Annotated in this window: 36 protein-coding genes, 1 tRNA gene and 2 pseudogenes (1 of these 39 only partly in view); 19 read left to right on the top strand and 20 right to left on the bottom strand. The window is 43.2% G+C overall.

The features are described 5' to 3' along the window. Positions 1–556 precede the first annotated feature (556 nt). Positions 557–2,761, top strand: coding sequence for a BACON domain-containing protein (locus D0T87_RS03120; protein ID WP_163172727.1), 2,205 nt, complete (start codon positions 557–559; stop codon positions 2,759–2,761). Here the strand turns inward: D0T87_RS03120 and D0T87_RS03115 are convergent. After that, a pseudogene (locus tag D0T87_RS03115) lies at positions 2,733–3,071 on the bottom strand (metallophosphoesterase); the annotation flags it as partial. The gene D0T87_RS03120 and the pseudogene D0T87_RS03115 overlap by 29 nt on opposite strands. Positions 3,072–3,341: 270 nt before the next feature. Here D0T87_RS03115 and D0T87_RS03110 point away from each other — a divergent pair. Together D0T87_RS03110 and D0T87_RS03105 are read left to right on the top strand one after the other, a co-directional pair. After that, positions 3,342–4,292 (top strand): peptidoglycan DD-metalloendopeptidase family protein, encoded by a 951-nt coding sequence (locus D0T87_RS03110; RefSeq protein ID WP_163172725.1) that lies wholly within the window; start codon positions 3,342–3,344, stop codon positions 4,290–4,292. Beyond that, complete coding sequence (locus D0T87_RS03105; RefSeq protein ID WP_163172723.1) at positions 4,289–4,684, top strand: DUF2809 domain-containing protein; 396 nt, start codon at positions 4,289–4,291, stop codon at positions 4,682–4,684. The genes D0T87_RS03110 and D0T87_RS03105 overlap by 4 nt, the downstream gene beginning before the upstream one ends. A gap of 59 nt (positions 4,685–4,743) precedes the next feature. Here the strand turns inward: D0T87_RS03105 and D0T87_RS03100 are convergent, their stop codons facing one another. The 4 genes from D0T87_RS03100 to D0T87_RS03085 form a co-directional block, all read right to left on the bottom strand. Further along, positions 4,744–7,218: a glycoside hydrolase N-terminal domain-containing protein gene (locus D0T87_RS03100; protein WP_163172721.1), complete on the bottom strand. Its 2,475-nt coding sequence runs from the start codon at positions 7,216–7,218 to the stop codon at positions 4,744–4,746. 347 nt (positions 7,219–7,565) lie between these two features. Beyond that, positions 7,566–8,933 (bottom strand): TolC family protein, encoded by a 1,368-nt coding sequence (locus D0T87_RS03095; RefSeq protein WP_163172864.1) that lies wholly within the window; start codon positions 8,931–8,933, stop codon positions 7,566–7,568. 4 nt (positions 8,934–8,937) lie between these two features. After that, positions 8,938–12,147, bottom strand: a complete 3,210-nt coding sequence (locus D0T87_RS03090; RefSeq protein ID WP_163172719.1) for an efflux RND transporter permease subunit — start codon at positions 12,145–12,147, stop codon at positions 8,938–8,940. A 3-nt stretch (positions 12,148–12,150) separates the two neighbouring features. Then, positions 12,151–13,257, bottom strand: a complete 1,107-nt coding sequence (locus tag D0T87_RS03085; protein ID WP_370526814.1) for an efflux RND transporter periplasmic adaptor subunit — start codon at positions 13,255–13,257, stop codon at positions 12,151–12,153. A gap of 143 nt (positions 13,258–13,400) precedes the next feature. Between D0T87_RS03085 and D0T87_RS03080 the strand changes: the two genes are divergently transcribed. Beyond that, the gene (locus D0T87_RS03080) at positions 13,401–14,288 is read left to right on the top strand and encodes an AraC family transcriptional regulator (protein WP_239063439.1); all 888 of its coding nucleotides are present in this window, start codon (positions 13,401–13,403) and stop codon (positions 14,286–14,288) included. Positions 14,289–15,169: 881 nt separating this feature from the next. On the opposite strand, the gene D0T87_RS03075 is transcribed toward D0T87_RS03080, so the two are convergent. The 4 genes and pseudogenes from D0T87_RS03075 to D0T87_RS03065 all read right to left on the bottom strand — a co-directional run bounded on the left by D0T87_RS03075 (position 15,170) and on the right by D0T87_RS03065 (position 19,197). Continuing rightward, complete coding sequence (locus D0T87_RS03075) at positions 15,170–18,271, bottom strand: glycoside hydrolase family 2 TIM barrel-domain containing protein (RefSeq protein ID WP_163172715.1); 3,102 nt, start codon at positions 18,269–18,271, stop codon at positions 15,170–15,172. A 214-nt stretch (positions 18,272–18,485) separates the two neighbouring features. Continuing rightward, positions 18,486–18,800, bottom strand: a pseudogene (locus tag D0T87_RS03070) (NAD(P)/FAD-dependent oxidoreductase); the annotation flags it as partial. After that, the gene (locus tag D0T87_RS24850; RefSeq protein WP_255495841.1) at positions 18,772–18,900 is read right to left on the bottom strand and encodes a hypothetical protein; all 129 of its coding nucleotides are present in this window, start codon (positions 18,898–18,900) and stop codon (positions 18,772–18,774) included. The pseudogene D0T87_RS03070 and the gene D0T87_RS24850, both read right to left, overlap by 29 nt. Before the next feature lie 30 nt (positions 18,901–18,930). Then, positions 18,931–19,197, bottom strand: a complete 267-nt coding sequence (locus D0T87_RS03065) for a GNAT family N-acetyltransferase (RefSeq protein ID WP_163172713.1) — start codon at positions 19,195–19,197, stop codon at positions 18,931–18,933. Positions 19,198–19,357: 160 nt separating this feature from the next. Between D0T87_RS03065 and D0T87_RS03060 the strand changes: the two genes are divergently transcribed. Beyond that, entirely contained in the window at positions 19,358–20,335 is a 978-nt protein-coding gene (locus D0T87_RS03060; RefSeq protein WP_163172711.1) for a lytic transglycosylase domain-containing protein, read from the top strand. A 12-nt stretch (positions 20,336–20,347) separates the two neighbouring features. Here D0T87_RS03060 and D0T87_RS03055 read toward each other — a convergent pair whose 3' ends face one another. Both D0T87_RS03055 and D0T87_RS03050 read right to left on the bottom strand, forming a co-directional pair. Beyond that, the gene (locus D0T87_RS03055; protein WP_163172709.1) at positions 20,348–21,115 is read right to left on the bottom strand and encodes a TIGR03915 family putative DNA repair protein; all 768 of its coding nucleotides are present in this window, start codon (positions 21,113–21,115) and stop codon (positions 20,348–20,350) included. Beyond that, positions 21,112–22,377 (bottom strand): putative DNA modification/repair radical SAM protein, encoded by a 1,266-nt coding sequence (locus tag D0T87_RS03050; protein ID WP_163172707.1) that lies wholly within the window; start codon positions 22,375–22,377, stop codon positions 21,112–21,114. The genes D0T87_RS03055 and D0T87_RS03050 overlap by 4 nt, the downstream gene beginning before the upstream one ends. 195 nt (positions 22,378–22,572) lie before the next feature. Here D0T87_RS03050 and D0T87_RS03045 point away from each other — a divergent pair, with 195 nt between their 5' ends. Beyond that, entirely contained in the window at positions 22,573–23,055 is a 483-nt protein-coding gene (locus D0T87_RS03045) for a YkgJ family cysteine cluster protein (protein ID WP_163172705.1), read from the top strand. A gap of 284 nt (positions 23,056–23,339) precedes the next feature. On the opposite strand, the gene D0T87_RS03040 is transcribed toward D0T87_RS03045, so the two are convergent. Beyond that, the gene (locus tag D0T87_RS03040) at positions 23,340–23,516 is read right to left on the bottom strand and encodes a histone H1 (protein ID WP_163172703.1); all 177 of its coding nucleotides are present in this window, start codon (positions 23,514–23,516) and stop codon (positions 23,340–23,342) included. Between the two features lie 149 nt (positions 23,517–23,665). Between D0T87_RS03040 and D0T87_RS03035 the strand changes: the two genes are divergently transcribed. The 3 genes from D0T87_RS03035 (at position 23,666) to D0T87_RS03025 (ending at position 27,291) form a co-directional block, all read left to right on the top strand. Then, positions 23,666–24,307, top strand: coding sequence for a helix-turn-helix domain-containing protein (locus tag D0T87_RS03035; RefSeq protein WP_163172701.1), 642 nt, complete (start codon positions 23,666–23,668; stop codon positions 24,305–24,307). A 103-nt stretch (positions 24,308–24,410) separates the two neighbouring features. Continuing rightward, positions 24,411–25,034: a hypothetical protein gene (locus D0T87_RS03030; protein ID WP_163172699.1), complete on the top strand. Its 624-nt coding sequence runs from the start codon at positions 24,411–24,413 to the stop codon at positions 25,032–25,034. Positions 25,035–25,200: 166 nt separating this feature from the next. Next, positions 25,201–27,291 (top strand): KamA family radical SAM protein, encoded by a 2,091-nt coding sequence (locus D0T87_RS03025; RefSeq protein ID WP_163172698.1) that lies wholly within the window; start codon positions 25,201–25,203, stop codon positions 27,289–27,291. 80 nt (positions 27,292–27,371) lie between these two features. Here D0T87_RS03025 and D0T87_RS03020 read toward each other — a convergent pair whose 3' ends face one another. After that, positions 27,372–28,070, bottom strand: a complete 699-nt coding sequence (locus tag D0T87_RS03020; RefSeq protein WP_163172860.1) for a DUF5020 family protein — start codon at positions 28,068–28,070, stop codon at positions 27,372–27,374. A gap of 93 nt (positions 28,071–28,163) precedes the next feature. Between D0T87_RS03020 and D0T87_RS03015 the strand changes: the two genes are divergently transcribed. The 8 genes from D0T87_RS03015 (at position 28,164) to D0T87_RS02980 (ending at position 33,050) form a co-directional block, all read left to right on the top strand. Continuing rightward, positions 28,164–28,748 carry a uracil-DNA glycosylase family protein gene (locus D0T87_RS03015; protein ID WP_163172696.1) on the top strand — a complete coding sequence of 195 codons (585 nt, stop codon included), beginning with the start codon at positions 28,164–28,166 and terminating at the stop codon, positions 28,746–28,748. A gap of 13 nt (positions 28,749–28,761) precedes the next feature. Then, the gene (locus D0T87_RS03010) at positions 28,762–29,115 is read left to right on the top strand and encodes an arsenate reductase family protein (RefSeq protein WP_163172694.1); all 354 of its coding nucleotides are present in this window, start codon (positions 28,762–28,764) and stop codon (positions 29,113–29,115) included. 43 nt (positions 29,116–29,158) lie between these two features. Then, positions 29,159–29,231 (top strand) — tRNA-Trp (locus D0T87_RS03005). Positions 29,232–29,284: 53 nt separating this feature from the next. Next, the gene (locus D0T87_RS03000; RefSeq protein ID WP_163172692.1) at positions 29,285–29,680 is read left to right on the top strand and encodes a YbaN family protein; all 396 of its coding nucleotides are present in this window, start codon (positions 29,285–29,287) and stop codon (positions 29,678–29,680) included. Between the two features lie 161 nt (positions 29,681–29,841). After that, the gene (locus tag D0T87_RS02995) at positions 29,842–30,135 is read left to right on the top strand and encodes a hypothetical protein (RefSeq protein WP_163172690.1); all 294 of its coding nucleotides are present in this window, start codon (positions 29,842–29,844) and stop codon (positions 30,133–30,135) included. A gap of 11 nt (positions 30,136–30,146) precedes the next feature. Beyond that, on the top strand, positions 30,147–30,440 hold the full coding sequence (locus D0T87_RS02990; RefSeq protein WP_163172688.1) for a cell division protein ZapA: 294 nt from the start codon (positions 30,147–30,149) through the stop codon (positions 30,438–30,440). Positions 30,441–30,541: 101 nt separating this feature from the next. Next, positions 30,542–32,077, top strand: a complete 1,536-nt coding sequence (rny, locus tag D0T87_RS02985; protein WP_163172687.1) for a ribonuclease Y — start codon at positions 30,542–30,544, stop codon at positions 32,075–32,077. A gap of 220 nt (positions 32,078–32,297) precedes the next feature. Then, a complete protein-coding gene (locus tag D0T87_RS02980) occupies positions 32,298–33,050 on the top strand; it encodes a copper homeostasis protein CutC (RefSeq protein ID WP_163172685.1) in 753 nt (250 codons plus the stop codon). Here the strand turns inward: D0T87_RS02980 and D0T87_RS02975 are convergent. Further along, positions 33,030–34,625: a YfcC family protein gene (locus D0T87_RS02975; protein ID WP_163172683.1), complete on the bottom strand. Its 1,596-nt coding sequence runs from the start codon at positions 34,623–34,625 to the stop codon at positions 33,030–33,032. The genes D0T87_RS02980 and D0T87_RS02975 overlap by 21 nt on opposite strands. Positions 34,626–34,847: 222 nt before the next feature. Between D0T87_RS02975 and D0T87_RS24845 the strand changes: the two genes are divergently transcribed. Together D0T87_RS24845 and D0T87_RS02970 are read left to right on the top strand one after the other, a co-directional pair. After that, entirely contained in the window at positions 34,848–34,982 is a 135-nt protein-coding gene (locus tag D0T87_RS24845) for a hypothetical protein (RefSeq protein ID WP_255495840.1), read from the top strand. Between the two features lie 162 nt (positions 34,983–35,144). Continuing rightward, a complete protein-coding gene (locus tag D0T87_RS02970) occupies positions 35,145–35,792 on the top strand; it encodes a hypothetical protein (protein WP_163172681.1) in 648 nt (215 codons plus the stop codon). On the opposite strand, the gene dinB is transcribed toward D0T87_RS02970, so the two are convergent. The 6 genes from dinB to D0T87_RS02940 form a co-directional block, all read right to left on the bottom strand. Further along, the gene (dinB, locus tag D0T87_RS02965; protein WP_163172679.1) at positions 35,773–36,879 is read right to left on the bottom strand and encodes a DNA polymerase IV; all 1,107 of its coding nucleotides are present in this window, start codon (positions 36,877–36,879) and stop codon (positions 35,773–35,775) included. The two genes, D0T87_RS02970 and dinB, sit on opposite strands and share 20 nt — an antisense overlap. A 140-nt stretch (positions 36,880–37,019) precedes the next feature. Then, entirely contained in the window at positions 37,020–37,181 is a 162-nt protein-coding gene (rd, locus tag D0T87_RS02960; protein ID WP_163172677.1) for a rubredoxin, read from the bottom strand. Positions 37,182–37,600: 419 nt separating this feature from the next. Then, positions 37,601–38,518 carry a sugar phosphate isomerase/epimerase gene (locus D0T87_RS02955; protein ID WP_163172675.1) on the bottom strand — a complete coding sequence of 306 codons (918 nt, stop codon included), beginning with the start codon at positions 38,516–38,518 and terminating at the stop codon, positions 37,601–37,603. Between the two features lie 43 nt (positions 38,519–38,561). Further along, positions 38,562–39,449, bottom strand: a complete 888-nt coding sequence (locus D0T87_RS02950; RefSeq protein ID WP_163172673.1) for a DUF1080 domain-containing protein — start codon at positions 39,447–39,449, stop codon at positions 38,562–38,564. Between the two features lie 35 nt (positions 39,450–39,484). Then, complete coding sequence (locus tag D0T87_RS02945) at positions 39,485–40,954, bottom strand: Gfo/Idh/MocA family protein (RefSeq protein ID WP_163172671.1); 1,470 nt, start codon at positions 40,952–40,954, stop codon at positions 39,485–39,487. A 32-nt stretch (positions 40,955–40,986) separates the two neighbouring features. Further along, positions 40,987–41,464, bottom strand: the 3' end of a protein-coding gene (locus tag D0T87_RS02940) for a Gfo/Idh/MocA family protein (protein WP_163172669.1). The gene runs 596 nt beyond the window's last position; 478 of the gene's 1,074 nt are visible here — the last part of the coding sequence; its start codon lies off the right edge, out of view; the stop codon is at positions 40,987–40,989.

Raw genomic sequence — 41,464 nt, 5'->3', positions numbered from 1 at the left:
TCACTGTGACGTTTTTACTTCCTTTTTGTTTTTGATCTTTTTTCATAATTGTTATTTATAATTATCAATGCGAAAGTAATATAAGCAAGAACATACAGGTTTGTAGAATTGTGCAAGTGGACGATGACAAAGACGTTTTTATTTTGATTGCAGGAAAGGGTCGGATGATCGACTATAAATCATCCGACCTTTTACTATAAATCATCCGGCCATTTATATCAATGGTCCGGACCAAATTTGAACAGTGTTTAATCAGGAATAACGGATTGGAAGGATTGCATATTAAGTCTTTTTTCCTAACTTTATACCCTGTTTTGAATTCTTCTTAAAGAATATTAGAGCCTGTTTAAATTTTGCTCGTTCTTTTATTTAGTGCTGTTTTTAGGCTGTTTGTTTTCTTTTTAAGGTGAGAATAGCGGGCTATTTGAACCGCGAANTTTGAACCGCGAAAAGAGAAGAAACAGACAAAAAGAGCGCTAAAGAAAAAACGAAAGCAACATATAATAATTATTCTGTGGAAAATTTAAACAGGCTCTTATACTCAAAATTTAAATCAATGAAAAAACGACTACTCCTTATACTGCCCCTATGCATGGCTCTGTTTCTGGTAAGTTGCAGTGACGACAAATCTGAGCCGGAAAAAGCTCCGGTTATCGAAATCATCGGTGGTGAATCAGCAGTTACATTGCCCGAAACAGGTACAGGAAGCACTACAGTTTCGTTTACCACCAACGCGGCATGGCAAATCACAACAAGCGATACGCGTGCCACACCGTCATGGTTCGATGTATCACCTAAAAGCGGCGGAGCAGGAACGCAGACGTTAACCGTTTCCATCAAAGAAGAGAATGACGGGTACGACGACCGGAGTGGTTATATCAAAATAGTTAGTGGCGATATACAGAAGTATGTTACAGTTACCCAGAAAAAGAAAAACGCCATACTTATTACCCAATCGCGCTACGAAGTAGCTATGGATGGCGAAGAAATCGAAGTCGAGGTAAAGGCAAATGTCGATTTTACAGTCGACATTAAGAACCCTGAGTGGATTCATCAAAACAAGACACGTGCCCTTACCACATCAAAACTACGATTCAAGATTGATGCCAGCGAAGAGGCAAACAGCCGCGAGGGACAGATCGTCATCTCTTCGGGAGATTTATCCGAAACAGTGAAGATTTACCAGGCAGGCGGTGAAGTATTGGTGATCACACAAAAAGAGTACGCCGTATCCGATGCCGGTACAACAATTCAAGTCGAAGTTCGAAGCAATACAGAGTATACAGTCAAAATGCCGGACGTAGGTTGGATCAAAGAATCTACCACACGCGGGGCATCGGCTTATACTAAGTATTATGACATCAGTCCGAACGAAACCTACGACAGCCGTACCACTTCACTCGTTTTCAGTACCACAACCAAAAGCGAGGAAGTAACCATTACACAGGCCCAGAAAGATGCAATCATTGTCACTAAACCAGAATACGGGTTCGACCAATATGGCGGTACATTGACGCTCGAAGTAGAACACAATATTGACTTTGACGTGACTATCGACGTAGCATCCAGAAACTGGATTACCCCAATCACCACGCGCGCACTGGCAGCAACGACACTGCGTTTCACCATTGCGCCACAAAACAGTAAAAACGAACGCTCGGGTACAATTACCATATCAAAAGGAGAACTTAAACAAACAATCACTATAAAACAAGAGGGGGCAAGCGCTTACATCTCGACCGACTATTCGGCCGATGGCAAATTTATAACCTTACAGGAGGCAACCGTAGGAAATGGAATTGACATCGTACTGATGGGTGATGCATTCTCAGACCGGTTGATCGCCAATGGTACGTATGAACAAATAATGAGGAAAGCGATGGAGAAATGCTTTACTGAAGAGCCCTTTAAATCCTTCCGCAACCTATTCAACGTCTATATGGTTAATGTCGTTTCCGAGAATGAAGATTACGATGAAGGTAGCCGTACAGGGTTGGAAGGAGAGTTCGGTGGAGGTACACTCGTTAGCGGTAATGACAATAAATGTTTTGCTTATGCACAAAGAGCCGTTTCTTATAACCGCATGGATGAAGTACTCATTATCGTCATGATGAATTCGACTAATTATGCCGGTACTTGTTATATGTATTACCCCAAAGCCGCAGATCTGGACTATAGCCAGGGGCCTTCAATTGCTTATTTCCCAATCGGCGACAATGATGAAACATTGGAACAGTTGCTGCATCATGAAGCCTGCGGTCATGGCTTTGCCAAACTAGCCGACGAATATGCTTATCAGTCTCAAGGTGCAATATCAGATAGAGAGATTAACGAAAGCTATAAACCACTAGAACCTTACGGCTGGTGGAAGAATGTTGACTTTACAAACAATCGTGAGCAGGTGAAGTGGGCTAAATTCCTATCAGACCCTCGTTATCAATATGATGGTTTAGGTACTTACGAAGGAGCATGCACCTATTGGACAAAAGCTTACCGCCCAACAGAGCATAGCATTATGCGTCATAATGTAGGTGGATTCAACGCCCCTTCGCGTGAAGCAATCTACTACCGTATGCATAAACTGGCCAATGGTGAAAGGTGGTTATATAATTATGAAGACTTTGTTGCTTATGATGCCATCAACCGTACAGCTTCCGCTAACGCTATCCGTCAGAAACAGGCGAGCAGGGCTGCTGCACGGGCGTTCATACCACAAACGCCACCTGTAGTGGTCAAACATTCGTGGGACGAAGTGAAATAACCGTTATTTCCGGCCATGCTCCAAAGCGGAATGGGAACATAACATATCCTACGCCTACATTGACATATAACCCTTGATTTCCTTCTTTGTACAAGCCGCCCCACTCGTCATAAGCAAGAGCAGCAAAGGACAATCTTCCAACAGCAAACTGGGTGGCATGGGTGTGTCCGGCCAGCATAAGGTCTACATCTGTATCCAATACTTCCCTGCGCCAATGGCTGGGATCATGGCTTAACAGTAACTTAAAGCTTGTGTTCTCCGTACCCTTCATAGCCCCGGGCAGGTCACCATATTCAGGAAAAGGAGGTCTATGTAGATATCTGCTACCAATAATCCCGGAACCAGATACATTAATAATCTTCCTATCATATCAATTTTCTTTTAAGGGCTGCAAGATACGGAGACAAATGCATTCGACAATTACCGGTTAAGGTAATTTAGTCTTTATACTATTAATTTACGTTGAATTCCTAGCATAAATCACTTTAATATAGCTCATTGGAGACATCTTTTGCTTTGTTTTTTTGAAAAGAGAGAAAAAATCACTAACTCTGCATCCAATATATAAAACAATAGACTAATGAATCCTATTCTAAGAATAATCTTACTGGCCTGTTATGCCACATTCTCCATTTACACATACGCTCAAACAAGAGAAGAGCCTGCCGTCGAACTCAGAAGTGAAAGAGAAAAAACCGGAGAAAAAGAAACGTTCAATATAGGGGCAACCTTAAACAAGCCAGGGAGTTATAGTGTAGTGATCAGGTTCCTTAAACAAGAAAACATGAGTGAGCCTGCAACCTTACTCAAGGTTGTAAAAAACTCGGGTAATATACTTAAAATTACCCCCGCCGATCCCAGGCAGCCAATCAACTGTAGATACAACTATTCGTATACTATGGGTTATGAACCCAGAAATGTGGATAGTGCTTTCGTTTACCGTCTTCCTTATAGTACAAACAGAGCCGAGCCTGTACAGATTAACTACCTGTACAACGTCGATCAACGATATCTTAACAGAAACAGAAACATAAAATGGACTGCTCTCCAATTCCATTTAGAGAAAGGAGATACAATATTCGCCGTACGAAAAGGAGAAGTGGTTAAAATACAGGATAGCTTCGATCCGATGGAACGGGAAGAAAGAGTGAGTTATACCTCCAAAGCAAATTCAATTACAATTGAACACATTGATGGCACAATCTGTAAATATGACATCTTCGAGAAAGGAAGTTTTATGGTTTCCGAAGGAGACATAGTCTACCCTGGCACCCCTTTGGGATTATCCGGGCAGCAAAATGCAACCAAAGGAGATTATCAACTCAAATTGGGGGTTTACTATCCGGTAATCAATCCCGACTATGACCCTGATGACCGTAAATCATCTTCTTTCCTGTACATTTACTACAATCCGGTGTATGCAACAGACCAGGGAAATATAAAACTGGACCGATCAAAGAAGTACAAAGCCGTATCCTCTAAAGAACTGGAACAGAAAGAAATGACTAAGAAAGAAATAAAAAGAAGATGAAATATAAACGTAGAGGGATTTATTTAGTCGTCACCCTTATTATTGTATTGTTAGGCCTTGCTTCCAGGAAATACGGCAACGTACTACCCGGGTTCGTCGCGGTTTATTCCGGCGATACGCTTTGGGCAGCTATGGTATACTTCGGGTTACGTATCCTCTTCCCCACGACATCTATTCTAAAGGTAGCCATAGGAGCACTATTGTTCTCATATTGCATAGAAATCAGCCAACTGTACCAGGCCGACTGGATCAATGCAATACGAAACACAACGTTAGGCGCATTAATTCTGGGTCATGGATTCCTGTGGACAGACATGTTATGCTACACGGCAGGCATTCTATTGTCTGTCATTGTAGACCATTATGTTTTATACCACGGCTCTTCCCAATAGTGTTATCGTCATATTATCAGCATCCAGCCGGGCATTCAGCCCTTTTCCTTCTATCCATATTATTTCTTAGCAGTCAACTTATAAGTCTTACCACTTTCTGTTGGGAAAGTATAAAGGTAATAGCCATCTTGCTGCTGCTCTTGTATGTTTTTTGCGGAAGAGATTGAAACCGGAATAGTTGTACGAATGGTACACGGATTACCATTCAGCGATTGAATGGCGGCTCTTTCCAGTTGCCCTTCATTCCAGTCGATATCTACTTCAAAACCTCCACGGGCGCGTAATCCTTTAACTCCGCCTTTTTGCCAAACTTTGGGGTGCGCAGGCAATAAATGGATTTCACCTAAGTGGCTTTGCAAAAGCATCTCGGCAATTCCTGCCGTAGCGCCGAAATTACCATCAATCTGGAATGGCGGATGGGCATCGAAGAAGTTCGGATAAGTGCCACCGCCAACGGAGCTTGTGCCGGAGGCATCTACAAACCGCATAATATCGCGAATCATAGTATAGGCATGATCTCCATCCAACAGGCGAGCCCAGAAGTTGATTTTCCAACCTTTGCTCCAACCAGTCCCTTCATCGCCGCGTATCTCTAATGTTTTGCGGCATGCCTCAGCAAAGCGGGAATCTTCATTCAACAAGGAAATTTGCCGGCCCGGATGCAATCCGAAGAGATGGGATACGTGGCGGTGATGCGGGTCTTGTTCGACAAAGTCCTTATCCCACTCCTGCAACTGTCCACGGCTTCCGATTTTAAGCGGATACAAGCGTGACTTCATATCTGCCAGTTGGTTACGGAAATCTTCGTCGATTTGAAGTACCTCGGAGGCTTCGATCAGATTGGTAAACAGGTCCCAAATGATAGACATATCCATGGTTGAAGCCACGGTTACGGCATGATTCTTTCCATTAGCCACAAACAGGTTTTCGGGAGAGGTTGACGGAGCGGTAACCAGGTATCCATCTTTCTCTACCAACCAATCGAAGCAGAACATGGCGGCTTCTTTCATTACCGGATATGCTTTTTCGGCAAGGTATTCTTTATCGCCCGTAAAGCTATAATGCTCCCACAAATGCTGGCACAACCAATGTCCGCCCATATACCAATTTGCCCAGACCGGATCACCGTTTCCAATATCGCCAACGGCATTGCTCAATCCCCAGATGTCCGAATTGTGGTGAGCCACCCACCCGCGGGCGTTGTAGTATTCCTTAGCTGTCTTTGCACCGGACTTTGACAAATCGCCGATCCAGTTCAACAAAGGTTCGTGTAGTTCGGAGAGGTTGGTCACCTCTGCCGGCCAGTAGTTCATTTCCGTATTGATATTGATGGTGAAGTTGGAACTCCACGGAGCACGCAATTCTTTGTTCCAGATGCCTTGAAGATTGGCAGGTGTACCCCCCGGACGAGAACAGGCGATTAACAGATAACGTCCATATTGAAAATACAACGCTTCCAGTTCTGGGTCTTCCGCTCCTTCGGTATGTGCTTTCAAGCGTTTATCAGAGGGCAGTAACTCCCGGTCCGGATTACTCTTGCCCAGATCAATAGATACGCGGTCGAACAAGGCTGTATGGTCTACTATATGATTTTTCTTTAGCGTTGCATAATCCTTGCTTGCAGCCTCAGCCAGACGCCGGTCGGCTATCTGCGTTTCATTTTTACCTTCACTATCGGGGCACTTGTCGAAACCATTAAAACTGGTTGCAGCAGTTAAAAGCAAAACAACCTCAGAGGCATTCTTTATATGCAATTCCGAATCTGTTGTGGTTACATTTCCATCAGCCGACAGTACTTTGAGGTTAGTCTGAAAGCGGGTACCGTCGCACCCGTCAGCATCTTCATTAGATACGGGGTCCCTGAACTCCGGATTATAGTAGCTGGGATCGACCCTCGCAGGGACTTTTCCACGCATCACCAACTGATCGTTTCCTGAGGCTGTTACCGCATGACGCAATACACTATGAAGCCCAAACGTCAGATTCAATACCTCCGGTTTGTCGGCAGTAAAGCGTACCACCATCGCGCTATCGGGCGAAGAGATGAAAAGCTCGCGGGTGTACTCTACCCCGTCCACCTTAAAGCGGGTGGTTGCTACAGCTTGGTTTAGGGACAGGTCGCGGTAGTATGCCTCTATTTTAGTGGTATCTATTTCCTGATGAATAATTAAGTCGCCCAGAGGCAAGTAGCTCTCCGAGAAATAGCCTTGCATCTTCCGGCAAAGCTCATTCGCTTTTTGATAGTCTGCTTTAAAAAGGGCTTCGCGCAGGGGTTGAAGGTATTTATGTGCTTCCGGATTCACGTTATCTTTCCGCGGACCACCGGACCATAACGAACCATCATTCAGCTGAATCAGTTCATCATTCATTCCGCCATACACCATAGCACCCAGACGGCCATTACCCAAAGGCAACGCCTCTACCCACTCTTTTGCAGGTTTATCATACCAAAGTTTAAGGGAGGTAACTTCTTTCTCTCCACAGGCTGTCAGCAGCACAGCTATAAAAAGAATACAGAGCGTTCTCTTGGACATTATATTTCAAGTATTGGATTAGTACAGCTTTTCAAGCAAAAAAATGGCACAACAGCTTGTGGCACCTTGCCGCATAAAAAAAGGGATCACGCCTGACCCCAACCTTTGTTAACCTTAAATCTAATACTATGAAAAACACATTGCAAAGATACGGACTTTTTCGGCATTTGCAAGCGTTGTGTGCGAAAACAACGCTTTTGTAACAAGGTTTAAGAATTCCATGCCCGTGCTTAACATTTATATAGAATTCGGACATAAAAAAGTCCCCTTCCGTCTCATATTTCATCACGAAATTATTGGAGAGCCAGAAGAGGACTATAAGAAAACGAAATAAAAAAAGAGTATGATTATTTATCTCTACCGCCGCCTAATGCTTGATAGAGATTGATAATTCCTTGTATTTCATCCAACCGATCGGCTGTTTGCTGCAACTGGGCAGAAAGCAGGGATTGTTGTGCGGTAAGTACTTCCAGATAATTAGAAGTACCATGTTGCATCAACAGTTCCGTACTGCGCACGGCTGTTTCCAGCGACTTGATCTGTCCGTTGCGTAAATCCGTCTTGTTACGTGCCGTCTGCACCTGTGTCAGTGCATTGTTCACTTCACTTCCCGCGTTAAGCAGCGATTGTTGGAAAGCCAGTTTAGCCTCTTCCTGCTGTGCACGGGCAATCTTCAACTGAGCCACATTCAATCCTCTGTTGAACAAAGGTTGTGTCAGTGAACCTACAGCCGTAGCCAAAAGCTTACCCGGGTTAACAATCATGCCACCGGCACTGTTTGTCCATCCCCCTGTTCCACTCAACGTAATTGAAGGATAGAAGGCCGAACGGGCAGAATTTGTACTGTAAAAAGCCGATGCCAACGAGAACTCTGCCGCTTTCACGTCGGGACGGCGGGCAAGCAACTGCAAAGGAACGCCAACAGTCAGTTCTTCCGGGAAAGTTTGTCCCTCCAACTTGCCACGAGCAATGGAACCGGGTACATTACCTAATATAATAGACAGTGCATTCTCCGTTTCACGGATGCTACGTTTCAGGTCGAGTACAGAAGATTCAACTGCAAAGCTGTTCGCTTCCGTCTGAGCCACTCCGGCCTCCGTAGTCATACCTGCGGCTTTCATGGCACGCATCGTGCGTACACTCTCACGCCATTTTTCGGCAGTTTCGGAAGATATCTCATACTGAGCATCCAACATTAATAATGTATAGTAAAGATTGGATACGTTGGCGATCAACGAAGTTAATACCGCCTGTTCATACTCCACGCTTTGAAGATAAAGCGCTTTGGAACGGCGGTTGGCATTGGTTAGTTTACCAAAGATATCCACCTCCCATGAAGCCGACACCACACCGGTATACGTCCAGGTACCTTTCGACTTGTCAAAGCTGCTCACACCACCTTGCGGAGTCAGCATAAAAGAAGGAAGATACGCCAGGCGTGCAGCCGACAATGTAGCTTTTGCTTCTTTCACACGCCATTGAGCCGATTGCAGGTCGGTATTATTCTCCAGCGCTTCCGTAATCAATGCCTGCAATTGCGGATCGGTGAATAATTCCTGCCACTGGAGCGAGGCGATAGAGGCGGTGTCTCCCACCTCTACATCCTGTCCGTAGAGTCCGTCGGTAACCACCTCCGGACGTTTATATTTGTTGTAGATGCCGCAACTGCTAAACAGCAGACCAACAACTGCCAATAGAACTATATTTCTTTTCATCATCTTACTTTTTGTTTTTCTTCGCACGACGTTTTTCGATTTCTTCCTGGCTAATCTTCTTTTCCTCCTCAATTTGCCAATCGGGTACAATCTTAGACTGTGCCGGCGCAAAACGTTCCTGTAGCCATTGGAAAGTGATGAACAAAGACGGAACAATGAAGAGCAACACCAATGTACCTACAACCATACCGCCAACTACACCCGTACCCAATGAACGGTTACCGTTAGCTCCTACCCCGCTGGCCATTACCAGTGGAAGCATACCGAAGATCATGGTTAATACAGTCATAAGGATGGCGCGGAAACGTGCTTTAGCTGCACTTACAGCCGCAGCAATAAGTCCCATTCCTGCTTTCCGGCGTTCAACCGCATACTCCGTAATCAGAATTGCTGTTTTGGAGAGCAGCCCGATCAACATAATCAACCCGGTTTGCAGATAAATGTTGTTTTCCAGCCCCATGATCCTGGCAAACAAGAAACTACCCATCAATCCGGCAGGTACAGCCAGGATAATAGAGAATGGAAGGATGAAACTCTCATAAAGCGCACTCAGAATCAAATAGATCATCAGAATACAGATAGCAAAAATGATCATTGTTGTATCACTTTGCTGGTTCTCTTCACGAGTAATACCACCGAAATCATATCCATAACCTGTAGGTAAAGATGTTGCCGCTGTCTCTTGTACTGCACGGATAGCATCACCTGTACTGTAACCCGGAGCAGGCATAGCACTTACGGGAATAGAGTTATACATATTGAAACGGCTTAATGTTTCAGCACCATACACACGTGTCAGTGTCATAAATTGACTCAAAGGAGCCATTTCGCCATTTGCCATACGCACGAATGTATTATCCAATGAAGACTCATCCATACGATACTGAGGTTCGGCTTGAATCATTACCCTGTACACACGAGAGAAACGGTTAAAGTCCGAAACATACTGTCCGCCATAATATCCTGAGAGAGTACTTAACACTGCATTCGGAGTAATACCGGCACGTTTACATTTAGCTGCATCTACTTCGACCATCCATTGCGGATAACGCACGTCGAAAGTTGAGTAGGCCATTGCAATCTCAGGGCGTTGGTTTAGTGTACCAAGATACTGCTGGGTGGTTTGGAAGAAGGTGTTTACATCGCCTCCCATTTTATCCTGCATGTGCATATCCAATGCATTACCCATACCATAACCCGGTATCATACCCGGAGCAATAGCAAATATCTGCGCATCCTTGATGTCGGCAGTCCGTCCGTAGACCTGACCGATAACAGCTTGTACCTGTTGCTCCTTCTTTTTACGTTCGTCCCAGTTCTTCAACTTCACAACGATCATACCGAAAGCGTTACCCTGACCGGACAACAAACCGTAACCCGAAACCTTCTGAACATGTAGTACCTCCGGTATATCATACAAACGTTGTTCTACACGAAGCACAATCTCATCAGTAGTGGCCAGTGAGCTACCCGGAGCAGTACTGATATTTATAAATAACACACCTTGGTCTTCATCAGGAACAAGACTGGTTTTTGTAGTTCTCATCAGGAATACCAGGAGCAATACGGAAAGAACTAAAGTAGACCAGCCCAACCAACGGTGTTTGATGAAAAACAATACCGCGTCTTTATATCTTTCTGTTATCACAGAGAAAGCGGCATTAAATGCTTTACGGAAACGAGCCGCAAAGTTATTTTTCATTGTACCGTCTTCGTTGATGTAAGGTTTAAGCAACAAGGCACAAAGTGCAGGACTCAGTGTTAACGCGTTGACCGCGGATATACCTACGGCAACCGCCATAGTCAAACCAAACTGGGTGTAGAACGTACCGGACGTACCACTCATAAAGGATACCGGAATAAACACCGCCATAAATACCAGTGAGGAGGTGATAACCGCACTACTGATACCTTTCATGGCATCGACACTGGCCATGTATGAGGACTTATACCCTACGTCGAACCGCGCCTGCACGGCCTCGACGACGATAATGGCGTCGTCCACCACCGTACCAATCACAAGAATCAATGCAAACAACGTGATCAGGTTGATACTGAATCCGGCTATAGACATAAATGCAAAGGTACCGATCAGTGACACAACTACCCCGACCAACGGAATAAGTGTGGAACGGATGTCCTGCAAGAATATATATACCACCAGAATAACCAGCAGAATTGCTTCGAGCAAGGTTTGTACTACCTTATTAATAGATGCGTATAAGAAGTCGTTCGAGCTCATCACCTGGGTAATCTCCACACCCCTTGGAAGGTCTTTTTTTACTTCCTCTATCAAAGCATCAATATTATTATTTACCTCCGTTGCATTAGAACCGGCTGTTTGGAATATCATACAGGAAACCCCGTTATGTCCATCCAAACCACCTTTATAAGCGTATGAGCTTTTACCTAATTCTATGTTTGCAACATCTTTCAGTTTCAATACTTCGCCATCTTCGGTAGAACGTATAACGATCTCGCCAAACTCTTCGGGAGTGATCAGACGACCTTTATACTTCATTGTATATTGGTAGGTTTCTCCTGAGTTTTCACCAAATGAACCGGTTGCAGCCTCAATGTTCTGTTCGGCAAGGGCGGCTGCCACATCCGACGGAATCAGTTTGTATTGGGCCATTATTGCAGGATTCATCCAAACACGCATACTGTAATCGCCCCCCATAATCATCATATCTCCTACACCGGCAATACGAAGAACTTGTGGTTTCAGGTTGATCGTAATATAGTTTGCCAGGAAGTTATCATCATAAGAGTTGTCCGGGCTATGGAGCGAAAACATCTGCAAGATACTGGTCTGGCGTTTCATGGTTGTTACACCCACCTGGGTAACTTCGGCAGGTAGCTGCCCCGTTGCTCTGGACACACGGTTCTGCACATTCACGGCTGCCATATCGGCATTTATACCTTGTTTAAAATATATGGTAATACTGGCCGAACCGGCATTTGAAGCCGATGAAGTCATGTAAGTCATATCTTCTACCCCATTGATCGCTTCTTCCAATGGAGCAATTACACTCTTTTGGAGTGTTTCCGCGCTGGCGCCATAGTAAGTGGCGTTTACCATTACGGTAGGCGGAGCAATATCCGGGTACTGCTCTACTGGCAGTGTAAACAGCCCGATAAGCCCCAAAATGACAATCACAATGGAGATTACGGCCGAGAATACCGGACGTTCAATAAACATTCTTAAATTCATGGATTATCCCTCCTTTGTTTTAATGCTCACAGGTGTACCATCACGCAACAGACCAACGCCTTCGACGATGATAGCATCTCCTACATTCAATCCACTATCCACGATGTATTCTTTTCCACCATTCACGCGGGTAACTTGTATCGGAGTAGCAGTCGCCTTTCCATCTATTACCTTATAAACGAATACTTTATCTTGCAATTCATAAGTGGCCGCTTGCGGAATAACAATGCAGTTCTGTTTTTGAACAGGCACAATCACACTACCCGATCCGCCACTCTGCAATAGCCCTTCTTTGTTTGGGAAAACGGCACGCAGGCTAACTGTCCCCGTTGAGGGATCGATTATACCGCTGATCGTTTCAATCTTTCCCAGTGAAGGATAAATTGATTTATCATTTAACTGTAAAGTAATAGCAGGCATTTCTTCCAACACTTTTGCTTTAGAGCCGTAACGACGCGTTAGTTCCAGCAACTGGTTTTCGGTCATTGAAAAATATACATACATACTGGCATTATCGGAAACCGTAGTTAACGGACGAGGCAAACTGGCGCTAACCAGCGAACCTACACGATAGGGCAATGTGCCAACCACACCATCCGATGGGCTTTTCACTTCAGTATACGACAAATTATTTGCTGCATTTACACGTTGTGCTTCGGCTTGCGCCAATTGCGCTTTCACTGACAACAACGTATTATAAGATGTTTGCAGGTCAAATTCGGAAATCACTTTTTGTGCAAATAATTCCTTCTTGCTATCGTAGGTAAGTTGTGCGGTAGCCACACCTGCACGGGCTGCTTCTACGTTAGCTTCGGCTGTTTGCAAAGCCGCGCGATAAGGAACCTGATCGATAACAAACAGGACTTGTCCTTTGCGTACCGCCTGGCCTTCCTGTACCAGAAGTCTGGTCAAAAAACCGGATACTTGCGGATAAATGTCAATGTCTTGCTGTCCGCGAATCGTTGAGGAATAGGTTGTTTGCAATTCTTTGTCAGAGGTAGCAATCTTCAACGCTGCATACTCTGCCGGGCCAGTTTGTGCAACAGGTGCCTGTCCGCATGAAACTAACACTACACTACAGATGAGGGTTATCATCATCTGTCCAATCATACTCTTTTTCGTAATCATACTTCAATCCTTAAAAACTAATTTCTATTTTTGAGTTTCGGCTGCAAAGGTATACCGATTTTGAACATTATCACCGTTCATAATTCGAACCACTTTGTTCATTTTCGGAATAAAAGGTTTAATTTTTGAAAAGTTATTATAACTTTGTGTTAATTGACCAGCAGGAGGATGACGATATGAACCCATTATTAACTACGCAAACAGAAACGTTTAGATCCGGAGAGGATAATCTGTCTTTTTATCATGGGCGGCAGGTAAAAATGATCAATGGTGCACTTATGTTTTGCAGTAGTGGAGAGGCCGATATTACGATAGATCTGGAAAAGTATCATATCATTCCCAATACGAATATCATTATATTGCCAGGCTCTGTTCTGTCGCTGACATCGGCCAGTAAGAACTTTACGGTGCATTACTTTGCTTATTCGGATGAGATGATGAGACTTGCCAGTTTCCGTTTGGAACCGGCCTTTATCGGACGCCTTAAGGAGATTTCGTGTTATACTCATACCAACCCGGGGGTAATAGAAGCTATTCTGGCTTTGATCAAATTCGGAACTTCCGTTTATGCCGATAAAGAAAACCGGTTTAAAAATAATATTGCGCAAAATCTGCTTCAAATATTCTTTCTGAACACTTACGATAAGATGCAACGCTTCTTTCCCCAACACGAATTGGGAGGGAGTACAAGAAAAGGACAATTATTTAAGAAGTTCATCTGGGAGGTCCGTGCGCATTGTGCCAAACAACGAGATGTATCGTTCTATGCGGAACATCTTTGTATTTCAACACGTTACCTTTCGGCCATCTGCCAGGAGATTGCCAAATGTCCGGCGAAAGAAATTATCGATAAGTTCCTTATACTGGAAATAAAACTGACGCTACAAACCACCAATCTGTCATTAAAAGAGGTAGCGGAGTATTATCGCTTCCCGGATCAATCTTTCTTTGGACGGTATTTCAAGAAACATACAGGGATATCACCGAAGGAGTATAGGGCGACGCAGATTTGAGGTATATCCCGTTTACTTTCCCGGTATACATAAGGATTTTCCACGAAAAAAGCGTCATATCTGACACGGGCTTCCCAAAAGCCGATAAAAAGGGGCTTGTAGGGGATGGAGTTTTGTGAAGAAGTCGCACGCTAATGTCACAAGTCACACGGCTTGTAAAGATACGGATGAATACGATATTAATCGTGTTCGTGCGTGCAGCTATCAATCGTTTGCCAAAGGTAAAGATTAACTCCGGAATAGTACTGCAAAGAGAATAATCAGCTAGTATAAAGAACGCTAAAAGACCCGGGTGTATGGGTATGAAAGACCCGGGTGTATTGCACGATTACACCCGGGTCTTTCGGAGGAATACACCCGGGTCTTTTCAGGGTTGGTCCGGTTGTTAATGAGGTATATAGTGGTTTCTCTGAAGTATATAGTGGTTTCTCTGTGCAGCTTCCCTTACTGTAGAAAACATAAACAGTAGAAGTTTTTGCTGATAAGTGACACTTATGATACTAGGATGTGACTTTTGTGCTAGAATGATAAACTATTTTCCTCTGGATAATAGGCAGTTACGCTGTTTGCGTGATTTGTGACACTTTTTTAAGATAAAAACCGTATGTATAGCGAAACAAAGTGGGTATATGATGGTCATTGAAGCTGAACAAGACAATCAGAACGGATTGGAAAGGAGTTAATTCTATACTGTGCCAAATCCACCCCCTGCCCCCGCCAGCGGGGGATACCTTGCGGAGACACTGTGTAGCGCAGCCTATCCCCCGCTGGCGGGGGCAGGGGGTGGATGGTTGAAATAACGTAAAACCAACCCCAAATACTCAAAACCCTACAAAATAGAGTACCTCTAATCGTAAATCGTAAATCCTTAAATCGTAAATCTAAAACACTTTATTCCTCACCGGTTTCATAATAAAGCTGAACTCATAATCGCCATACGGCAAACGATATTGTTCCAGTGGCAATGCGCCCCAGCTATTTACACAGCCCAGCCCCATTTGTGCTTTATCAATACACAGATTGGTATAATCCACCTGCTTAACCTCGGGCGAATGGCGTTGGATTTTACGAGTACCCTCATCCAGAGATTCAATAGAATAGTTCAATGCAGATGCCGAGAATGGGGCATCGCCAACGAACTGCAAACCATAACCACCGGTATTCACCTGTTTCCACCAACGGATATCCGTTTTGGTTCCGGTTTCCTGCGGACGGATATAGGAATAGAACTGTTCGGCCACCGTCTGACGGTAACGTCCCAAATCGGTCACATGATTCCGGTCGGAATAATTCTCAATAGGTCCACGACCATAATAGTCAATCTTATCAAACTCCTGCGGCATTTGCATCTGCATACCGAAACGGAACATATCGGAAACGGTGGCCGATTTATCGGCAGTCATCTTCTGAGTCACTTTCAGGGTACCCTTGTTGTTTACGACATAAGTCAATGACAGCTTTGCAGATACGGCAGGCATCTCGTATTCGGCTCTGACCGTAACCAGTTCACCAGCCGCTTCATATTTCAAAGAAGTCAGTTTCATTTCCGGATTCAACCACACACGATATTTGTTTTGCAGACCGGCACCAAAATCATTGTCGGTCGGAGCGCGCCAGAAATTAGGAGCCAGTCGTCCGCCTTCGTTAATCAGTTCGCGGCCATCCACCTGATATTTGCACAAGAATCCGTTCCACTTATCGAAGTTAAGCACAAAAGTTTCGCCCTCTACAATAAGATAGTTCCGGTCGTTATCTTTCGCCACAGGAGCAACAACAGCCTGATTCATTTCAGAAACATTATTCAGTTCCAAAGCCTGTGCCTGATACGGACGAACGGTCATCTGATTCTTAGCTACAACATATCCGGCAGGAAGCAGAGTCTCCCCTTTCTTTAATTTATAGGCTACATTCAAAAGCAGTTCTTTGCATTTGCAGATGTTCTCCTTCGCGATATCCAGTTTCACCTTAGCAGTTTGTTGCGGAGCTACCTTCAGGTCGTTCACAATGCCGGTCTGAACCACTTCGCCATTAGCCAGCAACTGCCATTCCATATAATAGGCAGAAAGATCGCGGAAGAAGTTTTCATTATACACATTGATCTCCCCATTTTCAAGATCGGCAGGAGTAGTCCAGATGAACTGATAGATGTGACCAACTTCATACATGTGCGGATTAGGAACACGGTCGGGACTGATCAGACCGTTATCGCAGAAGTTCTGGTCGCTTGCATCGTACGGGTTAAAATCGCCGCCATAACCGTAGATTTCAATACCATCTTTATTCTTCCAACGGATAGACTGGTCTACGAAGTCCCAGATAAACCCACCCTGATAAGAAGGATATTTACGGATAATATCCCAATATTCTTTGAATCCCCCCTGGGAGTTTCCCATGGCATGAGCATACTCGCACTGGATCAAAGGCACACGCGGATTATTTTCAAGATACTTGATATTTCCTTCATAGCTCTGATACATCGGACAGTATACATCTGTATATTCTGCTTTATAATCCTGCTCATACTGTACAGGGCGCGTTTTATCGTCATTACGAATCCAATCGAAGCAAGCCAGGAAGTTAGGTCCGAAACCAGCCTCATTACCCAATGACCAGAAGATTACGGAAGGATGATTGTAGCTGCGCTGAACATTGCGTTGATTGCGTTCCAGATGCGCTTTGGCGTAAGATGGATTTTTAGCCAGAGTCTTATCGCCATATCCCATACCATGCGATTCTACATTCGCCTCAGCCACAACATACAAACCGTATTCATCGCAAAGGTCATACCACAGGTTGTTGTCCGGATAGTGGCAAGTACGCACGGCATTGATATTAAACTGCTTCATGATCAAAATATCCTGCAACATACGTTCGCGTGAGATCACATATCCTTCGTCTGGGTCCATCTCGTGGCGGTTAGCCCCTTTGAAAAGAACAGGCTGACCGTTTACCAGGATCTGGGCATTCTTCATTTCTATTTTACGGAAGCCCACTTTAATGGGAATTACTTCCGATACTTTATTACCGTTTTTCAGTGTAGCAGTCAGTACGTACAGATTAGGAGTTTCGGCTGTCCACTTAGCGGGGTTAGCGACCTGCATATCGGTAGTCAGCCTGCCGGAACCTTTAGCCTGAGCAGTAGCAACTGCATTGCCTTTGGCGTCTTTCAGTTCCAGATCCACTACTCCACTGCCTTGCATCTGAATAGCAATGTTCAGCGAACCATCTTTATACTCAGCATCCAGATCGGGCGTTACACGGATATCCTGAATATATTGTTTGTTGCGGGCATACAGATAACAGTCACGTCCTACGCCCGAGAAGCGGAAGAAGTCCTGATCTTCCAAGTATGTTCCATCGCACCAGCGGAATACCTGGAATGCAATGAGGTTCTTGCCGGGTTCAAGATACTTTGTCAGGTTAAATTCGGCTTCCAGCTTACTGTCTTCGCTATAGCCCACGTACTTACCGTTGACCCATAGGTACATATTGGAAGTCACCGATCCGAAATGAGCAAAGACTTCTTTCCCATTCCAGTCGGCAGGAATAACGATTTCTTTACGATAGGAGCCTACATGGTTGTTCTCGTTTGGGAATCTGGGAGGATCATTTTGAAATTGATGTCTCCACGCATAGCCCGTATTTACATAAAGAGGATCGCCATAACCATTCAGCTCCCATACAGCAGGAACTTTCATGTTATCCCAACCTTTATCATTAAAATTGGTTTGGAAGAAATCCATCGGGCGTTGATCGGCATTGCGCACCCAATTAAACTTCCACAATCCGTTCAGGGTCATAAAGTTCTTTGATGATTCTTTCATGCCTCTGGCTGCTGTCTCGGCCGATTCATAAGCGAAATAATTGGTGTGCATCGGAGCTCTGTTCACGGCGTTTACCGTTGGGTCCTGCCACTCATTTTTCTGTGCCGATGCGGTTAGCGCCAACATCGCAAAGCAAGAAATAAGAAGTTGTTTTTTCATGGTTTTATTTAATTAATAGATAGTTGATTAATTAGTACTTTATCTAAATACGAGAAAAAGGATGATGATACTCACAAATACTTAAAAAACTTTGCGCTAAAGTAAGACTAATATGGGAAAAACAAGATGGATTTTAGTTCAAAAAAGACCATAAATCATTCAACTAATATATTAGTGGCTGTCTAAAAGCCACTAATAATTATATTTTGCTTCGTTATATCTTAGAACCTTTACGGGGTTTTATAAATAGTATAAAACGCATAGACTGGTCATATGTAAAATAATTCCAGACCCAGTCGAACAGAACCGTTAATTTATTCCGCACACCTAAAATAGAGCGTAGGTGAACCAACATCCATACCGCCCAGGCGGTAAAACCATGAAGTTTTAGTTTCTTCAGGTCTGCCACCGCCTTATTACGCCCAATGGTAGCCAATGAACCTTGGTTATTATAATGGAACACAGACAATGACTCATTTTTCTGCATCCGTTTAAGATTCTTAGCCAAAAGATGCCCTTGCTGAATCGCCTCCATCATTGTCTAGTTTATTAGCTAAAGCTAACCCACCAAAACCACCACCTATAATAACAACACGTTTTTTATCCGAACGGGGAATCTGTATTTCCATATTTACTATTTTGAATGTTGACCAACTATATTATTCCATAAACTCAGGATGCCTTCTCAACCATAATACCGCATAAGAACAAGTAGCCTGAGGTTTCAGTTCTTTCTCTAAAGCATATTTATAGGTAGCCTCCACCAAAGCGGCTGCCACTCCACGGCCCCCAATCTCACGAGGTACATAGGTATGGGCGATATTCAGGTAATTCTCATAAATAGTATATTCTACATATGCAGTTTCCCCGTCTACTTCGGTTACAAACTTGTTCATCTCCGGCAAATGCGTTATTTCATATTCCATAATAATTTAATTTTTAAAGTGTTTAATATTATAACAATCCATAACGTCTTTTGGATTTGGAAATAGAAAATAAAACATTTTTTGTATCAAACCATATAATACGAATCACGTTTTTTAGCTAGCTTTGTAGGCTGAATCAACATAAAATGACATAGAAAGAATGAAAAAAAATAAAACCCATATCCTTATTACCCTTTTAATAGCTGTAATTATAGGTGCAACCACCCCTTTTTTATTCAGTAATACAGAAGTAGACGAAAACCATTCCGCCAAATCACAGGTTCCTTACTGTGTAAGCCCTCCGATAGTGCCCCAGGAAGCAACTTTCGCCGGACAGAAGGTTGATCTGGAACGATATGACCTGCGCGAACGTATGGATCGCGAAATGATGGCATTTACCTATATGCACTCCACCACCATGCTTTTGGTAAAGCGCGCAAACCGGTTCTTCCCGGTGGTGGAACCTATTTTAAAGGAGAACAATATACCCGATGATTTCAAATATCTGATGGTCATTGAAAGTAACCTGAACACCCTGGCACGCTCTCATGCCGGAGCAGCCGGACTATGGCAGTTCATGCAAGCCACCGGACGCGAGAAGGGATTGGAAGTGAATAACAATATCGACGAACGCTATCATGTAGAAAAATCGACGCGGGCAGCATGCAAATATCTAAAGGAATCCTATAACCGCTATGGCGACTGGCTGACAGTAGCCGCCGCATACAACGCCGGCAACGGACGTATTAGTGGTGAACTGAACAAGCAACTGGCCACACGCGCAGTCGACCTTTGGCTGGTAGAAGAAACCTCCCGCTATATGTTCCGTATCATGGCAGCCAAACTGGTATTACAAGATCCGCAAGCTTATGGTTTCCTGATTAAAAAGGAGCAATTATACCCACCACTTCCATACAAAGAACTAAAAGTGACTACGGGCATTGACGATCTGGCGAAATTTGCCAAAGAGAATGGTGTATCTTATGCGCAGCTCAAAGATGCCAACCCTTGGCTACGAAGTACAAGTCTGGAAAATAAAAGCGGACGTACATACACTTTGAAGATACTGGATCAGGATGGTATGAACTACAATCCAAAGAAAATCAATCCTCATTATAAAAAATGGGTGATTGATTAAAAGAAGCGCTTTTTACTTTTGTTTTTCGGTCAGGTATTTCCAGTAGCGGACGGGTATATGTTGTTTATGTAGGCGGGGATTCATCCGTTCTTTGATTGCAATAGACTTGAAGTACGTTTTCCAGAGTTGTTGAAGCATCTTCTCATCTTCGGCCATGATGCTTTCATCCAACATGCCGGTCACGAAATGGGCCTCAGGGCTATCAAAAGTTACCTCTGTTACATCTTGCAAGTCATAATAATAGCCATACTGTCGTTTCAGGTCATAGATTAACCACCTCTGATCGGCAAACCGGTCTTTGAAATGGTGAATCGTAAGCGGCAACGCATTATACACCGGTTCAAAAGGAGCAAAGAAAGTACCATCGGCAGCTTTCTGGAAACGGGTAAACTGCACAATACGGGTTTTCTCCCAATTTACTCTCTTCCAAACTTTGGATAACTCCAATACATCCGGATCGGCAAAATTCACCTCTATAGAAATAGGTGAGTCAATCGCCTTACGGATATAACGAAATAACATATGGTCAATCTCCGGCAATTCGGATAACCAACACGTAGTAATCATGGAGAGAGCAGAAGCTGATAATTTCTTTTGCAGGCCTCTCCATACCCTACCCGACTTTTCTTCGTCCGCAACCACTTCTACCACTTCATCATAAAACAAAGGTAAAGGCTCCCCTTCCTGCAACAACACGTCCGGAAAGGTTTTACGGAAATAGGCATCGAATACGGTAGTCAACAACCCATCAAAGGTTTTATCGTAAGTGAAAACAATCATTCGTCGGTAAAGAGTAGTGTTAATTGCCTGTCGTCTACCTTCTTTTTAGGTTGAGGAAGTAGCAGTGTACGGACATTTTCGGGTTTCAGTTCATTGATGGAACGCATACCCAGTTCATGGGTGGTGATAAAATATTGCGCTTTCTTCATAACCACACCAATCTTTTTAAGCTGATACATGCCCAGCTTGGAGAACCTGCGCGAAGTCACGATCAACTTTGCAGATTTAACCCCGATTCCCGGTATGCGCAATAACATTTCATAATCGGCTTTATTCACATCTACCGGAAACTGCTCGGGATGACGCAATGCCCATGCCAGTTTGGGATCGACTTCGAGATCCAGATCCGGGTAAGCATCGTCCACAATCTCATGGACTTTGAATTGATAGAAGCGCAACAACCAATCGGCCTGATATAAACGGTTTTCACGAACCAATGGTGGTTGTTTTAAGGCTGGCAGACGTTTATCATATTCGTTCACGGAAACGTAACCGGAATAATACACCCTGCGCATAGTAGGTCTTTGGTATAAAGCAGAAGAAAGAAACAGGATATCTTTATCCGTCTCGGCCGAAGCTCCGACAATCATTTGTGTGCTTTGCCCGGCAGGAGCGAAACGAGGAGCCGACCGGAATTTCTTCCGTTCTTCCGTGCTTTCCAACACACCTTGCTGAATGTATTTCATGGGTTGAAATACACTCTGGAAGTCTTTCTCGGGCGCTAACCGTTTCAAGCTTTGTTCGTTGGGAATCTCAATGTTTACACTTAAACGATCGGTATACAATCCGGCTTCATTGACCAATTCTCTGCTGGCACCGGGAATGCTTTTCAGGTGAATGTATCCGTTAAAACGGTGTTGCAACCGCAAGTCTTTGGCTATCCGTACCAGACGCTCCATGGTATAATCGGGATTGCGCACTACACCCGAACTCAGGAAAAGTCCTTCGATATAATTGCGGCGATAAAACTCAATCGTCAGGTTCACCAGTTCGGTCACCGAAAAGGTGGCCCGGGGAATGTCATTGCTCCTCCGGTTGATGCAGTAGGCACAGTCATAAATGCAGTAGTTGGTCAGCATGATCTTCAGAAGAGAGATACATCGCCCGTCTTCGGCAAAGCTATGGCAAATGCCCATTCCACCAACGGTATTGCCCAGTCCGCCGGGTTTATTCGCACGGACAGTACCGCTGGATGAGCACGACACATCATATTTTGCCGACTCGGCCAGAACTTTTAGCTTATGAAGAACATCTGCATTCATTCTTCAAAACTACATATATTATGCCAAATTTGCAACGGCGGCAACGTGCCACTGCGAATTTTAACTTATCTTTGCCGGGCAAGTAGCTAGGAGCTAGAAGCTAGTAGTAAGACCAATGGTTGAACGCTTAATCAAAAGGTATATATAAAACCTAGCTACTGACTACTAGCTTCTAGCTTCTAACGACTAAATACAATGGATTTAAATACCCTTCAAGAGAGAGCAAAGAAAAACGAAAAAGAAACCAAAGCCTTTTTCAAATCCATAAAGAAAAGCCGGATGCGTGAACTGGACGATGTTATTCACGTATTCCATGAGGAGGAATTTGAGGCGACAAATTGCCTGGAATGTGGGAATTGCTGCCGTACATTGGGACCACGCATCACAGACAAAGACATTGAACGAATAGCCAAATCATTGCGGATGAAACCGGTGGAAGTGATCAACCAATACCTGCGTATCGACGAGGACAATGACTATGTGTTCAAGTCTATGCCCTGCCCTTTCCTTGGCAATGATAATTTCTGCTTTATTTATGAAGACCGCCCCAAAGCATGCAGGGAGTATCCGCATACCGACAGGAAGAAGTTCTACCAGATTCATGGGCTTACTATTCGAAACGCACAAACCTGTCCTGCCGTTTTCAATATCCTGGAACGTCTTAAGAAAGAATTCTAACCCGAGGCAAAACGCTATCCTAAAAGTCTTTGATTACTGTAGGGGCGGTTCGCGAACCGCCCAATAACACACAGAAGACTATTCCCTAGGGCTTGGGCGGTTCGCGAACCGCCCCTACAGCAAATCCCTCTCTTTGGGATAATTTCCTTCTGCGGATAGATTCTTCACTGAGCAAATAACAGTCCGCTTTACAGTCTCCTTTTAACCACCATTTGTATATATACAAAAAAAAAGAACTACCAATACTGATAGCCCTTTTTCATTTCTTTCCTGATAATCTGGAATTACTTCTTAGAAGCGTCCAAAGATGCTTTTCTGAATTCTTTCATTAGCTTTTCAATTTCCAATGAAGCTTTACGAGCACGAGTTCCTGCAGCTTTGTTACCGTTTTCGATTTGAGCTGCTGCATCTTTGTTAAATTCGGCTACAAGAGCAGCCACTTTTTCCACTAGTTCTTTCATGATTACTAAATATTACTACGTTAATAATGATGGGCAAAAATACATTCTTTCTTTAAATAGAGCGCATTTTTAGCACACTTTTTTTCGTTAATTCCTCGAAAAGAGCAGAAAAAACAAGTTTTATATAATTTTTATCTACTTTTGTCGCCATGAAACCGTTCACAGACTCAGAATACGTACAGGGGTTAATCGCAAAAGGCGAACACCAACAGCAGGATTTTAAATACGAAATATCCGATGCACGTAAAATTGCCCGTACTTTTTCGGCATTCGCCAACACCAAAGGGGGACAGCTGCTTATCGGAGTAAAAGACAACGGTAAAATTGCCGGTGTGCGTTCGGAAGAGGAAGCTTATATGATAGAAGCAGCGGCAGATATGTACTGCTTCCCAAAAGTGGAGTACACGCTAAAAACATATACTGTAAGTAACAAACAAGTACTGATAGCCGAAATCTGCGAAAGCGAACTAAAACCGGTATACGCCAAAGACGAAAGCAGTAAACTGCTGGCTTATGTACGCATTGACGATGAAAACATTCTGGCTACCCCCGTACAACTCAGGGTATGGCAGCAGGAAGCAAAGGCCACAGGCGAACTGATCACTTTTACCGAACGCGAAGACCTGCTACTTAAACTGCTCGAAGGAGAAACACCGTTATCCCTGAACCGGTATTGCCGCAAAGCCGGAATATCGCGCCGGGCGGCCGAACATTTACTTGCTAAATTCATCAGGTTTGGCATCGTCGAACAGGTTTTTGAGAACAGAAGATTCCTGTTTAAAATGAAATAGTGCCAAAGTATATCGGTCCGGCCGGCTATTTAATCGCCAGTGTACAAGGTTGATTCTTTTTTATTTTGTATTTTTGCGGCAATCTAAAAAAATACAGAACAAGATGAGTATATTTTCAAAACTATTCGGAAAGAAATCCGAGACGAAAGGCGTGGGCGATGTAGAAGATTTCATGTTACTTACCCGTGTATACTTCCAGTCCGTTATAGCCATGAATCTGGGTATCACCAATATAAACTTTGTACCCGACGTTGCTAACTTCAAACGCACATTCAAGGTGCCTACACAAGGGGGCAAATTGGGAGTGGCAGAAAAATCGCGCGCACGCAAGATGTTGATGCAGGATTATGGCCTGACCGAGAATTTCTTTGCAGAGATCGACGCTTCGGTGAAGAAGAACTGCAAAAACCAGCAACAGGTGCAATCTTATATGTTCCTGTTCCAGGGATTCTCGAATGACCTGATGATGCTGATGGGCAACCTGATGCAGTGGAAATTCCGCATTCCCGGCAGATTCAAAAAGACGTTGTATGCCTTGACGGAAAAGACCGTGCATGACGTTGTGACCAAAACCGTTTGGAAGAAAGACGATGTACACAAAACCGCAACAGATGTACGCAAGTACAAAGAACGCCTGGGGTATTCCGAAAAGTGGATGACAGAATACGTTTACCACATTGTTCTACTGGCCAAAAAAGAACCGAAGAACAAACAGCCCGAAGAATAAAGCATTCATAACCATAGCTGCTTTACGATAAACAGCAAAAGTGTTACCAAAGAAAAAAATATCGTAAAGAATATCACCTACATGGGAGGCCTTAAACCGGGTCTCCCATTTTTTTGTTATATTTATAAGACTAACCATTTATTAACTTTTAAAATCAGACATGCGCATGAAACAAAAGAAAATGCTTTCACTTACTTTATCCCAATTAAAACAAATCTATAATCAGGAACTTCCCACACTTACAACTTTGGCAACAGAGAGTAAAGATGAAGATGAATTTAAAGATCGCCTGGAAGAATTTCTGAAAGAATATGCCGGGAGCAGTGCCAGTGAGCAAATTCGACAATTCATTCAATTCGACGGCAGGGAAGTATACGAACTTTCTACCGAACAGCACATTCAGATACAAACGTTGTCATTGCTTTGGCAATTCCTGAAAGGCGGATTGGCGAATGGAACCACTAAAACAGACTTGTTTATCGACCTGTTTTACCAATTTAAAAGACTAACCGAACCAACACCCGAGAAATCGACAATGATAAAAATCAAAAGTCGCACGGAAAGATGGCCTACGGGACTGGACGAAAACGTAATCCGGGTACGCGAAGAGAATAAAGAGCGAATGATAAAACTGCTCATCTATAAACTGGAAAACCGGAAAACGCCCACGCAATCACGGTTTCAGTTTCCAGCCGGAATTTCGGAACAAGAAAAGTATGATCTCATAAATAAATGGTGGAACGACTATCGTTTTCAACTAAGTATGGCTATAAAAAGCCCCACGGAGTTGAACCGCTTCCTGAACAACTCACTTCCGGAAGAAACCATGCAAGTATTGGCCAGAGCCAAAAAGAAAGGCATTCCGTTCTTTGTGACTCCTTATTATCTGTCATTGCTGGATACCGGAAAGGTGTATGACGATGAAACCATAAGAAGCTACATTCTTTACTCGTCCGAGTTGGTCGAAACCTACGGAGACATTCACGCATGGGAGAAAGAAGATATCGTAGAAGCCGGAAAACCCAACGCTGCCGGATGGCTGTTACCCAATGCACACAACATTCACAGGCGCTATCCGGAAGTGGCCATCCTGATTCCGGATACGATGGGACGCGCCTGCGGAGGGCTTTGCGCATCTTGCCAACGCATGTACGATTTCCAAAGCGAACGCCTCAATTTTGAGTTGGAAGCCCTGGCACCCAAAGAAACATGGGACAAGAAACTACGTAGGCTAATGATATACTTCGAAGAAGACACCCAACTCAGGGATATCCTGATTACGGGTGGCGATGCCTTGATGAGCCAGAACAAGACACTGCGGAATATACTGGATGCCGTATACCGTATGGCCGTCCGCAAGCAAAAAGCAAACTGGGAGCGTCCGTCGGGAGAGAAATACGCCGAACTGCAACGGGTGCGTTTAGGTTCGCGACTCCTCGCCTACCTGCCCATGCGTATAGACGATAACCTGGTGGAGATTCTGAAAGAATTCAAAGAAAAAGCATCAGTCGTAGGCGTAAAACAATTTGTGATTCAGACACATTTCCAGTCGCCGCTCGAAGTCACCCCGCAAGCCCGCGATGCGATTAAAAAGATTATATCAGCCGGATGGACCATTACCAATCAGCTGGTATACACCGTAGCCGCTTCCCGCCGCGGACATACGACCCGCCTGCGGCAGGTGTTGAATAGCCTGGGGGTAGTTTGTTACTACACCTTCTCCGTAAAAGGTTTCCACGAAAACTATGCCGTATTTACGCCAAACAGCCGGTCACTTCAGGAAGAAAAAGAAGAAAAGATTGCCGGTCGCATGACCTATGCGCAACAAGAAGAATTGGTATACCTACTCGAAAATGGTGTGGAAGTAGACGAACGCATTCGCCGGTTTATGAAACGCCACCATCTGCCTTTCCTGGCTACGGACCGGAATGTCCTAAATCTGCCTGGCATCGGTAAAAGCATGACTTTCAAGACAGTAGGCATCACGCCAGATGGACAACGTATCCTGCAATTTGATCATGACGGCACGCGAAGACACAGCCCGATCATCAATCAGATGGGAACGGTGTTCATAGTCGAAAACAAATCCATAGTTGCTTATCTGCGCCAACTCGATAAGCTGGGTGAAGACTCGGAAGACTACGCCACCATCTGGCAATACACAGAGGGAAAGACCGAACCGCGGTTCCGCATTTACGAATATCCGCCCTTCCGCTTTCAGATTACGGAAGAGTTCAGTAACCTCTTAATTAGTTGAAAAATGAAAGTTGAAAATTGAAAGTTATCCATGCGGCATCGCAACTTTCAATTTTCAACTTTCAACTTTCAACTTTCAATTTATAAAGTCCATTTAAGCGCCAGGGTGGGAACAACGTACCAACCGTCTCCCACGAAGTTCGTGCTGACCTTTACCTCAGAACCAACACTTAGATTAAACTTGTCGTTCACCCCTTTAACCTTATTCAGATTTACCCAGAACTGTGGTTCTGTAAGAAAGATCATGCTGCCAAAACCAGTTTTTTCACGCCACAAATCGGCAAAACCCGAACAGGTATACAAGTCATTGCAAAAATTCAGGTACCAGGTTCCGGTCAACTGAAAGTTGTTGGGAGTGTCATGCTTCTGGATGTACTTATACATGGCCGTAAACGTAAATCCTTTAGAAAAAGAAGTATTATTGTACGTATAAGTTGGCCCTACCAGATAAGCATTATTAAAGGAAAACTCCTTAGCCAACCCGCCATTATATTCTACATGTGCAGAAAACGGACCTTTCCAGAATTGCAGTTCGCGTGCAATCTCCCAATAAGCAGAAACCACGCCCTTGCTGGTATAGTCCATATCTACAAAAAAGAATGTGCTTCCCCACTTATCGGGATGGAATTTCTCAACAGTCGAAGTCAACCGGGGACGCGCGCTCAAATCATCGCTATAAAAAGAACGACCAAAATCATAATGCAACTGAATGTTTTGAGCGAAAAGTGCAGTACAGGAAACAAAAAGTGAGGACAGTAAAATAAAAAACGTTTTCTTCATCATAGCTTATACCTTAAATTAAGGCGACAAAAATAGGTATTCTACATGAATATCTCGACTAAAAGCCCGATATTTACAGGAAATATACAAAAAATGGACACAATTATAGCCGAAAGCCATCCACTCATTCCTTTTCTGCCCCCACAAGCAAAATTGCTGATGCTAGGCAGCTTCCCTCCACAAAAGAAGCGGTGGTCGATGGATTTTTACTATCCAAACCTCAACAATGATATGTGGCGCATTATGGGAATCATTTTCTTCAACAATAAAGAACATTTCCTTACCGAATCCGGAAAAGCATTCTGTCGCGAACGCATCATCGATTTTCTGACTGAAAAAGGAATTGCGCTTTTCGATACAGCCACCGTGATACGCCGGCTACAGGACAACGCTTCGGACAAATTCCTGGAAATTGTCCAACCAACCGACATCAAAGAGTTGTTACAGCAGCTACCGCTATGCCACGCCATGGCAACCACAGGGCAAAAAGCAACGGATACACTGCGCGAACAATTCGACGTTGCCGAACCCAAAGTAGGCGGCTATGCTGAGTTTATATACAATAAACAGCCGATGCGTCTTTACCGCATGCCTTCATCTTCGAGAGCATATCCGTTGAAACTGGAAAGCAAAGCCGAAGCCTACCATAAAATGTTACAAGAATTACAAATCATTTAAAAACCAATAGATTATGAAACCATTATTCTTATGCTATCCCAAATGTAGCATATGTCAGAAAGCCCAGAAATGGCTGGACGAAAATAATATTGAGTATACCAACCGGATGATTGTAAGAAATAATCCTACAGTCGCAGAACTAAAGAAGTGGATTCCGATGAGCGGACTGCCGCTAAAAAGATTCTTCAACACCAGCGGTTTGGTATATAAAGAACTGGGACTCAAAGAGAAACTCCCTACTATGAGCGAAGAAGAACAAATCCAAATCCTTTCAACGAATGGCAAACTCGTTAAACGCCCGCTGGTAGTAACAAACAAGACTGTGCTGGTAGGTTTTAAAGAACAAGAGTGGGAAATTCTAAAATAAATTTTGTATTTCTAAATAAACCATTACCTTTGCAGCCGCAAACACGGGAGTAGCTCAGTCGGTAGAGCACTGGTCTCCAAAACCAGGTGTCGGGAGTTCGAGCCTCTCCTCCCGTGCAGCGGGCGGCAAGGTGCCGCTGCCACTTTTCTATGCAGATATTATTTTGTTCATGAATATCCTCTATATCATTTTAGGATCTATATCTTTAGCACTTGGCATTATCGGTATTTTTGTACCACTATTACCTACTACCCCTTTTCTTTTGCTCACGGCCGCCCTCTATTTCAAAGGATCACCCCGGCTTTACCATTGGCTGATCAGCCATAAATACCTGGGAACCTACATCCGCAATTTCCGCGAGAACAAAGCTATCCCCCTACGCGCCAAAATCATATCCGTTTCATTGGTATGGATTACGATACTCTATTGCATCTTTTTTGTAGTAGATCCGCTTTGGCTAAAAATCCTGTTATTCTGCATTGCAGCGGGGGTTTCTTATCATATTCTCTCCTTCAAAACCGCAGCCTCACCCCAGTCCTCTCCAAAGGAGAGGGAGAAAGAATAGATGACCAGTATTGTCAGTCGTTAGTAACTTCCTTCTCCCTATCCTTTGGAGAGGGCTGGGGTGAGGCTCTCATATATTTTTCCTAATAAGCACTAAAATCCAGCCAAAAGTTTTTGTAGTCTCGTGTTTAATCGTAATTTTGTGTACAATTTTGGTGTAGAATGACAGAAGAAGAAAAAAAGTTATTAAGTACTTTTGAAGCCCGACTTAGACATTTAATCTATTTACACGACGAATTGAAACGTGAAAATAACAGATTAAAACAACTTCTTGAAGAGCAAAAAGAAGAAAAGGTCAAGATGTTGGAAGAAATCGGGCAGCTAAAGACGAACTACACTAACCTAAAAACAGCTACGACAATCAGCCTTAACGGCAGTGACGTAAAAGAAACGAAGCTGCGATTGTCAAAATTAGTGCGTGAAGTCGATAAGTGCATCGCTCTATTGAATGAATAAAGCCCTGATGTATGAACGATAAAATAAAGATAAACCTGCATATGGCAGATGGTACTTACCCTGTCTTCATCCAAAGTTTAGATGACGAAGAAATGGTAAGGAAAGCTGCACAGCAAGTCAATTTCCTAATTAATGAGCGCCGTAAAAAGTTCCCTACTGTGGATTTGGAGAAAATCTTAGTCATGGTAGCCTATCAGTTCTCATTGGAAGCTCTGAAGGAAAAAGAAATAAATGATACGGTACCGTATACGGAAAAGATTAAAGAATTGACAGGAGTACTCGAAGATTATTTCAGAAGCGAGTAATACCTCAACCAATAAAAGAAAATCCACGCACTACTGGGAGACTCATGATGTGTAATGAGTGTCCGGTGGTGCGTTTTTATTTATATAATAAATTAATTCTAATGACAGCAATAATAGTAGCATCCGTTGCATGCTTACTTGTAGGAGGAATCATTGGCTTCGTATTGTTCAGATACGTGCTGAAATCCAAATACAACAGTGTGCTAAAGGAAGCAGAGGTTGAAGCAGAAGTTATTAAAAAGAACAAACTGCTTGAGGTAAAAGAGAAATTCCTCAATAAGAAAGCGGATCTTGAGAAAGAGGTTTCAATACGCAACCAAAAGATCCAGCAAGCCGAAAATAAGTTGAAACAACGCGAAATGGTGATCAACCAACGCCAGGAAGAAGTTCAACGTAAAAAGAATGAAGCAGACTCTATCAGGGAAAACCTGGAGAACCAACTGGTTATCGTAGATAAGAAGAAAGAAGAACTGGACAAACTGCAACAGCAGGAAATCAATAAACTGGAAACCATCTCCGGATTATCGGCAGAAGAAGCCAAAGAACGCCTGGTAGAATCTCTGAAAGAAGAAGCCAAAACAATGGCACACTCGTACATAAACGACATTATGGATGATGCCAAGTTGACGGCCAACAAAGAAGCCAAACGCATCGTAGTACAATCCATACAGCGTGTGGCTACAGAAACGGCCATCGAAAACTCTGTTACCGTATTCCATATCGAATCAGACGAAATTAAAGGACGTATCATCGGACGCGAAGGACGCAACATCCGCGCGCTTGAAGCTGCTACCGGAGTGGAAATCGTTGTTGATGATACCCCTGAAGCTATCGTTCTTTCGGCATTCGACCCGGTACGTCGTGAAATTGCCCGTCTGGCTCTGCATCAACTGGTTATTGACGGCCGTATCCACCCTGCACGCATCGAGGAAGTAGTAGCCAAAGTACGCAAACAGGTAGAAGAAGAAATCATCGAAACCGGTAAGCGCACAACAATCGACTTGGGTATTCACGGCTTACACCCTGAATTGATCCGTATTATCGGTAAAATGAAATACCGTTCGTCTTACGGACAGAACTTGTTACAACATGCCCGCGAAACAGCCAACCTTTGTGCTGTGATGGCATCTGAACTTGGTCTTAATCCGAAGAAAGCAAAACGTGCCGGATTATTACACGATATTGGTAAAGTGCCCGATGAAGAGCCGGAATTGCCACACGCACTTCTGGGTATGAAACTGGCCGAAAGATATAAAGAGAAGCCGGACATCTGCAATGCAATCGGTGCTCACCATGATGAAACCGAAATGACCAGCTTACTTGCCCCTATCGTACAGGTTTGTGACGCTATTTCGGGAGCACGCCCTGGTGCACGCCGCGAAATTGTTGAAGCATACATCAAACGTTTGAACGATCTTGAACAGTTGGCAATGGCTTATCCTGGTGTGACCAAGACTTATGCCATCCAGGCGGGTCGTGAGCTACGTGTTATCGTAGGAGCCGACAAGATTGACGATAAACAAACCGAAAGTCTATCCGGAGAAATCGCTAAGAAGATTCAGGATGAAATGACTTATCCGGGACAAGTGAAAATCACAGTAATACGCGAAACGCGTGCTGTGAGCTTTGCGAAGTAAAAAGTTAGAGGCTGTCTAAAAACTCCTCACTCTTTGGAGGGAGGCTGTGTAAAAACTCCCATTCGTCATTGCGAGGAACGAAGCAATCCAGATTATATATCCTGTGAACTGGATTGCTTCACCTACGGTTCGCAATGACGTATTTATTCCAGAGTTTTACACAGCCTCCCTCTTGAAAATGAGGAGTTCTGAGACAGCTTTTTAATACCCCTCTACCAAAATGAACTATCAATTCGAAATATGTGCCAACTCAGTTGAAAGCTGCCTGGCAGCACAAGAAGGTGGCGCCCATCGTGTAGAGCTTTGCGCCGGAATACCGGAAGGCGGAACCACCCCTTCGTATGGAGAAATTGCTATGGCCAGAGAATTACTTGATATCAAACTTCATGTTATCATCCGTCCACGGGGTGGTGATTTCCTGTATACAGAACAGGAAATACAGATCATGGAAAGAGATATTCAGATGGCACATCAACTTGGAGTAGATGGTGTGGTATTCGGCTGCCTGACACCCAATGGACATATTGATAAAACTAAAACGAAACGATTGATAGAATCCGCTCAAGGGTTATCCGTAACTTTCCACCGGGCATTTGATGTTTGCGCCGATCCATATCTAGCCCTGAATGATCTGATTGAACTTGGAGTAAACCGTATCCTTACCTCGGGTCAGCAGCCAACAGCATTGCAAGGCCTCTCATTAATAAAAGAGTTAATCCAAAAAGCAAACAACCGCATCATCACCCTTCCTGGAAGTGGGATCAACAAAAGCAATATACGCCAGATAGCTATGGAAAGCGGAGCCAAAGAATTTCATTTCTCTGCCCGCGAAAACCGGAACAGCAACATGATTCACCGAAGTACGCAAGTCTCAATGAATAGTCCCGGAATGCCCGATGAATACATGCAAAGCGTAACTACTGCACAACGAGTACGAGAAACGATTAACGCTTTAGAAGCCATTCAATGGTAATAAAGCTGTCGGGATCAGTAGCACCATTCCCAGGATAATAAAGAACAGCAATATACGCCAGAACCATTTCACCCAGACTTCATAGGGAATACGGGCAATACCTAATGCTCCCATCAGTACAGCCGATGTAGGGGTAATCATATTCGTAAAACCATCGCCAAACTGAAAAGCCATTACCGTAGCCTGGCGGGAAATACCTATCACATCAGAAAATGGAGCCATAATCGGCATAGTCAACGCAGCCTTGGCCGAACCGGATGGAATGATCAGATTTATCAGGGTTTGAATCAGGTACATAGCTCCCAAAGAAACAAGTTTCCCGGCCTCTCCCATTAACGATGCCAAAGAGTGAAGGATGGGATCGATAATATGTCCGTTTTGAAGGATTTGAATAATTCCACCAGCTAACCCCACAACAATAGCAGCCGACAGCATATCCTTTGCCCCATCCATAAACTGCTTGATGATCGTATCTGTCTTTTCGCTATTAGCAAATCCCGACAACACACCCATAGCCAGGAATATAGCAGAGATCTCGGACAGATACCATCCGTGTGCCATCACCCCGATAACAAGGAACAGGATGGTGAATCCCAATAAAGACAGGATGAAGAAGTGATTAGACTTTCGTAGTCCCAGAAGCCCAAACAAGGCAAAAAGTACGGTAGAAACAGGCAAAGCATAGCAACTAAAAGCATATTCGCCCAATGTAAAGGTACTCTGCGGATAAACAACTGAGAATGCAATCAATGCGACTAATATCAGTCCGTAAACAATCCAGGCTGAAGGAGTGGTCTTATAATCAATCTGCTCAGCAGCATGTTCACCACGTTTGCGCCAATACGCATCGGCTTCATACATTAACGACTTCTTGGGATTTTTCTTTATTCGCCCGGCATAACGCAAGACAATGGCAATTAATGTCGCAGTTAGAATAAACCAGCATAATAAACGATACTCAAAACCAGAGAATAGGGGTAAATCCGACAATCCCTGTGCAATCCCGATAGTAAACGGATTAAGTACAGCACCGGAGAAACCGACATGCGCAGCTACATATACCATACATATACCGGTGATGGAATCATAACCCATAGATATAGCCAAAGGTACTATAATGATGACAAACGCCAGCGTTTCTTCACTCATACCAAATACGGCACCGAACAGGCTAAACAAGGTGATGACAGAAGCAATAACTACGTTATTCACCCCTACCCGTTTAATAATGCGGTGTTTTTCCAACCCTTTCGTATAATTCAGGAAAGAAAAAATCCCGGCATCAATTGCCCGGCTACTGTTCATGATCTGAAAAGCACCACCTATAATTAACAGAAAAGCAATAATACCAGCCTGTCGTTCGAAACCTTCAAGCAAGGAACTGAATACCTGCCAGGTTTGAGGCGTTTGCTGAACAGCGTGAAAGGAGTGATCTACAATTACCGTTCGGGATACTCCATTGACCTCTACCGTTTGCCGGGCATACTCTCCGGCAGGAATAATCCATGAAAGCACGGCACAGAACAGAATCACGGTACAGATTATCGTATAGGTATGTGGGATTTTCTTCAGCATAGCAATCGTTAAATGATGGTGCACAAAGTTATGTAATATAAACGTAACAACAGACCACTTTAATGCCATTTTAAAGAGATAAAAACCATCAAACACCAAATTTTTATGTTTTAAAACATATTATTCGTGAACTTTTCGTATCTTTGTAACGTTAATAAGAAAAGAAAGATGTAAAACCGTTCTTCAAAACGTGAGGAACAAATTAAAAGAAAGATGAAAATTATGAAAACAAATGCAAATGAAATTATGATGTTGCAGTATCGCATTAAGAGATACCAGGCAATGGGAAATGGGACAATGTGCCAGCTTCTGAATGGCAAACTCCAAAAACTGTTGGCAAAACAGTTGGCCATGTAAATACACACCTAACTATATTTTAAAAGAGGAATCTGTTGCAGATTCCTCTTTTTTATTGTCTTTTTCTTCCCTTTTATTGCAAATCTTATTCTTTGTGTTTTTTTATTTGTATATTTGTGTCGTTTGAAACCTATTGCACACCAGTGCTCTAATTGTTTTGCTATGAAAAGAGTTGCCACCAACACTATCATTATATCTACAGTGCTATGTATATTAGTATTGTTATGTTATAGCGCAACTTCGTCTAAAGATATAGCAGATGTGGACATGAGTACAATCTCCCAAACGACCGAACAATACTTTGAAGGTAATCTCTGTTATTCTAATCATTCTACTTTTTTCGAGGAATCCATTTCCGGAGCGATCATTCCTGTAGATATGACTGGAATGGAAGCGATGATCAGTACCGAGTATCCGCAGATAAATAAGAAGAAAGGAATACCTGTTCACGTGAAGCTTTTAGGGTATTTATCTCCTCAATTAAATGCTAAAGGAACTCCCGAAACTCATCTGATAATCAGGAAGATCAAAGAGATAAACGAAAGCAAACGCCGCATCCAGCCAATGACCGGAACTTATAGCGGCAATGGCCATACATTAACCATTTCTCCTAACCGCACCTATACGCTACAGACCAAAAATGGAAGCGAAAAGGAAGGAAGTTGGTTTCTGAATTCCCGGAATACAATGATATTATTATCGGAAAATTCACGGACAATAATGAAAATCAACTATAAAAAGAAGAGCCTCAATGGCAGAGAAGATAATCCTACGATTTTCATGTTGTCTTCTAATCTTTCCAATCACTAAACTCGAAGCTTAACTGCTCCCACATTTTTCGTTCCATACCTACATCTTCGTGTTCATCTCTTGGATGAGACACAGATAGTCCGATTAGCCGTATGGGGTGTGTACTATAGTCTACTTCTTTTAATAATTGTTTTGCCAGCGGGAGTATCAAATCGAGCGTTGTCAGGTCTTGAGATTGAGTGTAGCTTCGTGTGATCTGATTAAAATCGTGGAATTTGATCTTCAGTGTAAGCGTATTCCCTCTAAAACCATTGCGTTGCAAGCGTGCAACAAGCTCTGTAGCAATGTGATATAGTTCGATAATCACAGCCGAGGTTTTGGTTATATCCTTCATCAGTGTTGTTTCGCATCCTATAGATTTTCTCACCCGCACGGCTTCTACCGGACGAAGGTCTATCGCGCGGGAAAAATCATAGTAAATACTCCCTACTTTTCCAAAATGACGGGTTAGCATATCCAAAGAGCATTCTCGAAGTAATTTACCATTATGTACGCCTAAAGAATGCATTTTCTTTGCTGTGACCGGACCAACGCCCCAAAATGATTCGATGGGCAACCGGGCTACAAAATCCATAGCCTGATTTGGATGTATCGTACATAATCCGTCGGGTTTACGATAATCGGAAGCGATTTTGGCCAGGAATTTATTATATGAAATCCCGGCAGAGGCAACCAGGTTCAGTTCTTCACAGATACGGTGCTTTATTTCTTTGGCAATGTCGACTGCCAACAGAATATTCCGTTTGTTTTCCGTTACATCCAGAAAAGCTTCATCGAGCGATAAAGGTTCTATCAAATCAGTGTATTCATGGAATATTTCGTGAATTTGCCGGGACACTTCTTTATATACTCCCATTCGGCCGGGAATGAATATCAATTCGGGACAAAGACGCTTGGCTCTTGTAGATGGCATAGTCGAACGTACTCCGTATTTACGCGCTTCGTAACTGGCGGCAGCCACCACTCCCCTCTCCTCGGAATAGCCTACGGCAATAGGTTTGCCTTTCAGCTCAGGATTATCGCGCTGTTCTACGGAGGCATAAAATGCATCCATATCAATGTGGATTATCTTTTTCAAATCGTCCATAAGAGAAGAGTAGATCAAATTTAATAAGAAAATCCGCATAAAGATATCTTTTATGCGGATTTTCAATTTAATTAAGTACTAAGCCATGGCTGGGTTGTACTAAAACTAATCAATATATAATCTAACCTCTACTCTTCTAATCAATCAACTAAAACAAAATCATCTTTCCCTACTCCACAGAGTGGACATACCCAATCATCCGGTATATCATCAAAAGCAGTTCCGGGCTCTATTCCACTATCAGGATCACCTAACGCAGGGTCATATACATAACCACATACTTCACATACATACTTTTTCATATCTACTATTTTTTAATTGTTTAATATATATAAGAAGATTATTGCTACTTCCTTGGTACAAATATAAAAAGATTGTTTTCGGATTCTCAATAATCGCGGATAGGATATGTCAATAGGTTAATAGACTGGAGTTATAAACACTTAGTAGAATTAATGAAGGAGCGAAGGTATTCGATAATTTCTGCCAACATGGAATTCATTCAGAAGAAAAGAAATTTTAGTTAGCCATTTCTATTTTGGTATTTCCGGAAGGGTTAAAATCAATCTCTCAAATTGAATAAAATATTCTTTTTAGCTACAAATATTTAGTTAGCTGGTTGCAACCAGCTAACTAATTTATTAATAATCACAAAGTTATATTTAAGCCGTTAAGACTTAATAATAAGGGAAATAGGCATGAATTGTCTGATGACAAAAGACTACTTGCCGTAACTAGCCTTTACAAAAGGAGCCTTTAACAGATAGTCAATACTTGTTTTGAGACCTTTCTCCAAACCCTCTGTATGACCTTCCAGTTCAACAACAATATGTTTTACTCCAGCTACATCTGCATGATTGAAGATAGCATCAAAGCCTACCATTCCACTTTGTCCAACTTCTCTATGGTCTTTTATGTGAAGAACAGTAAAGCGATTCGGATATTTCTTGAAATAATCAACCGGACTACTCTTTCCTACTACCGTCCAGTAGACATCCATTTCAATAAATACATATTCCGGGTCAGTATTTTCTATCATATAATCCATCATCACCACTTTATTTTCAACTTTTTCAAATTCATGTGCATGGTTATGATAGCCAAACTTCATTCCGTTCTGCTTGCATCTTCTACCTATTTCATTATAGTAATCACAATAGGTTTTCAACTCTTTAACAGTTTGGGGAGTGCCAAGCCATGGTACTACTACATAGGTCATACCTGCAGCTTTGTGTGCTGCGATACACGCATCCCACCATTTTAGAGATTCGGAAAAATTTCCTGATGCTAGTTCTTCCGCAGTCAGATGTTTGTTACAGTGAGAAGATAATACTTTCAGTCCGGCAGCTTCTACATCCTGCTTAAATACCTCCGGCTTTCTTCCGTAAAATAATCCTTCATGATAACCAGCCGATTCAACTGCTGTATATCCTATTTGTGCAAGCTCTTTTAAAATAGCTGCATATTCTACACTGTAGTTACCTGATTGATTACTAACATGACTTCCTATACGTTCTCTGACAGAATAAAGTTGTATTGCAATATCTTTCTTTGCATTTCCTTTTTTCTGAGCATGTGATATATTCGGTAGTATCAGAAAGAATGTCAATAATAGCAATAAGCGACTTCTAGATTTCATGATGTTGATTTTCTAATTGTATATCAATTTTCATTTTGATTCTTTAGTCCAATATCTTCACACGGATATTACGGAACCAAACATCATCTTCATGATCTTGAAGACCGATATATCCTTCGCGTTCCGGTCCTCCCACATTATTTAACAACTCAAAAGCAAGAGGCCATTTATCTTCACCAAATTTGCTTGCCTGTAACAAATCAGTCCACTGTTGAGTCCACAAATGATACTCAAGAACATTTTGACCATTCTGACCGTGGACCACAGTTCCTTTATACACCATAATTTTACTGGTGTTCCATTCGCCAAATGGTTTTGAGTTTTGAGGCACAGCCGGAATCATGTCATACAGTGACATGGATTGGCGGTTATTGTCCTTACCCATTTTTGCATCAATGTGGTTTTCATTGTCAAGAATCTGAGCTTCCGGAGCTGAAATATAAATAGGTTCCATGCGCCATTCCCCGGATTTAGGATCTTTGGCTTGTACTTCTCTTGCCAGATAGAATATACCAGAGTTACTGCCTTTTGCCACTTTCCACTCAAATTCGAGTTCGAAGTTCTTAAACTTATGCGTAAAGATTAAATCACCTCCATCACTACTCTGAGCTTCACCTCCTCCGGAACCAGTGAATTTGATTGCACCGTTATCTACAGTCCACCTCGCAGGAATAGCATCTTTACCGTAACCACGCCAACCCTTCATGTCTTTGCCATCGAAAATGACGATAAAGCCATCTTTGTCTTTTTTATAATCCGCCAGATTTACCTGAGGATTATCCAATACCCTGTATTCGGGAACTTTATTCTCCGAAACCTTTGTTTCTGCTTGCGCCTCTTTGTTATCTTCTGCTTTTTTTGATCCTCCTCCACATGACATCAAAACGACTGAAAGAAGAAAGCAACTTGCTGTATAGAATATCTTTTTCATGATTTATCTTATTAATTTATTTTATTCCATTCGATTTATCTCGGCATTTCCGGCAACTTCCAACCATCACGATACGTATGCTTGATCATTTCTTGTGCATATGCCTGCGCATTTACCGGATCAGTCCATGTCTTATCAAAAGTAGGATGTCCGTCTTTAATCTGGAAACCGTCTTTGATCACTGTGCGAATCATAGCATCGGGAGCTATATTCGTAAACTGCATGTTTGGCCCGTCCCATTCCAATTCCTGATTGAGCGACTGCAAACGAATAGCCAGCACACCCATTACTACCATTTCATTGAACGGTCCGGCTTCACTGAACGGCGATGCCGTTTCGATACGATCCGATGCACTTTCCTGACATGCGCGAACCCAGTCCATTTCATGCGAAGTCTTTATCTCTCTCAGTACTTTAGGTGCATCAGGTGTTCGTCCCGACAACAACCAAGGATCAGCACCATAGCAACCACAAATCAATGTATCTTTTGTTCCGTGGAAAATAACGCCGCCGCCCTTATTATTCATATCCTTATTAGCCGGGAATCCTTTGGGACGCATCGGCTTCATTCCTCCGTCATACCAATATACCTCAACTTCAGGGAAGCCTACTTTTGGCATATTCTCACGTGCCGGGAAGGTGAACTTCACCGTTTGTGCGTTCGGAGCAGAATCCGTAAGTAACAAGGTTGAACTACCCTGAACCTTAGTAGGATATCCTAACTTTAACCCTTTGAATACCGGATGGAGAATATGACAAGCCATATCGCCAAGAGCACCCGTTCCAAAATCCCACCAACCGCGCCAGTTCCATGGAGTATAAATTGGATTGTATTCACGATATTTGGCCGGTCCAAGGAATAAATCCCAATTCAATGTATTCGGAACTCTCTCTGCCCGATCCGGACGAGACAATCCCTGAGGCCAGATGGGGCGATCGGTAAATGCCTCAACCTTGGTTACCTCTCCTATTTCACCGTTCCATATCCATTCGCACATTTTGCGCACACCCTCGGCCGATGCTCCTTGGTTACCCATCTGAGTGGCCACTTTATATTTATCGGCAAGTTTTGTAAGCAAGCGCGATTCATAAACGGTGTGTGTAAGTGGCTTTTCAACATACACGTGCTTTCCCATGGTCATTGCTTCGGCAGCAATAATTGCATGCGTATGGTCGGCAGTGGCAACCACTACAGCATCGGCAGTTTTACCAAGTTCATCGAACATCTTCCTATAATCGTAATATTTCTTAGCGTTTGGATATTCATTAAATACATTGGTACTGTATTTCCAATCCACATCGCACAATCCTATAATATTATGCGAATTCATGTTACGCAACACCTGCGCACCGCGTCCACCTACACCAACACCGATGATGTTGAGTTTATCACTGGGAGGCACATGCCCAAAACTCTTGCCCAAAATTGAGCTCGGGGCAATGGCTAATCCGGCTAAAGCAGCCGCTCCGGTCTTGAGAAATTTTCTTCTTGAAAAGTCTGACATAATTGTATGTTATTAGATTTATAATGGAACTGTTACAACTGTTTAAGTAATCCATATCCGTTTTTCATAGCACGCCTTCTTGATAAGATCTTTTCAAGGGTCTTTTCTTCTCCGATGGCAGGAAGATCTTTATTTTTGGAATCTTCAAGAAACTCCCATGCAGATTGGGATGCCATAGCTGCGTCGCGGAAGGTTGGTAAGTCAGGATGTCTTACTCCCGAGTCAATGGAATCGGCAAACAAATTGCACAACACATCAATATTTTTACCTCCAAACGGACGTTCTTCGCGGATGGTCTGAGTGATGCCGTGCAATTCAACCACCGCCGTTTTGAAGTCATGCGTCATACGTACAATTCCCTCAGTACCAATGATGTCTATATACGAATTGTGGGTTTGTTGTTTCGAAAGCTGCCCATAAACATGTCCTTGTGTAATATCAAATACCACTCCGTTTTCGAACGTTCCGTGGCATTGGAGCCACCAGGGGTCTTTGTAATTCCACATACGC

The organism is Bacteroides sp. 51 (genome assembly GCF_010500965.1).
Classification (GTDB): domain Bacteria; phylum Bacteroidota; class Bacteroidia; order Bacteroidales; family Bacteroidaceae; genus Bacteroides.
The sequence above is the reverse complement of the archived record's forward strand: the minus strand, read 5'-3'. Positions and strand labels throughout refer to the sequence as shown.

Coding starts and splice junctions, on each gene's coding strand:
- D0T87_RS03035 (WP_163172701.1), top strand. CDS start 23,666: ATGAAACCGTTCACAGACTCAGAATACGTACAGGGGTTAATCGCAAAA.
- D0T87_RS02990 (WP_163172688.1), top strand. CDS start 30,147: ATGAACGATAAAATAAAGATAAACCTGCATATGGCAGATGGTACTTAC.
- D0T87_RS03095 (WP_163172864.1), bottom strand. CDS start 8,933: ATGAAAAGAAATATAGTTCTATTGGCAGTTGTTGGTCTGCTGTTTAGC.
- D0T87_RS03040 (WP_163172703.1), bottom strand. CDS start 23,516: ATGAAAGAACTAGTGGAAAAAGTGGCTGCTCTTGTAGCCGAATTTAAC.
- D0T87_RS03120 (WP_163172727.1), top strand. CDS start 557: ATGAAAAAACGACTACTCCTTATACTGCCCCTATGCATGGCTCTGTTT.
- D0T87_RS03030 (WP_163172699.1), top strand. CDS start 24,411: ATGAGTATATTTTCAAAACTATTCGGAAAGAAATCCGAGACGAAAGGC.
- D0T87_RS02980 (WP_163172685.1), top strand. CDS start 32,298: ATGAACTATCAATTCGAAATATGTGCCAACTCAGTTGAAAGCTGCCTG.
- D0T87_RS03110 (WP_163172725.1), top strand. CDS start 3,342: ATGAATCCTATTCTAAGAATAATCTTACTGGCCTGTTATGCCACATTC.
- D0T87_RS03065 (WP_163172713.1), bottom strand. CDS start 19,197: ATGGAATATGAAATAACGCATTTGCCGGAGATGAACAAGTTTGTAACC.
- D0T87_RS03090 (WP_163172719.1), bottom strand. CDS start 12,147: ATGAATTTAAGAATGTTTATTGAACGTCCGGTATTCTCGGCCGTAATC.
- D0T87_RS02975 (WP_163172683.1), bottom strand. CDS start 34,625: ATGCTGAAGAAAATCCCACATACCTATACGATAATCTGTACCGTGATT.
- D0T87_RS03015 (WP_163172696.1), top strand. CDS start 28,164: ATGGACACAATTATAGCCGAAAGCCATCCACTCATTCCTTTTCTGCCC.
- D0T87_RS24850 (WP_255495841.1), bottom strand. CDS start 18,900: ATGGAAATACAGATTCCCCGTTCGGATAAAAAACGTGTTGTTATTATA.
- D0T87_RS03105 (WP_163172723.1), top strand. CDS start 4,289: ATGAAATATAAACGTAGAGGGATTTATTTAGTCGTCACCCTTATTATT.
- D0T87_RS03055 (WP_163172709.1), bottom strand. CDS start 21,115: ATGATTGTTTTCACTTACGATAAAACCTTTGATGGGTTGTTGACTACC.
- D0T87_RS02950 (WP_163172673.1), bottom strand. CDS start 39,449: ATGAAAAAGATATTCTATACAGCAAGTTGCTTTCTTCTTTCAGTCGTT.
- D0T87_RS02995 (WP_163172690.1), top strand. CDS start 29,842: ATGACAGAAGAAGAAAAAAAGTTATTAAGTACTTTTGAAGCCCGACTT.
- dinB (WP_163172679.1), bottom strand. CDS start 36,879: ATGGACGATTTGAAAAAGATAATCCACATTGATATGGATGCATTTTAT.
- D0T87_RS24845 (WP_255495840.1), top strand. CDS start 34,848: ATGAAAACAAATGCAAATGAAATTATGATGTTGCAGTATCGCATTAAG.
- D0T87_RS03025 (WP_163172698.1), top strand. CDS start 25,201: ATGAAACAAAAGAAAATGCTTTCACTTACTTTATCCCAATTAAAACAA.
- D0T87_RS03050 (WP_163172707.1), bottom strand. CDS start 22,377: ATGAATGCAGATGTTCTTCATAAGCTAAAAGTTCTGGCCGAGTCGGCA.
- D0T87_RS03075 (WP_163172715.1), bottom strand. CDS start 18,271: ATGAAAAAACAACTTCTTATTTCTTGCTTTGCGATGTTGGCGCTAACC.
- D0T87_RS03000 (WP_163172692.1), top strand. CDS start 29,285: ATGAATATCCTCTATATCATTTTAGGATCTATATCTTTAGCACTTGGC.
- D0T87_RS03085 (WP_370526814.1), bottom strand. CDS start 13,257: ATGATTGGACAGATGATGATAACCCTCATCTGTAGTGTAGTGTTAGTT.
- D0T87_RS03100 (WP_163172721.1), bottom strand. CDS start 7,218: ATGTCCAAGAGAACGCTCTGTATTCTTTTTATAGCTGTGCTGCTGACA.
- rd (WP_163172677.1), bottom strand. CDS start 37,181: ATGAAAAAGTATGTATGTGAAGTATGTGGTTATGTATATGACCCTGCG.
- D0T87_RS03060 (WP_163172711.1), top strand. CDS start 19,358: ATGAAAAAAAATAAAACCCATATCCTTATTACCCTTTTAATAGCTGTA.
- D0T87_RS02955 (WP_163172675.1), bottom strand. CDS start 38,518: ATGAAATCTAGAAGTCGCTTATTGCTATTATTGACATTCTTTCTGATA.
- D0T87_RS02970 (WP_163172681.1), top strand. CDS start 35,145: ATGAAAAGAGTTGCCACCAACACTATCATTATATCTACAGTGCTATGT.
- D0T87_RS03045 (WP_163172705.1), top strand. CDS start 22,573: ATGGATTTAAATACCCTTCAAGAGAGAGCAAAGAAAAACGAAAAAGAA.
- rny (WP_163172687.1), top strand. CDS start 30,542: ATGACAGCAATAATAGTAGCATCCGTTGCATGCTTACTTGTAGGAGGA.
- D0T87_RS02945 (WP_163172671.1), bottom strand. CDS start 40,954: ATGTCAGACTTTTCAAGAAGAAAATTTCTCAAGACCGGAGCGGCTGCT.
- D0T87_RS03020 (WP_163172860.1), bottom strand. CDS start 28,070: ATGAAGAAAACGTTTTTTATTTTACTGTCCTCACTTTTTGTTTCCTGT.
- D0T87_RS03010 (WP_163172694.1), top strand. CDS start 28,762: ATGAAACCATTATTCTTATGCTATCCCAAATGTAGCATATGTCAGAAA.